At 73.1% G+C, this 55,165-nt stretch carries 53 protein-coding genes (1 of these 53 cut by a window edge); 21 read left to right on the forward strand and 32 right to left on the reverse strand.

The window, feature by feature from the left end; genetic code table 11:
- Both EOE48_RS12015 and EOE48_RS12020 read left to right on the forward strand, forming a co-directional pair.
- Positions 1 to 723 carry the final stretch of a copper amine oxidase gene (locus tag EOE48_RS12015; protein WP_127729251.1) on the forward strand. 1,284 nt of this gene lie to the left of the window's left edge, so the window shows 723 of its 2,007 coding nt (coding positions 1,285-2,007); the start codon falls outside the window, past its left edge; its stop codon occupies positions 721 to 723.
- Positions 720 to 992 carry a hypothetical protein gene (locus EOE48_RS12020; RefSeq protein WP_127729253.1) on the forward strand — a complete coding sequence of 91 codons (273 nt, stop codon included), beginning with the start codon at positions 720 to 722 and terminating at the stop codon, positions 990 to 992. Before EOE48_RS12015 ends, EOE48_RS12020 begins: the two co-directional genes overlap by 4 nt.
- Before the next feature lie 412 nt (positions 993 to 1,404).
- On the opposite strand, the gene EOE48_RS12025 is transcribed toward EOE48_RS12020, so the two are convergent.
- Positions 1,405 to 2,820, reverse strand: coding sequence for an FAD-binding oxidoreductase (locus EOE48_RS12025; protein ID WP_127729255.1), 1,416 nt, complete (start codon positions 2,818 to 2,820; stop codon positions 1,405 to 1,407).
- A gap of 283 nt (positions 2,821 to 3,103) precedes the next feature.
- Between EOE48_RS12025 and EOE48_RS12030 the strand changes: the two genes are divergently transcribed.
- Entirely contained in the window at positions 3,104 to 3,664 is a 561-nt protein-coding gene (locus EOE48_RS12030; protein WP_127729257.1) for a thioesterase family protein, read from the forward strand.
- A 206-nt stretch (positions 3,665 to 3,870) separates the two neighbouring features.
- On the opposite strand, the gene atzF is transcribed toward EOE48_RS12030, so the two are convergent.
- The 4 genes from atzF to EOE48_RS12050 all read right to left on the reverse strand — a co-directional run bounded on the left by atzF (position 3,871) and on the right by EOE48_RS12050 (position 8,511).
- Positions 3,871 to 5,667 (reverse strand): allophanate hydrolase, encoded by a 1,797-nt coding sequence (atzF, locus tag EOE48_RS12035; RefSeq protein ID WP_127729259.1) that lies wholly within the window; start codon positions 5,665 to 5,667, stop codon positions 3,871 to 3,873.
- Between the two features lie 141 nt (positions 5,668 to 5,808).
- Entirely contained in the window at positions 5,809 to 6,219 is a 411-nt protein-coding gene (locus tag EOE48_RS12040; RefSeq protein WP_127729261.1) for a hypothetical protein, read from the reverse strand.
- A 936-nt stretch (positions 6,220 to 7,155) separates the two neighbouring features.
- Entirely contained in the window at positions 7,156 to 8,160 is a 1,005-nt protein-coding gene (locus EOE48_RS12045; protein WP_127729263.1) for a YeiH family protein, read from the reverse strand.
- A 99-nt stretch (positions 8,161 to 8,259) separates the two neighbouring features.
- Positions 8,260 to 8,511 (reverse strand): hypothetical protein, encoded by a 252-nt coding sequence (locus tag EOE48_RS12050; protein WP_246154195.1) that lies wholly within the window; start codon positions 8,509 to 8,511, stop codon positions 8,260 to 8,262.
- A gap of 224 nt (positions 8,512 to 8,735) precedes the next feature.
- Here EOE48_RS12050 and EOE48_RS12055 point away from each other — a divergent pair, with 224 nt between their 5' ends.
- Together EOE48_RS12055 and EOE48_RS12060 are read left to right on the forward strand one after the other, a co-directional pair.
- Positions 8,736 to 10,907, forward strand: coding sequence for a protein-disulfide reductase DsbD family protein (locus tag EOE48_RS12055; RefSeq protein WP_187371395.1), 2,172 nt, complete (start codon positions 8,736 to 8,738; stop codon positions 10,905 to 10,907).
- Positions 10,908 to 10,914: 7 nt separating this feature from the next.
- Positions 10,915 to 12,141, forward strand: coding sequence for an MFS transporter (locus tag EOE48_RS12060; RefSeq protein ID WP_127729265.1), 1,227 nt, complete (start codon positions 10,915 to 10,917; stop codon positions 12,139 to 12,141).
- 316 nt (positions 12,142 to 12,457) lie between these two features.
- Here the strand turns inward: EOE48_RS12060 and EOE48_RS12065 are convergent, their stop codons facing one another.
- Entirely contained in the window at positions 12,458 to 12,847 is a 390-nt protein-coding gene (locus tag EOE48_RS12065) for a GFA family protein (RefSeq protein ID WP_127729267.1), read from the reverse strand.
- A 75-nt stretch (positions 12,848 to 12,922) separates the two neighbouring features.
- Positions 12,923 to 14,305, reverse strand: coding sequence for a TAXI family TRAP transporter solute-binding subunit (locus EOE48_RS12070; RefSeq protein ID WP_127729269.1), 1,383 nt, complete (start codon positions 14,303 to 14,305; stop codon positions 12,923 to 12,925).
- Between the two features lie 120 nt (positions 14,306 to 14,425).
- On the opposite strand from EOE48_RS12070, the gene EOE48_RS12075 reads away from it, so the two are divergent.
- A complete protein-coding gene (locus EOE48_RS12075; protein ID WP_425463654.1) occupies positions 14,426 to 14,944 on the forward strand; it encodes a regulatory protein RecX in 519 nt (172 codons plus the stop codon).
- Positions 14,945 to 15,014: 70 nt separating this feature from the next.
- On the forward strand, positions 15,015 to 15,443 hold the full coding sequence (locus EOE48_RS12080; protein ID WP_127729271.1) for an OsmC family protein: 429 nt from the start codon (positions 15,015 to 15,017) through the stop codon (positions 15,441 to 15,443).
- Between the two features lie 123 nt (positions 15,444 to 15,566).
- Here the strand turns inward: EOE48_RS12080 and EOE48_RS12085 are convergent, their stop codons facing one another.
- The 3 genes from EOE48_RS12085 to EOE48_RS12095 all read right to left on the reverse strand — a co-directional run bounded on the left by EOE48_RS12085 (position 15,567) and on the right by EOE48_RS12095 (position 18,406).
- Positions 15,567 to 16,397: an isocitrate lyase/PEP mutase family protein gene (locus EOE48_RS12085; RefSeq protein WP_127729273.1), complete on the reverse strand. Its 831-nt coding sequence runs from the start codon at positions 16,395 to 16,397 to the stop codon at positions 15,567 to 15,569.
- Between the two features lie 22 nt (positions 16,398 to 16,419).
- The gene (locus tag EOE48_RS12090; protein WP_127729275.1) at positions 16,420 to 17,397 is read right to left on the reverse strand and encodes a glutathione S-transferase family protein; all 978 of its coding nucleotides are present in this window, start codon (positions 17,395 to 17,397) and stop codon (positions 16,420 to 16,422) included.
- Between the two features lie 85 nt (positions 17,398 to 17,482).
- Entirely contained in the window at positions 17,483 to 18,406 is a 924-nt protein-coding gene (locus EOE48_RS12095; protein ID WP_127729277.1) for an alginate O-acetyltransferase AlgX-related protein, read from the reverse strand.
- Positions 18,407 to 18,508: 102 nt separating this feature from the next.
- On the opposite strand from EOE48_RS12095, the gene EOE48_RS12100 reads away from it, so the two are divergent.
- Both EOE48_RS12100 and EOE48_RS12105 read left to right on the forward strand, forming a co-directional pair.
- Positions 18,509 to 19,027 (forward strand): 2'-5' RNA ligase family protein, encoded by a 519-nt coding sequence (locus tag EOE48_RS12100; protein ID WP_127729279.1) that lies wholly within the window; start codon positions 18,509 to 18,511, stop codon positions 19,025 to 19,027.
- Complete coding sequence (locus tag EOE48_RS12105; protein ID WP_127729281.1) at positions 19,024 to 19,767, forward strand: phosphatase PAP2 family protein; 744 nt, start codon at positions 19,024 to 19,026, stop codon at positions 19,765 to 19,767. The genes EOE48_RS12100 and EOE48_RS12105 overlap by 4 nt, the downstream gene beginning before the upstream one ends.
- 200 nt (positions 19,768 to 19,967) lie before the next feature.
- Here the strand turns inward: EOE48_RS12105 and EOE48_RS12110 are convergent, their stop codons facing one another.
- Positions 19,968 to 20,312 carry a TfoX/Sxy family protein gene (locus EOE48_RS12110; RefSeq protein ID WP_127729283.1) on the reverse strand — a complete coding sequence of 115 codons (345 nt, stop codon included), beginning with the start codon at positions 20,310 to 20,312 and terminating at the stop codon, positions 19,968 to 19,970.
- A 142-nt stretch (positions 20,313 to 20,454) separates the two neighbouring features.
- Between EOE48_RS12110 and EOE48_RS12115 the strand changes: the two genes are divergently transcribed.
- The 6 genes from EOE48_RS12115 (at position 20,455) to EOE48_RS12140 (ending at position 25,400) form a co-directional block, all read left to right on the forward strand.
- A complete protein-coding gene (locus EOE48_RS12115; RefSeq protein ID WP_127729285.1) occupies positions 20,455 to 21,228 on the forward strand; it encodes an enoyl-CoA hydratase in 774 nt (257 codons plus the stop codon).
- Positions 21,228 to 22,184 (forward strand): threo-3-hydroxy-L-aspartate ammonia-lyase, encoded by a 957-nt coding sequence (locus tag EOE48_RS12120; RefSeq protein WP_127729287.1) that lies wholly within the window; start codon positions 21,228 to 21,230, stop codon positions 22,182 to 22,184. Before EOE48_RS12115 ends, EOE48_RS12120 begins: the two co-directional genes overlap by 1 nt.
- Positions 22,181 to 22,699, forward strand: a complete 519-nt coding sequence (locus EOE48_RS12125; RefSeq protein WP_127729289.1) for a prolyl-tRNA synthetase associated domain-containing protein — start codon at positions 22,181 to 22,183, stop codon at positions 22,697 to 22,699. The genes EOE48_RS12120 and EOE48_RS12125 overlap by 4 nt, the downstream gene beginning before the upstream one ends.
- 124 nt (positions 22,700 to 22,823) lie before the next feature.
- A complete protein-coding gene (locus EOE48_RS12130) occupies positions 22,824 to 23,420 on the forward strand; it encodes a periplasmic heavy metal sensor (RefSeq protein ID WP_246154222.1) in 597 nt (198 codons plus the stop codon).
- Between the two features lie 22 nt (positions 23,421 to 23,442).
- Positions 23,443 to 24,138 (forward strand): response regulator, encoded by a 696-nt coding sequence (locus tag EOE48_RS12135; RefSeq protein WP_127729291.1) that lies wholly within the window; start codon positions 23,443 to 23,445, stop codon positions 24,136 to 24,138.
- Positions 24,135 to 25,400 carry an ATP-binding protein gene (locus tag EOE48_RS12140; protein ID WP_127729293.1) on the forward strand — a complete coding sequence of 422 codons (1,266 nt, stop codon included), beginning with the start codon at positions 24,135 to 24,137 and terminating at the stop codon, positions 25,398 to 25,400. Before EOE48_RS12135 ends, EOE48_RS12140 begins: the two co-directional genes overlap by 4 nt.
- Positions 25,401 to 25,513: 113 nt before the next feature.
- Here the strand turns inward: EOE48_RS12140 and EOE48_RS12145 are convergent, their stop codons facing one another.
- A complete protein-coding gene (locus tag EOE48_RS12145) occupies positions 25,514 to 26,053 on the reverse strand; it encodes a peroxiredoxin (protein WP_246154224.1) in 540 nt (179 codons plus the stop codon).
- A gap of 45 nt (positions 26,054 to 26,098) precedes the next feature.
- A complete protein-coding gene (locus EOE48_RS12150; protein ID WP_127729295.1) occupies positions 26,099 to 27,583 on the reverse strand; it encodes an MDR family MFS transporter in 1,485 nt (494 codons plus the stop codon).
- Positions 27,584 to 27,858: 275 nt separating this feature from the next.
- Here EOE48_RS12150 and EOE48_RS12155 point away from each other — a divergent pair, with 275 nt between their 5' ends.
- The 3 genes from EOE48_RS12155 to EOE48_RS12165 all read left to right on the forward strand — a co-directional run bounded on the left by EOE48_RS12155 (position 27,859) and on the right by EOE48_RS12165 (position 34,850).
- On the forward strand, positions 27,859 to 30,834 hold the full coding sequence (locus tag EOE48_RS12155; RefSeq protein WP_127729297.1) for an ATP-binding protein: 2,976 nt from the start codon (positions 27,859 to 27,861) through the stop codon (positions 30,832 to 30,834).
- A gap of 10 nt (positions 30,835 to 30,844) precedes the next feature.
- Positions 30,845 to 31,402 carry a PAS domain-containing protein gene (locus EOE48_RS12160; protein ID WP_127729299.1) on the forward strand — a complete coding sequence of 186 codons (558 nt, stop codon included), beginning with the start codon at positions 30,845 to 30,847 and terminating at the stop codon, positions 31,400 to 31,402.
- Positions 31,403 to 31,472: 70 nt separating this feature from the next.
- Positions 31,473 to 34,850, forward strand: coding sequence for a CheR family methyltransferase (locus EOE48_RS12165; protein WP_246154225.1), 3,378 nt, complete (start codon positions 31,473 to 31,475; stop codon positions 34,848 to 34,850).
- A gap of 564 nt (positions 34,851 to 35,414) precedes the next feature.
- Here EOE48_RS12165 and EOE48_RS12175 read toward each other — a convergent pair.
- The 3 genes from EOE48_RS12175 to EOE48_RS12185 all read right to left on the reverse strand — a co-directional run bounded on the left by EOE48_RS12175 (position 35,415) and on the right by EOE48_RS12185 (position 37,892).
- The gene (locus EOE48_RS12175) at positions 35,415 to 35,798 is read right to left on the reverse strand and encodes a hypothetical protein (RefSeq protein WP_127729303.1); all 384 of its coding nucleotides are present in this window, start codon (positions 35,796 to 35,798) and stop codon (positions 35,415 to 35,417) included.
- Positions 35,799 to 36,020: 222 nt separating this feature from the next.
- The gene (locus tag EOE48_RS12180; protein WP_127729305.1) at positions 36,021 to 36,941 is read right to left on the reverse strand and encodes an aldo/keto reductase; all 921 of its coding nucleotides are present in this window, start codon (positions 36,939 to 36,941) and stop codon (positions 36,021 to 36,023) included.
- 66 nt (positions 36,942 to 37,007) lie between these two features.
- Positions 37,008 to 37,892 (reverse strand): helix-turn-helix domain-containing protein, encoded by an 885-nt coding sequence (locus EOE48_RS12185; RefSeq protein ID WP_127729307.1) that lies wholly within the window; start codon positions 37,890 to 37,892, stop codon positions 37,008 to 37,010.
- Positions 37,893 to 38,038: 146 nt separating this feature from the next.
- On the opposite strand from EOE48_RS12185, the gene pobA reads away from it, so the two are divergent.
- On the forward strand, positions 38,039 to 39,214 hold the full coding sequence (pobA, locus tag EOE48_RS12190; protein ID WP_127729309.1) for a 4-hydroxybenzoate 3-monooxygenase: 1,176 nt from the start codon (positions 38,039 to 38,041) through the stop codon (positions 39,212 to 39,214).
- A 26-nt stretch (positions 39,215 to 39,240) separates the two neighbouring features.
- Here pobA and EOE48_RS12195 read toward each other — a convergent pair whose 3' ends face one another.
- Together EOE48_RS12195 and EOE48_RS12200 are read right to left on the reverse strand one after the other, a co-directional pair.
- The gene (locus EOE48_RS12195; RefSeq protein WP_127729311.1) at positions 39,241 to 40,263 is read right to left on the reverse strand and encodes a YcjF family protein; all 1,023 of its coding nucleotides are present in this window, start codon (positions 40,261 to 40,263) and stop codon (positions 39,241 to 39,243) included.
- Positions 40,264 to 40,327: 64 nt separating this feature from the next.
- Positions 40,328 to 40,504, reverse strand: a complete 177-nt coding sequence (locus EOE48_RS12200) for a DUF1328 domain-containing protein (protein WP_048448270.1) — start codon at positions 40,502 to 40,504, stop codon at positions 40,328 to 40,330.
- Positions 40,505 to 40,743: 239 nt separating this feature from the next.
- On the opposite strand from EOE48_RS12200, the gene EOE48_RS12205 reads away from it, so the two are divergent.
- Entirely contained in the window at positions 40,744 to 41,046 is a 303-nt protein-coding gene (locus EOE48_RS12205) for a hypothetical protein (RefSeq protein ID WP_127729313.1), read from the forward strand.
- Positions 41,047 to 41,081: 35 nt separating this feature from the next.
- Here the strand turns inward: EOE48_RS12205 and copM are convergent, their stop codons facing one another.
- The 13 genes from copM to EOE48_RS12270 all read right to left on the reverse strand — a co-directional run bounded on the left by copM (position 41,082) and on the right by EOE48_RS12270 (position 53,270).
- Entirely contained in the window at positions 41,082 to 41,453 is a 372-nt protein-coding gene (gene copM, locus EOE48_RS12210) for a CopM family metallochaperone (RefSeq protein WP_127729315.1), read from the reverse strand.
- Positions 41,453 to 41,839 (reverse strand): hypothetical protein, encoded by a 387-nt coding sequence (locus tag EOE48_RS12215; protein WP_246154227.1) that lies wholly within the window; start codon positions 41,837 to 41,839, stop codon positions 41,453 to 41,455. Before EOE48_RS12215 ends, copM begins: the two co-directional genes overlap by 1 nt.
- Positions 41,840 to 41,865: 26 nt before the next feature.
- Complete coding sequence (locus EOE48_RS12220; RefSeq protein WP_127729317.1) at positions 41,866 to 45,009, reverse strand: efflux RND transporter permease subunit; 3,144 nt, start codon at positions 45,007 to 45,009, stop codon at positions 41,866 to 41,868.
- Between the two features lie 4 nt (positions 45,010 to 45,013).
- The gene (locus tag EOE48_RS12225) at positions 45,014 to 46,741 is read right to left on the reverse strand and encodes an efflux RND transporter periplasmic adaptor subunit (RefSeq protein ID WP_127729319.1); all 1,728 of its coding nucleotides are present in this window, start codon (positions 46,739 to 46,741) and stop codon (positions 45,014 to 45,016) included.
- Positions 46,742 to 46,838: 97 nt separating this feature from the next.
- Positions 46,839 to 47,282, reverse strand: coding sequence for a hypothetical protein (locus tag EOE48_RS12230; RefSeq protein ID WP_127729321.1), 444 nt, complete (start codon positions 47,280 to 47,282; stop codon positions 46,839 to 46,841).
- Between the two features lie 107 nt (positions 47,283 to 47,389).
- Positions 47,390 to 47,659: a hypothetical protein gene (locus EOE48_RS12235; RefSeq protein WP_127729323.1), complete on the reverse strand. Its 270-nt coding sequence runs from the start codon at positions 47,657 to 47,659 to the stop codon at positions 47,390 to 47,392.
- Between the two features lie 235 nt (positions 47,660 to 47,894).
- Positions 47,895 to 48,308: a response regulator gene (locus EOE48_RS12240; RefSeq protein WP_127729325.1), complete on the reverse strand. Its 414-nt coding sequence runs from the start codon at positions 48,306 to 48,308 to the stop codon at positions 47,895 to 47,897.
- Positions 48,305 to 49,438 (reverse strand): sensor histidine kinase, encoded by a 1,134-nt coding sequence (locus EOE48_RS12245; RefSeq protein ID WP_127729327.1) that lies wholly within the window; start codon positions 49,436 to 49,438, stop codon positions 48,305 to 48,307. Before EOE48_RS12245 ends, EOE48_RS12240 begins: the two co-directional genes overlap by 4 nt.
- A gap of 395 nt (positions 49,439 to 49,833) precedes the next feature.
- Positions 49,834 to 50,154 carry a YbjQ family protein gene (locus tag EOE48_RS12250; protein WP_127729329.1) on the reverse strand — a complete coding sequence of 107 codons (321 nt, stop codon included), beginning with the start codon at positions 50,152 to 50,154 and terminating at the stop codon, positions 49,834 to 49,836.
- 40 nt (positions 50,155 to 50,194) lie between these two features.
- Positions 50,195 to 50,602, reverse strand: a complete 408-nt coding sequence (locus EOE48_RS12255; RefSeq protein ID WP_127729332.1) for a lysozyme inhibitor LprI family protein — start codon at positions 50,600 to 50,602, stop codon at positions 50,195 to 50,197.
- Positions 50,603 to 50,652: 50 nt separating this feature from the next.
- Complete coding sequence (locus EOE48_RS12260) at positions 50,653 to 51,759, reverse strand: hypothetical protein (RefSeq protein WP_246154231.1); 1,107 nt, start codon at positions 51,757 to 51,759, stop codon at positions 50,653 to 50,655.
- 27 nt (positions 51,760 to 51,786) lie between these two features.
- Positions 51,787 to 52,071, reverse strand: coding sequence for a hypothetical protein (locus EOE48_RS12265; protein ID WP_127729334.1), 285 nt, complete (start codon positions 52,069 to 52,071; stop codon positions 51,787 to 51,789).
- Between the two features lie 335 nt (positions 52,072 to 52,406).
- Positions 52,407 to 53,270: a transglycosylase SLT domain-containing protein gene (locus tag EOE48_RS12270; RefSeq protein WP_246154234.1), complete on the reverse strand. Its 864-nt coding sequence runs from the start codon at positions 53,268 to 53,270 to the stop codon at positions 52,407 to 52,409.
- Positions 53,271 to 53,512: 242 nt separating this feature from the next.
- Between EOE48_RS12270 and EOE48_RS12275 the strand changes: the two genes are divergently transcribed.
- Complete coding sequence (locus tag EOE48_RS12275) at positions 53,513 to 54,403, forward strand: 3'-5' exonuclease (protein WP_127729336.1); 891 nt, start codon at positions 53,513 to 53,515, stop codon at positions 54,401 to 54,403.
- A 356-nt stretch (positions 54,404 to 54,759) separates the two neighbouring features.
- On the opposite strand, the gene EOE48_RS12280 is transcribed toward EOE48_RS12275, so the two are convergent.
- Entirely contained in the window at positions 54,760 to 55,107 is a 348-nt protein-coding gene (locus EOE48_RS12280) for a DUF6481 family protein (RefSeq protein WP_127729338.1), read from the reverse strand.
- Positions 55,108 to 55,165: the final 58 nt, after the last annotated feature.

Consider the following 55,165-nt stretch of genomic DNA (forward strand, 5'->3'; position numbering starts at 1 on the left):
TACGGCATCGATGCCACCAAGGGCGTCGTCGCGGCCTCGCTGTCGGACGCCTCCGCCGCCGCCGACACCGCGACCGGAACCCTGGTGGCGCCGCGGCTGCTGGCGGTGAACCACGACCACTACATGGCCTTCCGCCTCGACCTCGACGTGGACGGCCCCGACAACCGCTTCGTCGCCGACCGTTACGCGGTGCGGCGCCTGCCCGAGGGCGGCACTCGCCGCAGCCTGTGGGCGGTGCGCAGCGAGGCGATGGAGACCGAGGGCCCGGTGACGCTGCCGCTCGGGGCGGCGCAGTTCCGGGTCGAGAGCGCGACCCGCCGCAACCGCCTCGGCGCGCCGACGAGCTACCAGATCCTGCCCGGCCACACCGCGACCTCGCTGCTGGCCAAGGACGACCCGATCCAGCGCCGCGCCGGCTTCACCGACTACACGATGTGGACGAGCGCCTACGCGGCGGACGAGAAATACGCCTCGGGCGACTACCCGAACCAGAACCCGGAGGTCGACGGTCTGCCGCGCTGGACCGCCGCGAAGCGCCCGATCCGCGATCGCGATCTCGTGCTGTGGTACACGGTCGGGTTCCGGCACGTCCCGCGCTCGGAGGACTGGCCGGCGATGCCGGGGCTGTGGCACGGCTTCCGCTTGCGCCCGTTCAACTTCTTCGACCGCAACCCGGCCCTCGACGTGCCCCCGGCCGCCGATCCCCGGCGGGCGGAGCGATGAGCCTTCGGGCGGGGCTGGTCGTCCTGGCCGTGCTGGCGTCCGCTCCGGCGGCGGGGGACGACGCGGCGATCCTCTACCTCGACGCCGCCGGCTGGCGGGCGGCGTCGCCCGAGCGCAGGCTCGCCCTGGCCTCGGCCTTCATGCGGATCTTCTGCACCGACCTGCGCATGCCGGCTTCGGCCCTGGCGGACTGCCTCGACCGGGACGGTGGGAGCGGCCCGGTGCTGGACCGGGCGCTCGCGTGCAACGCGGCGCTGTCGCGGCCGTGACGGGGGTGGTTTTGTTTGCTGATTCCCAGAACCGAATTCTGAAGGATGCCGAGCGCCGGGGCCGAGGCTAACCAGATTTCGCAAAAGCGGCCGCTGATTTTGCGACAAATATCTGCGACAAAACAACAACCTAAGCGGACGAAGCGTTGGCCTGTCAAGGCAAGTCTGCTTAGGCGTCTCGGCTCGTGCGCATTCTCCTCGCCCCGCTTGCGGGGAGAGGGCTGTGTCCCCCCTTGTCGGGGACACAGCGAGGCGGCAGCCGAAGGTGAGGGGGCGAGGCTGGAGTAGTCTCGTCCGGAGAAACCCCCTCACCCTCGCCCTTCGGGCTCCCTTCGCCCCGACCAGGGGGGCGAAGGCCTCTCCCCGCCCGCGGGGAGAGGAGAGACCCACACCTCCTGTGCTTCTTAGAAGGTCACACCGCCACGACCTTGCCGGGGTTCATGATCCCGTCCGGGTCGATCGACCGCTTGAGGGTGCGCATCAGGTCGAGGGCCTCGGGGCCGTGCTCGATCTCCATGAAGCGCATCTTCTTCTGGCCGATGCCGTGCTCCCCGGTGCAGGTGCCCTCCATGGCGATCGCCCGCTGCACCAGCCGCTCGATGAAGCCGGTGACCCGGGCGATCTCGTCGGCGTCGTCCATCATCACCAGCGGCGAGGTGTGGAAGTTGCCGTCGCCGACATGGCCGGCGATCGGGGCCAGGATGCCGCTGTCGAGGATGTCGCGCTTGGTCTCGTCGACGCATTCGGCGAGGCGCGAGATCGGCACGCAGACGTCGGTGGCGATGACCTTGGCGCCCGGCCGCAGGGCGGTGGCGGCCCAGTACACGTCGTGCCGGGCCTGCCACAGGCGGGTGCGCTCCTCGGCCCTGGTCGCCCACTCGAACGGGCCGCCGCCGTACTCGGCCGCGATCTCGCCGAAGCGCTCGGCCTGCTCGCGCACGCTGGCGTCGGTGCCGTGGAACTCGAGCAGCAGCAGCGGGCTCTCGGGCAGGCCGAGCTTGGAATAGGCGTTGCAGGCCGCGACCTGGACCTCGTCGAGGAGCTCGATCCGCGCCACCGGCAGGCCGGACTGGATCGTCACGATCACCGCGTCGCAGGCCGCCTTGATGGTCGGGAACGGGCAGATGCCGGCCGAGATCGCCTCCGGGATGCCCGACAGGCGAAGCGTCAGCTCGGTGATGATGCCCAGCGTCCCCTCCGACCCGACCATCAGGCGGGTCAGGTCGTAGCCGGCCGACGACTTGCGCGCCCGCGAGCCGGTGCGGACGACGTCGCCATTCGGCAGCACGGCGGTCAGCGCCAGAACGTTGTCCTTCATCGTGCCGTAGCGGACCGCGTTGGTGCCCGAGGCGCGGGTCGCCGCCATGCCGCCGAGGGAGGCGTCGGCGCCCGGATCGATCGGGAAGAACAGGCCCTGGTCGCGCAGGTGCTCGTTGAGCGCCTTGCGGGTGATGCCCGGCTGGACGACGCAGTCGAGATCCTCGGCATGGACGGCGAGCACCCGGTTCATGCTCATCAGGTCGATCGACACGCCGCCATAGGGCGCGTTGACGTGGCCTTCGAGGGAGGTGCCGGTGCCGAACGCCACCACCGGCATCCGGTGGGCGGCGCAGAGACGGACGATCTCCTGCACCTCCTCGGTGCTGTGGGCGTAGACCACCACGTCCGGAGGCTGGTTGGGCACCCAGGTCAGGGTGCTGGCGTGCTGCTCGCGCACCGCCTGCCCGGTGACGGCGCGGTCGCCGAACCGCTCGGTCAGGGCGCGGGTGACGGTCGCGACGGTTTCGGGGTCGGGGCGCGGGCGGGGCGTGGGGATGGGGGCGTTCATGATGGCTCTCGTGACCTCCCGGGCCGGGGCACGCCCGTGCCCCGGGGCTGTTTTGCCGGGGAATCTACCAGAGGCGGCCGCCGCGGCATATCGGGGAGAGGCGAGGCCGCACACCCGCCCGCGCGCCGGGGCAGGGCTGCGGCGGACACAACCTGCGATCGCGGCCGCGCCTTGCCATCGCCTTGCCTCAAGGTCGAGGATGATCGGGGGGTGCACGACGTGCTGCGTCGTGCTACCCGAGGGTCCCGCCCGATCCAGGCCGCGTCCACCCGGGAGCCGCGTCATGGTCGAAGAGCACTCCGCCTCGATCTTCTTCTTCGCGCCGTTCGTCTCGTCCACCCAGGCGATTGATCCCGGGTGGATCGACTATAACGGCCACCTCAACATGGCGTATTACCACGTCCTGTTCGACCGGGCCGTGGACGAAGCCTTCGGCATCGTCGGTCTCGGGCCGGATTACAGCGCCAGCCGCAACGCCACCTTCTTCGCCGCGGAGACCCATGTCCGCTACCGGCGCGAGCTGACGCTGGAGGACCGGGTCCGGGTCACGGTCCAGCTCATCGACTTCGACGACAAGCGGTTGCACTTCTACTCCGAGATCCGCCACGCCTTCGAGGGCTGGGTCGCGGCGACCTCGGAGAACCTGTCGCTGCACATCGACGGCGCGACCCGGCGGGTGGCGCCGTTCCCGGACGACATCCTGGCCAACCTCACGGTGATGCGGACCTCGCATGCCCGCCTGCCGCGCCCCGAGGATCTCGGCCGCGTCATCGGCATCCCGGGCCGCGGCGCCCGGAACGAGGAACCGATGATCGCGGCCGCCGGGATGCGCGTGCGCCACTGATACGATTGTCGGACGATCAGTTCCGAAAATCGTACCGCCAGCCCGCGCAGCAATTGCCATGATCCCGCAGGGATCGCCGAGCGATCCGGCAGGATCGCCGAGCGATCCATCGAAAATCGTCTGGCCGGGGTCGGCCCGCGGGGACAGGGACCCGCCGGCCGGTCGACGCGAAGCGCGCCGCATCCCGGCAGGATGTCCGAGAGCCGTTACCCCCGTCGCGCCGCCAGGAAGGCCCGCCAGCCGCCATGGGCCGTCGCTTCCTCGGCTCCCGCCACCGCATGGGCCTCGCACAGGAAGCCCGGCAGCACGCGGCCGTCGTCGAGGGCGATGCGGCCGATCCCGAGCGGCGCCGGGATCGCCGCGACGAAGCGGCCGAACGCGGCCGGGTCGAGGCTCCAGACCTCGACCGCGAGGCCCGGGCCGGCGAAGCCGGGCTCGCGCACCAGCCCGGGCTTCGGCGGCACCGTGCCGGGCAGGGCGTAGAGCCGGTAATCGGCGGCGGTGCGGGCCGCGCCGACGAGGCGCCCGCCGAGGCCGGTCAATTCATGGTTGAGCGGCAGCCCCGAGAGATGCGCACCGACCGCCACGAGTTCGAGCCGGTCCTCCGCCGCCGCCTGGACCCGGCTCGCCTCGGGCAGCGGGGCGGCACGGTCGCGGCCGAGGCCCGGGGCCGCCGCCCGGTGCAGGGCGTCGGCGAGCGGCGCCAGCGCCTCGTCCTGGAACGCCCGGGCGACCAGGGTGACGCCGGCCGGCAATCCGTCGGGCCGGAAGCCCGCCGGTACCGCGATCGCCGCGCAGTCGAGCAGATTGGCGAAGTTGGTGTAGCGGCCGAGCCGGCTGTTGAGCCGGATCGGGTCGGCCTGCATCGCCGCGACGGTGTAGGTCGTCGGCGCGGTCGGCAGCAGCAGGATGTCGGCCTCGGCCCAGGTCGCCTCGGTGCGCCGGCGCAGGGCCGCGAGGGCGTACTGGCCGCGGAAGGCGTCGACGGCCGAGTAGTCGCGTGCCGATTCGGCGATGGCCCGCACCGCCGGATCGACGGAATCGGGGTGGCGGCCGAGAAAATCCTCGATCGCGGCGAGACGCTCGGCGACCCAGGGGCCGTCGTAGAGCATTTCGGCCGCCTCCCGGAACGGGGCGTAGTCGAACGGCACCAGGGTGCAGCCGAGGGCGGCGAGGCGCGACGCGGCGGCATCGTAGAGCGCCGCGGTGCCGTCGTCGCCGAAGAACTCGCGCTCGGCTCCCGCCAGGATCCCGACCCGCGGGGCGGCCGGGAGCGGCTGCGGCGCGGCGCGGCGGGAATAGGGATCGGCGGGGTCGAAGCCCTCCGCGACCCGCCGGATCGCGGAGGCGTCACCCACCGTCAGGGCGAAGACTGAGATGCAGTCGAGGCTGCGGCAGGCCGGCACCAGCCCGGACGTGCTGAGCAGGCCCGGGGTCGGCTTGACGCCGACGAGGTTGTTGAACGCCGCCGGCACCCGTCCCGAGCCGGCGGTGTCGGTGCCGAGCGCGAAGGCCGCGAGGCCCGCCGCCACCGCGACCGCCGAGCCGGAGCTGGACCCGCCCGAGATGTGGTCCGGATCGAACACGCTGCGCGGCGCGCCGTAGGGCGAGCGGGTGCCGTTGAGCCCGGTGGCGAACTGGTCGAGGTTGGTCTTGCCGGTGACGAGGGCGCCGGCGGCGCGCAGGCGCGCCACCACCGCGGCATCGGCCGCGGGCGTGGTGGCGAAGTCCGGGCAGGCTGCGGTGGTCGGCAGCCCGGCGACGTCGATGTTGTCCTTGACGGCGAACGGGACGCCCCAGAGCGGCAGCGAGTTCGGCTCCGGCGCTCGCGCCATCAGCGCCGCCGCCTCGCGCCGCATGGCATCGGGCGCAACCGGCGTGATGAACGCCGCCGGGTCCGCCGCCGCCATCCGGTCGGCCAGGATCGCGACCACGTCCAGCGGCGTGGCGCCGCCGGCATAGAGCGCCCGCAGGCTCGTCAGATCGAACACCTCTGGCAGCATCGTTCCTTCCGCCTCCGCGCCCGACAGGGAAGCCACGGGTTCGGCCGTCCGCGCAAGGCTTCGCCGCGGGTGTGGCGCCAGAACGATCAGGATGCCGGCTCGATGCTCAGGCGGTGCCCGGTCAGCGGGCGGACCGATCGGTCAGCCGAGGATGAACAGCGTGAATCCTTCGGAGGGCAGGCGCCCCTCCGATGCGCCCGACATGTAGAAGTGCGTCGCCGCATCGGGCAGCGCACCGGCCTCGATGCCGGCTCTCACGTCCGGGTTGTGATCGAGGTAATAGGCCTCGTCCACCGGGATGGCGTAGGGGAGCCTGCCTTCGAGATAGCCGAAGCGCACGAAATGGTCGCGCGCCGACTTGAACTCGCCGCGGGCGATCGCGGTCCTGACATCCTGATAGCGATCGAGATACCACTCGTCGTCGACGTTCACCGCGGTGAGGGCTTTCTTCAGGATCGAGACGAGCAGGTCCTTGTCGATGAGGATGTTGTGCTTGCCGTCCGAGGTTCTCACGACATGGCGTTCATCGAGCCGCAGGTGTGATGCCAGCATGAGGGTCCCTTGGATCGCATGGAAACGCGAGACCCTCGACACGCTACTCCCGAGACCGATGCGCATTGAGTTCGCAGCGTCGGAGGCACGACCGATAACCCCGAGCTTCGACTTCTACGACGCGAGGATCAGGGGATCATGGTGCGAGATGGTCCGACGATATGAGGTGCACGCAGCTCCGTAGAGCTACGAACCCTGACCACCCATATAACTACGTCAACCGTCGAGCCACGGTGAGTTGACAGTCGTTTGGGAAATCTCTTTTCTGCCTGGATGGGCGATCGTCTGCTGATCGAGCCGGCTGTCGGCGTGTCGTATCCGACGAGTTGCGATCGATCGCTCGGCGATCCCCTCAGGACCGCTTTCGCGATGCGAAACTCGGCTTCGCTCAAGCGCCGCGCGTGCCTCGAGACGGGCTTCGGAAGGAATCGTCCGGAATCCGTGTCCGGTGCTCGCCGGCATGGCCGTCCCTCGCGGATGGAACGGGGTCGCGGCTCATTCTGCGCCCGTCGCAACCATCGAAGACGATCTTCGTCCTGGCGCTGGTCTCTCTCCCGAGTGGAAGAGGGGACAGGCGATCGACGATCGCGCGTGAGGGCGGCTCGGCTTCAGGACGAGACGCTGATCCCAACGGCCCAAGATGCCAACGCATCGGTTCGTCCTCGGGCAGGCCCGAGATCGACGGGGCCGTCAACCCATCCCGAGATTCCGGAACCAAGCCATAGGCTTGGCGGAAGTTGGAGAGCAGAACCAGAGGTCATTGTCGATGACCGTTGGTAGAACGGTTAAGCTGCGCGGCTCGACCGCTGTCACCTGATCCGGCACCGTCTCCACCCTCGCGCGGTCCTCGATCGCGCCTGCTCCTTCCCGGCCGGGAGAGGGGATCCCGCACTCGGCGTTCTGCTGCGAAAGCCATTGCCTGCAGATAGTTTCCGTCTAGACGACGGCGAGAACCAGCGCGACCGCGATGGCGAGCAGCACCGCCAGGGAGGCGATCACCGCGAGGGTGACCCGGCCACCGACCCGGGCGACCACCCGCACGTCGACGCCGAGGCCGAGCGCGGCCATCGACACCACCGTCAGCAGGCTGGCGGTGCGCGTCAGCGGCTTGACCGCGATGTCGGGGACGAGGCCGAGGGAGCGGGCGGCGGCGAGGGCGAGGAAGCCGATGATGAACCACGGCACCAGCCGCGAGAAGCCGGGCCGGGCCGTCGCGGCCGCTCCGTCCTGCCGCAGGCGCGGCGCCAGCAGCGACAGGATCAGGATCACCGGCCCGAGCAGCAGCACCCGCACCAACTTGACCACGGTGCCGATCTGGGTGCTGACGAGGCTGACCGGCACGGTGGCGGCGAGCACCTGCGGCACCGCGTAGACGGTCAGGCCGGCCAGCACGCCGTATTGCGCCGGCGTGAAGGCGAGCAGCGGAATCAGCAGCGGCAGGCCGAGGACCATCAGCACGCCGAGGATCGCCGTGAAGGCGATCGAGGACGCGATCTCGTCGCCCTTGGCGCCGATCACCGGCGCGACCGCGGCGATCGCCGAGTTGCCGCAGATGGCGTTGCCGCAGGCGATCAGCACCGAGATCCGCGCCGGCAGGCCGAGGAGACGACCGAGCGCGTAGCTCGCGCCGAGCGCCAGCGCGACCGTGACCACGATTCCGGTGAGCAGGGCCGGCCCGGAGCCGAGGATCGCCCCGAGGCTGATCGAGGCGCCGAGCAGCACCACCGCGACTTCGAGCAGTTGCTTGGCGCTGAAGGCGATGCCGGCCCGCCAGGCCGGGCCCGGATCCCAGGACGAGCGGACCGCGATGCCGATCAGGATCGCGATGACCAGCGCCTCGACATAGGGATGGTCGAAGACGTGCTCCTCCGCCGCCTGGACGGCGCTGGCCGCCGCGGCGATGCCCGCGCACAGGACGACACCCGGTACGAGCCTGACCATGCCCGATTGATCCGCCACGCCCGGCTCCCTCGCTCCGTCGGGAGCGGTGTACAGGAGGACGGACGCGGGGTCATGGCCCCGCTTGCGGGGGGAGCGGTGCTACCGGACGACGAACTGGTTCGACGAGGCGACCTGCTCGGGCGCGTCGGTGCCGAAGGCAGTGCCGCGGTCGAAATAGGCCCCGCGGGCGATCAGCAGGCCGGCCGCGACGACCCAGAACAGGGCGGCGCCGGCGGCGTAGCGGCGGCGCAGGCTCCGGGCTCCGGCCGGCGAGCGCGGCTCGGCCGGGCGGCCGTCGCGGGCCCGCGGGTCGAGACGCTCGCCGAAGGGGTCGAAGACGTCGTCAAGCATCGAAAATCACCGCCGGGCCGAGGATCCGCCTTGGACGCTGTATGTAGGTGCCGGGCCTAAGTGGTGGCAATGGATGGGAGTTTTCGATTTTTCGGCGATTCGGAGAAGCTCTTTGCTGTCGCGCGGCCCGTTTGGAGAACGTCCTTCCCGAGGGCCATCGTCGGCCTCCGGCGCGACAGCGGGCGCCTCGCGTGCCGGCCCGAGTCCCGCTAAGGGAAGCCATGATGCTCTCGCTGCGCCGTCTGCGGGCTCTCGCCCTGATCGCCTGGTCGCTGCTCCCGGCGGCGGCCGGCTCCGCCCTCGCGCAGGCGCCGCGAGCCGGCCCGCGTCCGGCCGATCTCGTGCGGGTCGATCTCCTCGCCGAGCCGGGCGCGGTCGAGCCGGGCCAGCCATTCACGGTCGGCGTTCGCCTGACGATGAAGCCGAACTGGCACGTCTACTGGCGCAACCCGGGTGATTCCGGCCTGCCGCCGGAGGTCGCCTGGACCTTGCCGGCCGGCTTCTCCGCCGGTCCGATCGCGTGGCCGGCGCCGGAGCGCATCCCGGTCGCCGACCTGATGAACTACGGCTACGAGGGCGAGACGGTTCTCACCGTCCTGCTGACCCCGCCCGAGGTGCTGCCGCCGGGGCCGGTCGCGCTGCGGGCGAAGGTGTCCTACCTCGTCTGCGAGCGCGAATGCGTGCCCGGCGAGGCGACGGTGTCGGCGAGCCTGCCGGTCGCGCTGCCGGGGACCAGCGTCCGGCCCGACCCGCGCACCCGCGAGGTCTTCGCCGCCGCCCGGGCCGAGCTGCCCCGGCCGGCGCCCTGGCCCTGGCACGGCGCCCGCGAGGGCGACGCGCTGGTGCTCACCGTCACGGCACCCGATCTCGCCGGCGATGCGATCCGCGACGTGGCGCTGTTTCCCTACGGCGAGTCCACGCTCGAGAATGCCGCCCCGCAGGTGGCGTCCGTCGACGCGGCCGGCCTGCGCCTGCGCCTCAAGCCGGCCTCGGGGGAGGGGCCCGCGCCCCTCGACGGCGTGCTGACGTTCCGCACCGGTGCGGGCGAGCGGCGCGCCTACGCCCTCGGGGAGCCGCCGGCCGCGACCGTCCCGGGCGCCTCGACGGCCGCCGGGAGCCCGTCACCGCCGCCCGCCCCGGCCGACGCGCCGGAGGGCCTGTGGGGGGCGGTGCTGCTGGCGCTGCTCGGCGGGCTCGTCCTCAACCTGATGCCCTGCGTCTTCCCGGTCCTGTCGATCAAGGTGCTCAGCCTCGTGCGCCATTCGGGCGAGGGCCCAGCGCGGATCCGGCTGCACGGCCTCGCCTACACGGCGGGCGTGCTCGCGGCGTTCCTGGCGCTGGCCGGCGCGCTGATCGCCCTGCGGGCGGGCGGCGCGGGGATCGGCTGGGGGTTCCAGCTCCAGTCGCCGCTCGTCGTCGCGGGTCTCGCCTACGGGCTGTTCGCGATGGCGCTCGGCCTGTCGGGGGCGTTCCAGTTCGGCGCCGGCTTCGCCGGGATGGGCGACGGGCTGGCGCGCCGCTCCGGCCTCGAAGGGTCGTTCTTCACCGGGCTGCTCGCGACCGTCGTCGCGACGCCCTGCACCGCGCCGTTCATGGGCGCGGCGGTCGGCTTCGCCCTGACCCGGGACGCCGCGACCTGCCTCGCGGTCTTCGCCGCCCTGGGCTTGGGCCTCGCCCTGCCGTTCGCGCTCCTCACCGCGTGGCCCGCGGCCCTGCGCCGGCTGCCGCGGCCGGGGCGGTGGATGGAGACCCTGAAGCAGGCCCTGGCCTTCCCGCTCTACGCCACGGTGGCGTGGCTCACCTGGGTGCTGAGCCAGCAGGTCGGGTCCGGCGGGCTGTTCGCGGCGCTGCTCGGCTTCGTCCTCGTCGGCGTCTGCGCCTTCGCCCTGGACCAGGGTCGGGCGGCCGGCCCTCTCGGCCGCCGCCTCGCCGTCGCGGCGGCGGTCGCGGCGGTGGCGCTCCTCGGCGGCCTCGTCTCGGTGCTCGACCGGGACCGCGCCGCGCCGGCCGTGGCGGTGGCGGGAGGCGCCGAGCCGTTCACCCGGGCCCGCCTCGACGCCCTGCGCGCGGAGGGCCGGCCGGTCCTCGTCGACATGACGGCGGCGTGGTGCATCACCTGCCAGGTCAACGAGCGGCTGGCGCTGCGCAGCGAGGCGGTGCGCGAGGCCATGGCCGCCCGCGGCGTCGTGCTGCTGCGCGGCGACTGGACCAACCAGAACCCGGAGATCACCCGGGTGCTGGAGGCGCATGGGCGTTCCGGCGTGCCGCTCTACCTGCTCTACGACGGGCGCGGCGGCGTGACCGTGCTGCCGCAGATTCTCACCGCCGGCCTCGTGCGCGACGCCATCGAGGCCCTGCCCGCAGCCGGCGGCGCCCGCGCCGCCCTCCAGCCCTGACGAACCGATGCACGCCCCCGCCGCGTCCGGCCGGACGCTGTTCCACAACCCCGACATCCGCCGCTTCGGCGCCGCCCGCTTCCTCACCGGGCTCGCCTACCAGATGCAGGCGGTGGCGCTCGGCTGGTTCGTCTACGACCTCACCCGCAGCGCCCTGGCGCTCGGCCTCGTCGGCCTCGCGAGCTTCGCCCCGGCGATGCTCGGCGCCCTCGTCACCGGCCACGTCGCCGATGCCTACGACCGGCGCCGGGTCGCGGCCCTCGCCTACGGCCTGCTCACCGTGGCGGCTCTGGGCCTCACCGCGCTGGCGCTCGCGCATCTGGCGCCGGTCTGGCCGGTCTACGCGCTGACGATCCTCGTCGGCACGGCGCGGGCCTTCGCCAATCCGGCGACCCAGGCGCTGTTGCCGACGCTGGTGCCGCGCGAGCAGTTCGGCACCGCGATCGCCTGGAACTCGTCGCTGTGGCAGAGCGCGGCGGTGTCGGGGCCGGCCGTCGGCGGCCTGCTCTACGCCCTCGGCCCGGCGGTGGTGTTCGGCACCGCCGCCGCCTGCTTCGGCCTCGCGGCCGTCGCCATCGCGGGCATCCGGCCGCCGCCGCCGGCCGCGTCGGGACGCCCGCCAGTCACCTGGGCGACCCTGCTCGCCGGCCTGACCTACATCAGGAGCCAGCCGGTGGTGCTCGGCGCGATCACCCTCGACCTCGTCGCGGTGCTGCTCGGCGGCGCCACCGCCCTGCTGCCGATCTTCGCCCAGGAGGTGCTGCATGTCGGCCCGCTCGGCCTCGGGCTGCTGCGCAGCATGCCGGCCCTCGGCGCGGTCGCGACGGCTGTGTTCCTCGCCTATCGCCCGCTCACCCACCGGGCCGGGCCGCGGCTGCTGATCGCGGTGGCGGTGTTCGGCGCCGCGACGGTCGGGTTCGGTCTCTCGACGGCGCTGCCGCTGTCGATGGCCTGCCTGTTCGTCACCGGCGCCGCCGACATGGTGAGCGTCTACATCCGCCAGAGCCTCGTCCAGGGCGAGACCCCGGACGCCATGCGCGGCCGGGTCGCGGCGGTCAACACGGTGTTCATCGGCGCGTCGAACGAACTCGGCGAGTTCGAGTCCGGGACCCTCGCGGCCCTGATCGGCGCCGCCCCGGCGGTGGTCGTCGGCGGCGTCGCCACCCTCGTGGTGGCGGGGCTGTGGGGCAGGCTGTTTCCCGCCCTGCGGGCGCGGGACCGGCTGATCGCGTGAGGCTCGCCATTGCGCCGAGGCGGGATCGGCCTTACCTTGGGCGTGGACCCGCGGACTGGCATTCCGCGGATCCTCTTTTCTGGATGGTTACCAGATTGCGAGCGTGATGGTCACTGACCATCCGCTCGCGTTCCTGGCGACGGTGACCGTCAGGATCGGGAACCCGATCACATCTCTCACCCCCTTCCCCTTTTGGGCCTGCTCGAAGGCGGCAGCCGGCGAACGCTGCCGCGGGTCCCCATGCCCAGGGACTGTCGCGGAGAGGAAGGTCCATCCAGCGCGGGGATCCTGGCGAAAGTCTTTTACTGACGCAAGGTCATTGCCGTGCAGTCGTCTCCGCTCCGTCGTCAAAGTCGTCCCATTCCGCCTTCGACGCCACGAACAGGTGCCGGCCGACCCGGGACGGGATCGGCTCGTCGAACGATCCGGCCGGAATCCACATCGCGTCGCCGGTTCGCATGAGGTTCGGCACCGTGCTGCCGCAGACGGTGCAGAAGTCGTTGCGGTAGCCGGTCTCGCGCACGAACGAGCGGATCAGCGCCTCGCCGCGCAGCCATCGGAACTGACGAAGGGGCACCACCAGCGCGGTGTGGTGGGACGAGCCGGTCACCTTCCGGCACAGCGAGCAATGGCATTGATAGAGGTCGGGAAGCGGCTCCTCGACGCCGAACCCGACCTTGCCGCAGAGGCAGGACCCGCTGGCCATGGCTGAACTCTCCCGAAAACCGCGTGCGGAGCTACGCCGACCCGTCGACGCGGCGCAACCCTCGGCGGGACGGGCTCAGGCCCCGGCGCGATGCAGGCCCAGCACCCGGGCGGCGCGCTCCCGCGGCGGGGCGTCTCGACGGCCATCGGCGACCGCCGCGCGGGCGGCGTCGACGGCGAGGATCAGGGCGCTGATCGTGCCGACATCGGTGGCGTGGTCGCGGGCGTGGCGCACCCCATCGACCACGAGGCCGTCGATCTCGACCGCCAGGGCGGCCAGCACCGCGTCGTCGGTCGTGGCCCGGGCCTCGGCGAGGATCGCGAGCAGCCGGTCGAGCACCGCATCGACGCGGGCGCGCTTCTCGCGGGCGAGGCGCTGGCCGATCCAGGCACCGGCCGAGCCGAGTCCGCCGCCGAGGAAGGCGAACAGGTAGACCCAGTCCTCGTAGCGCTGGAGCAGGGTCTGCTGCTCGCGCTCGAAATAGTCGACCGCGCCGGGATGGATCGGCAGCCGGGCGCTCGTCGCCGCCGCGGTGCTGTCGAAGGCGGGCGCCTTCATCAGGTTGGCGCTCGGCGTCGTCGCGGCGAGGCGCGAGCGCAGCTCGAACAGGTGCTGGGTCACCAGGGCGGCGTCGTCGCGGTCGAGGCCGGCCCGGGCCATCAGCCGGTAGGAGGCGCCGACGGTGCGGACATCCTCAGCCGGGCGGGCCGGACGGCCGCCGAAAGTGCCGGGTGCGATCGTCACCGGCTGCAACGCGGGCAGGCGCTGCACGATCGCCTCGCCGTCCGGCACCGCCAGCAGCGTCGCCTCGCGCCCGGCCGAGGCCGCTTCCACCGCCCGCACGAGGTGGGCGGCCTGGGCCGAGGACGGCGCGGCGACGATCGCCGCCGCATCGATCCGCCCGGAGGCCAGGGCCGCCGCGACCTCGTCGAGGCGAAGCGGCACGACGGCGACCGCGCCGGGCGTGCCGGCCTGCCCCGCGGGGGCCGCGGCGAGATCGTAGAAGCCGAGCAGCCCGGCCAGGAAGGCGTGGTCGGCGCCGTGGCGGGCGACGAGCCCGAGGCGCCGGCCGCCGAGATCGGGCAGGCTGCGCAGGTCGCTGCCGCCCGGTGCGGCGATCACCAGGGCCTCCTCGCTCAGCACCGCGAGGGTCAGGCCGTTCTCGGGCAGGCGCACGTCCGGCCGCACCACCGCGAGGTCGGCCCGGCCGGACTGGAGGGCCGCGGCGCTCTCGCGCACGTCGTCGCCATGGACAACCCGCAGGCGTATATCCTCGTGGTTGCGGGCCAGGGCGGCGGCGTAGGCGTCGAGAAGATGCGCCTCGACGCCGTCGCGCGGCCCGACCGCCACCGTCAGCACCGGCGGGCGGGAGAGCCAGACTCCCAGGCCGGCCAGGGCCGCGACGACGAGGCCGGCGATCACCCAGGAGGATAGCCGTCTGTGCAGTGGCGCCGTCATCGATCCCCGTCCGAGGCCGGCCGGTCGCGCGGGCCGGAACCGCCCAAGGATGAAGCGGGCGCGGATGGCGGTTTGAGGGCGAGGCGTCCGGGGAGGACGGCGGAGGACGGCGCGCGGCCGGTGCGCCCGATCACCCAGGCCGGCCTCGAACGCTCGGCGCTGCACTACCTCGAACGCTACGCCGCCTCGGCCGAGATGCTGCGCCGGGTCCTGCTGCGCCGGGTCGAGACGCGCTGCCGCGCCGGGGCCGGCGAGCCGGAGGCGTTCCGCGCCATGGTCGAGGCGGTGGTGGAGCGCGCCTGCCGCGCCGGCCTCGTCGACGACGCGACCTTCGCCCAGGCCAAGGTCCGCTCCCTGCGCCGCCGGGGCGGCTCGGCCCGGGCCATCGCCGCCAAGCTTGCCGCCAAGGGAGTCGATCGCGACACCGTCGGCGAGGCGCTGGCGGCGGAGACCGGCGAGGACGACGAGGAGAATGCCGCCCGCACCCTCGCCCGCCGCAAGCGGCTCGGGCCGTGGCGCCGGGGGACGGCGACGCCGGAGGGCCGCGCCCGCGAACTCGCCGCGATGGCCCGGGCCGGCTTCGGCTTCGACCTCGCCCGCCGGGTGATCGACGGGCCCGGCGACGAGGAGACGGGTTGACGTCGGGGATCGCCCCCTAGGTTCCGGAGCGGCGGGGCCGCGTGGCAGCCCGCCGGCAGGAGATTCCAGCATGAACCGCAAGGCGAGCGCCGTCTGGCAGGGCAGCGGCAAGGACGGCAAGGGCCGGCTCACGACGCAGTCCGGCGTCCTGTCCGAGAATCCCTACGGCTTCAACACCCGCTTCGAGAACGAGCCGGGCACCAATCCCGAGGAGCTGATCGCCGCGGCCCATGCCGGCTGCTTCACCATGGCGCTGGCGTTCCAGCTCCAGGGCGCCGGCTTCACCGCCAACGAGATGCGCACCGAGGCGGTCGTCACCCTGGAAAAGGACGGCGATGGCTTCACCATCACCCGATCGGCCCTGACCCTCACCGCCGACATCCCGGGCATCGACAAGGCGAAGTTCGACGAGCTCGCCGGCGTGGCCGAGAAGAACTGCCCGGTCTCGAAGGTGCTCAACGCCAAGATCAGCCTCGACGCGACCCTCAAGGGCGCGTAGGCGGGGGCGCTCCGGGTCCTCCGAGCCCGGCGGCCGAGGATCCGGTTGCAGTGATGGTCCGGCGCGAGGATCGCGCCGGCTCCTGACTTGGACATCCCCGTTTCGGAACGGCGCCGGCCCCGCTCAGCGCGGCTCCCGCCGCATGAAGGCGCGCAACTCGGCCCCGGACGCCGCCTCGGCGGCGTAGGTGAAGCTGCCATGGTCCTTCACCTCGCGGGCGGCGCGCAGGAACCCGCCGAGGGCGGCGCGGGCGAAGGAGCCGCCGACGCTGATCCGCTTGACCCCGGCCTGCGCGAGGTCGTCGACCGTGAACGCCGCGCCGGCAAGACCCATGACGACGTTCACCGGGCGCGAGACCGCGGCGCAGACGGCGCGGATCGCCGCCAGATCCGGCAGGCCCGGCGCGTAGAGCACGTCGGCGCCGGCGGCCTCGAAGGCCTGGAGCCGGCGGATCGTGTCGTCGAGGTCGGGCCGGCCGTTGAGAAAGTTCTCGGCCCGCGCGGTGAGCAGGAAGGGGTGGCGCCGCGCCGCCTCCGCCGCGGCGGCGACCCGCTCGACCGCAAGGGAGAGGTCGAAGATCGGCGAAGCGGGGTCGCCGGTGGCGTCCTCGATCGACCCGCCGACGAGGCCGGCCGCGGCGGCCAGCGCGATCGTCTCGGCGCAGGTCTCCGGGTCGCGCCCGAACCCGTCCTCGAGGTCGGCCGAGACCGGCAGGTCGGTGGCCTCGACGATCGCCCGGGCGTTCGCGATCACGCCCTCGCGGGTGAGGGACGCGGCGGAATCGAGCGTGCCGAGCGAGAAGGCGTAGCCGGCGCTCGTGGTCGCCAGGGCCTCGAAGCCGAGGCCGGCGAGGATCCGGGCCGAGCCGGCATCCCAGGGATTGGGGATCACGAAGGCGCCGGGGCGCCGGTGCAGAGCCGCGAAGACCCGGTGCTTGTCCGACTGGCTCGACATCGTGGCGCTCCCCGTCTGGCGCTCAGCCGCCGAATCGCTCCGCCCGCCCGTGCGGCGCATCATAGTCCAGCGCCGGACCCAAGGGTACGATGCCGGTCGGATTGATGGTCGGGTGGCTCTCGTAGTAGTGCCGCTTGATGTGGGTCAGGTCCACGGTCTGGGCGATGCCGGGAGTCTGGTACAGGTCGCGCAGGTAGGGCGCGAGGTTCGGGTAGTCGGCGATCCGCTGGCGGTTGCACTTGAAATGCCCGACATAGACTGGGTCGAACCGTACCAGCGTGGTGAACAGGCGGATGTCGGCCTCGGTCAGGCGGTCGCCGAACAGGTAGCGGCCGGCATCGAGGCGGGCGTCGAGGGCGTCGAGTTCCTCGAACAGGGCCGTGCACGCCTCCTCGTAGGCCGCCTGGGCGGTGGCGAAGCCGGCCTTGTAGACGCCGTTGTTGACCCGGTCGTAGACCCGGGCGTTCAGCGCGTCGATCCCGTCGCGCAGGTCGTCCGGGTAAAGGTCCGGCCCGGTGTCGGGGAAGGCGGCGTTGAGCATCCGGACGATCTCGGCCGATTCGTTCGACACGATCGTGCCGCGGACCTTGTCCCACAGCACCGGCACGGTCACCCGGCCGGTATAATGCGGGTCGGCCGCGAGATAGACCTCGTAGAGGCGGCGCGCGCCGTGGATGGGATCCGGCGTCGCGCCCGGGCTGTCGCCGAACACCCAGCCCTCTTCGCCCATGTGGGGATCGACCACCGAGACGGAGATCGCCTCGTCCAGCCCCTTGAGGGCGCGCACGATCAGGGTGCGGTGGGCCCACGGGCAGGCGAGGGAGACGTAGAGGTGGTAGCGCCCGGCCTCGGCCGGGAAGCCGCCCTCGCCGCTCGGCCCCGGGCTGCCGTCCCGGGTGATCCAGTTGCGGTAGGCGGAGTCCTTGCGCACGAAGCGCCCGCCCGTCTGCTTGGTGTCGTACCAGGTGTCCTGCCAGACGCCGTCCACCAGCAAGCCCATCTGTCGGTCTCCGGTTGCCGCGGATTTGTTCCCTGGCGATCCGCTCTCGCGGGAAGGTGGGGCGCAAAGGCGGCCGCGGGAAGGTTCACGCGGGAAGGGCCTGTGCCCTCCCGGCCGCCTCGACGTTGAACCCGTCCGCCGGCACCCGCCGCAGGAACCGCTCGGCGATCTCGACCAGCAGCAGGTGCGGGCGCACCCGGGCGACGTAGGCCCAGTCGAGGCTCGCCGACCAGACGAAATGCACCTCGCGAAAGCTCTCCGCGAGGAGCCCGGTGAGGAACAGGGGTGCGAAATGCGAGCAGGAATCGCCGAACAGCATCAGGGTGCGCGGGTCGGCGGCCGGGCCGTCGTTGCGGAACACGACATGGGCGCCGGAATGCAGGTCGGCGGCGCGGCCCTCGCGCTCGTGGCGCTCGACCAGGGGGTTGGCGTAGATCCGCACCGCGTCGCGCTGGATCGTCGCCACCCGCATGGTCTCGCGCGGGGGCGGGTCGAGCTTGGCGCCGAGGTCGTAGACGTCCTCGTGGTCGTGCTCGGGCCGGGCGAACAGGTCGGCGGGCGGCACGGCGCCCAGCGCCCGCATCACCTCGCCATAGCCGAGCCGGCAGCCCTCGGGGCTCCAGTGGGTGTCGGTGCGCAGGTAGAGCGGAGGGCCGGCGTTGCGGGCGGCCCGCAGCGGCCCGATGAGGTCGATCCACGCCCCGGCGGCGCGCGAGCGCGCCATGCGGGCGCCGAGGCGGCGGGCCGGCGACAGCGCCGGGTCGAGGGTCAGGCCGTCGAGGCGGTCGTCGTAGACGCTGAGCTTCTCCGGTACCACGACGTGATGGCAGCGAAGGCCGAGCGCCGCCGCCCGGGCGGTGCGGCGCTCGATCAGCCGGCGCCAGCGCCACAGCCGCCACGCCCCGGCAAGGTCGGCGCGGTACTGCTCGCGCACCCGGTTGCTGCCCCCGACCAGGAACAGCCACCCATCCCGTCCGACATGGACGGCCTCGTCCGCCTCGCTGCTCATGCGGCCGTGTAGACGGCGGGGACCCGGCTGAACAGTGCCGGGCGCGCCCCTGGTGGTGCGCCCCTGGCGAAGCGGGGCGGCTGCGCCATCTTGGCCGGGACGATGCCGAACGATCCCCTGATCCTCACCCTCGGGATGGACGAGGCCGCCTTCGCGAGCTTCGACCGCCAGCGCCGGGCGTATTTTCCGCCCAAGCTGAACCACATCCCGGCGCACGCGACGCTGTTCCACCACCTGCCGGGCGAGGAGGAGGCGGGCATTGCCCAAACGCTGATCGCGCTGGTGCGGACCGAGCCGCCGCCGGAGATCGCGGTCACCGGCCTGCGCTTCACCGGGCGCGGCGTCGCCTACGTGCTGGAGTCCGGCCCGCTCGCCGCCCTGCGCGGCCGCCTCGCGAAGGAGTTCGCCCCGTGGCTGACGCCGCAGGACCGGCAGGGCTTCCGCCCGCACGTCACGGTGCAGAACAAGGTCGCGCCGGAGACCGCGCGGGCGCTGCACGCCGAGTTGCAGGCCGGCTTCGTGCCGTTCCGCTTCGCCGCGACCGGGCTGCTGCTGTGGCGCTACCTCGGAGGGCCGTGGGAGCCGCGCGGCCGGTTTGCCTTCGCGGGAGCGACGCCGTGAGCCTCGTCGACCGCCTGCCGATCCGCCACGCCACCGCCCTGTGGCTGCGGCTGCGGCTCAACGAGATCGGCCCGCTCGCCTCGCTGCTGGCGGTGAGCCTGTTCGGCTTCGGCTTCGTCAAGCTCGCCGGCGGGGTGAAGGACGGCGACACCACGGCGCTGGACGAGCGCATCCTGCTGGCGCTGCGCCATCCGGACGACCTCGCCCGGCCGATCGGCCCGTCCTGGCTGCCCGAGACGATGCGCGACATCACCGCCTTCGGCAGCGTGTTCGGCATCGTCTACGTGACGGCCGGGGTCGTGCTCTACCTCGCGGTCACCGCCCGCTGGCGGGCGGCGCTGTTCGTGGTCGCGGCGATCGGCGGCGGCGAGATCCTGTCGACGGTGCTCAAGCTGTTCTTCCGGCGCCCGCGGCCGGACCTCGTGCCGCACGGCATGGAGACCTTCACGGCGAGCTTCCCGAGCGGCCACGCGATGCTGTCGGCGATCGCCTACCTGACCCTCGCGATCCTGCTCGCCCGGGTCGAGCGCGGGCGGCGGGTCAAGGCGTTCGTGATGACGCTCGGCGTGGTGACGACGCTGCTGGTCGGCGTGAGCCGGCTCTATCTCGGCGTGCACTGGCCGAGCGACGTGCTCGCCGGCTGGTGCATCGGCGCCGCCTGGGCGTCGCTGTGCTGGTTCGTGGCGCTCCAGCTCCAGCGCCGGGACGTAGTCGAGGCGCCGGATCCGCCGCCGCGATGAGACCGCGGGCTCGCGCGCAGAAAAAAGGCCGCCCTCGCGGGCGGCCCGAAGTCTAGGGAGGAAACGCCCAAGGAGGGCGACACGGCCGCGACGCCATCGCGTCCGTGCGTGAAAACGTTTTCTCATGGTGCGCCGCACAACGCAACTGCGCTGATGACGGGGCCGGATTGTTTCCCAAGCATGGCTGTCCCGGCGGCCGCTCAGGGCGCGGGCGCACGCCGCCGGCGCGGCCTCTTGGGCTTTGGCGGCGGCAGGGCGGCGGCGGTCGCCCGGAACAGCGCCGCGAGGGCGTCGCCGTCGTCCCACAGGTCGCCCTCGACCAGCAGCCACGGCTTGGCGCCCGGGAACGGATGCGCCTCCACTACGGAGGTCAGCTTTTCCCGCCCGGCGTGCGTCGGCTTGAGGTAGAGCCGGTCGTCGCAGACCAGCGCGACGGTGCGGCCTTCGCAATAGACCGCGTACTCGCCGAACATCCGGCGGGCGCTCGGGGCCGCGGCGGCGGCCTGTTCGAGGATGAAGTCCACGGTGCTCTGCTGCGAGGCCATCAGGGGCGGTGTCCGGAGTCGGGGCAGCCGGAGCCTAGCGGCCGCCGGCCGGCCGGTGAAGCGTAACGGCCTGTCGGGACGCCCCTTGCCGCCGCGCCCCGGCTCTTCTAGCCAGGACCGACCCACCGGGAGGAGCACGGACGTGGCCTACGAGAACATCCTGGTCGAGACGCGGGGTCGGGTGGCGCTGGTCACCCTCAACCGCCCGGCCCAGCTCAACGCCCTCTGCAACGCGCTGATCGCCGAGCTGAACCACGCCCTCGACGGGTTCGAGGCCGATCCCGGCATCGGCTGCATCGTGCTCACCGGCTCCGAGAAGGCGTTCGCCGCCGGCGCCGACATCAAGGAGATGCAGGACCGCACCCATCCGGAATTCTACATGGCCGATCCGTTCGGCGAGTGGGACCGGGTCGGGCGCCGGCGCAAGCCGATCATCGCCGCGGTGGCGGGCTTCGCCCTCGGCGGCGGCTGCGAACTCGCGATGATGTGCGACTTCATCCTGGCCGCCGACACCGCGAAGTTCGGCCAGCCGGAGATCAAGCTCGGGGTGATTCCCGGTGCCGGCGGCACCCAGCGCCTGACCCGGGCGGTCGGCAAGGCCAAGGCGATGGAGCTGTGCCTCACCGGCCGGATGATGGACGCGGCCGAGGCCGAGCGCGCCGGCCTCGTCGCCCGCATCGTCCCGGCGGCCGACCTGCTGGACGAGGCGCTGAAGACCGCCGGCATCATCGCCGGGATGTCGCTGCCGGTGGCGGTGGTGGCCAAGGAGGCGGTCGAGCGCGCCTTCGAGACCACCCTGCAGGAGGGCATCCGCTTCGAGCGCCGGGTGTTCTACGGGCTGTTCGCGACCCACGACCAGAAGGAGGGCATGGGCGCCTTCGTCGAGAAGCGCAAGCCGAGCTTCGAGCACCGCTGATGAGCGTCACCTTCGCCGACGTGCGGGCGGCCGCGGAGCGGATCGCCGGCATCGCCCACCGCACCCCGGTCCTGACCTCGCGCACCGCCGACGCGCGCACCGGGGCGTCGCTGTTCTTCAAGGCCGAGCCGCTCCAGCGGGCCGGCGCCTTCAAGTTCCGGGGCGCCTGCAACGCCATCGCGGCCCTGCCGGAGGCGGCGCGCAGCCGCGGCGTCATCGCGTTCTCGTCGGGCAACCACGCCCAGGCCATCGCCTATGCGGGCGCGCTCCAGCGCGTGCCGACCGTGATCGTGATGCCGCACGACGCCCCCGCCATCAAGGTCGCGGCGACCCGCGGCTACGGCGCCGAGGTGGTGGTCTACGACCGCTACACGGAGGACCGCGAGGCGCTCGCCCGCACGCTCGCCGAGGAGCGCGGGCTGACGCTGATCCCGCCCTACGACCACCCGGACGTGATCGCCGGCCAGGGCACCGCGGCGCTGGAACTGATCGAGGAGACCGGCCCCCTCGACATGCTGCTCGTCTGCCTCGGCGGCGGCGGGCTCTTGTCGGGCTGCGCCCTCGCCGCGCGGGCGCTGGCGCCGGACATCGCGATCTACGGCGTCGAGCCGGAGGCCGGCAACGACGGCCAGCAATCCCTGGCCAAGGGCGAAGTGGTGCGCATCCCGGTCCCGGCCTCGATCGCCGACGGGGCGCTGACCACCCATCTCGGCCGGCACACCTTCCCGATCATCCGGCGCGAGGTCGCGGGCATCGTCACGGTCTCGGACGCGCAGCTCGTCGCGGCGATGCGGTTCTTCGTCGAGCGGATGAAGCTCGTGGTCGAGCCGACCGGCTGCCTCGCCGCGGCCGCCGCCTTCGAGGGCGCGGTGCCGGTCGCCGGCAAGAGGGTCGGGATCATCCTGTCGGGCGGCAACGTCGACCCGGCGGCGCTCGGCCGCCATCTCGCCGCATGAGCGGGCCCGCGACGCCGGACGCGCTGTTCGCGCGCCTGGCCGATCTCGGCATCCCGGTCGTCACCCACGCCCACCGGGCGGTCCACACGGTCGCGGAATCCCGCGACCTCAAGGCCGGGCTGCCGGGCCTGCACACCAAGAACCTCTTCCTGAAGGACAAGCAGGGCCGGCTGTTCCTGGTGACCGCCGAGGCCGAGGCGCGGATCGACCTCAAGCGCCTGCACCAGACCCTCGGGGCGAGCGGCCGGCTGTCGTTCGGCTCGCCCGAGCTGCTGCTCGCGGTGCTCGGGGTGCGGCCGGGTTCGGTGACGCCGCTCGGGGCGATCAACGACCGCGAGGGCCGGGTGAGCGTGATCCTCGACGCGCGGCTGGCGGAGGGGGACCCGGTCAACGTGCATCCGCTGCACAACGAGGCGACGACGGCCCTGTCCTTCGCCGACCTTGTGCGGTTCCTGGAGGCGACCGGGCATCCGCCGCGGGTGCTGGCGCTGCCGGAGCCGGCGGAGGAGGGGTGATCCGCCCCTTCACAAAACTTTACACACCGCCGCGAGAGGCGAAACCTGCCGCGCGCACTCTCCCCTTCGACGACGCGACGCGCATCGGCCCCGATGCCCGGCGCAGCGACAGGGAGATACCACGATGACCGACGCACCGATGATCCAACCGCCCCGCCGCCGCTCCACCCTGCGCCGGGTGCTGCTCGCGGCCGGCCTGCTGGTCGGCGGCGGGGCCGGGGTCGCCTATGCCATGGCCGGCCCGTTCGGGGGCGGCTTCGGCCCGGGCGGATTCGGCCACCGCGACCCGGCCCAGCGGCTGGAGCGGATGCAGGCGATGGCCCGCCGCGCCCTCGACGGGGTCGGGGCGACCTCGGACCAGGAGAACAAGGTCCACGACATCATCGCGTCCGCCTTCACGGCGATGCAGAAGGAGGCGAAGTCCGACGACGACACCCGGCGCCGCCTCGCCGACCTGTTGAAGGCGCCGAGCGTCGACCGCGCGGCGATCGAGGCCCTGCGCGGCGAGACGATGCGCAGCCTCGACGCCCGCTCCAAGATCGTCGCCGGCGCGCTGGCCGACGCCGCCGGGCAGCTCAGCGCCGAGCAGCGCACCCAGCTCGCCGACCGCATGGCGGCGATGATGGAGCGCCGCCGCGGCTTCGGCGGCTGGCACCGCCGCGACGACGGGCCCGGCCGCCCCGACCGCGGACCGGGCGAGGGCGGCCCGCGTCCCAACTGATCCTTGTGACGAGGTGACCGCGATGGCCGAGAAACTCCTCATCGTCGACGACGACCGGCGGCTCGCCGCCATGGTGTCGGAATACCTGATGGGGGAGGGCTACGCGGTCACCGCCCGCTACACGGCCCAGGACGGCCAGGAGGCGCTGCGCCGCGAGACCTTCGACGCGGTGATCCTCGACGTGATGCTGCCGGACCTCGACGGGTTCGAGACCTGCCGGCGGATCCGCACCCACTCGACGGTGCCGATCCTGATGCTGACCGCCAAGGGCGACGACACCGACCGCATCATCGGGCTAGAGATCGGCGCCGACGACTACCTGCCCAAGCCCTTCAACCCGCGCGAGCTGCTGGCGCGGCTGCGGGCGATCCTGCGCCGGCAGCGGGCGCCCGAGGCGGTCGCGGCGCTGGATTTCGGCCGGCTGCAGATCGACCCGGGCTCGCGCAGCGTGCTCATCGACGGGGTCGAGCGGCGGCTCACCAGCCACCAGTTCGACCTGCTGCTGGCCTTCGCCACCCATGCCGGCCGGGTGCTGACCCGCGAGCGGCTGATGGACCTCGTGCGGGGCGAGGAGTTCGACGCCTTCGACCGCTCGATCGACGTCCACGTCTCGCGCCTGCGGGCGGTGATCGAGGACGACCCGCGCCATCCGCGCCGGCTCATCACCATCCGGGGCGCCGGCTACGTCTTCGCCCGCCAGCAGGACGCCGAGCGGTGAGGCTCGCCCGCCGCACCCTGTTCTGGAAGATCTACCTCACGCTGCTGGCGAGCCTGTTCGGCGTCGCCTTCGCGATGGGGAGCCTGTGGTGGGCCCTCGGCGAGTCGCCGCGGCAGCGCTGGGAGACGCTGCAGGCCCGCCTCGCACCGCAGATCGAGGCCCTCGGCCGGGCTCCGGAGGGCGCCGAGGCCGAGGGCGAGGTCCAGCGGATCGGCGACGCGCTCGGCGCCGACCTCGCGCTCTACGACGAATCCGGCGGGCTGATCGCGGCGCGCGGGCGCCGGGCGGTCCTGCTCGGCCGGGACCGCCCGGGCCCGTCGATGCACTGGGTGATGCGGGTCTCCCTGGCGCAGGGCCGGACGCTGCTGGCGAGCTTTCCGCCGCCGCGGCGCAACCGCATCGCCGCCATCGCGGTGCTGGCGCTGCTGGTCGCCGCCGGCATCGGGCTCGCGGCGTTTCCGGTGACGGCGCGGCTGACCCGCCAGCTCGAACGGCTGCGCGCCGGGGTCGCCCGCTGGGGCGACGGCGATCTCGGCGCCCGCATGGACGAGCGCGGCAACGACGAGGTCGCGGCGGTGGCCCGCACCTTCAACCTCGCGGCGGCGCGGGTCGACGGGCTGCTCGCCTCGCAGCGCACCCTGCTCGCCAATGCCAGCCACGAGCTGCGCTCGCCCCTGGCGCGCCTGCGCCTCGCGATCGACCTGTGGGACGGCGATCCGTCCGGCCCGGCGCGCCGCGAGATCCTGCGCAACCTCGCCGAGCTCGACGCGCTGGTGGAGGAAATCCTGCTGTCGAGCCGGCTCGACCACGCCCGCACGGCGCCGCGGTCCGGCCTCGACCGGACGGGGAGCGTGGACCTGCTCGGGCTCGCCGCCGAGGAGGCCGCCCGTGGGGGTGCCGAGATCGAGGGCGAGGCGGTGAGCGTCACCGGCGACGAGGTGCTGCTGCGCCGGCTGCTGCGCAACCTGATCGAGAACGGCGCCACCCACGGCCGCCCGCCGGTGCGGGTCGCGGTCGCGCCCGAGGGCGGGGCGGCGGTCGTGGTGGTGTCGGATGCCGGCCCCGGCATCGCGCCGGCGGAGCGCGAACGGGTGTTCGAGCCGTTCTACCGCCCCCGCGGCCGCGACGAGGCCGCCGGCGGCTGGGGGCTCGGCCTCGCCCTGGTGCGCCAGATCGCCGAGCGCCACGGCGGAAGCGCGGCCTGCGAGGCGGCGGCCGGCGGCGGCAGCCGCTTCGTGGTGCGGCTGCCGCGGGAGGCGTAAGGGCCGGGCTCAGCGGACGAGGCGTTGGCGGGCCAACGCTTCGTCCGCTGAGGTTGTGGTGTCGCAGATTTTTGTCGAAAAACCGGCAGCCACTTTTGCGAAATATGCTCAGGTCACGCCGCCGGCCGGTCGCGCAGGTAGGCCAGCATGGTGCCGGCATCCGAGAGTTGCAGGCCGACGCCCGGCGGGTCGTCGCGAAACCCCGGCTCGACGAACATCCGGCGGATTCGGCCGTCCTCGACATGCATGGAGTAGCGCCAGGAGCGCATCCCCATCCCCTGGCGGCCGCGCTTGACCAGCATGCCCATCTGGCGCGTGAAGTCGCCGTTGCCGTCGGGGAGCATGAATACCTGCTCGATGCCCTTGCTGCGCGCCCACTGGTACATGACGAAGGCGTCGTTGACCGACAGGCACACGACCCCGTCGATGCCGAGGGCGGCGAAGTCGCCGGCATGCTGCTCGTAGCCGGGCAGGTGGTCGTCCGAGCAGGCCGGCGTGAACGCGCCGGGAACCGCGAACAGCACGATGTTGCGGCCGCCGAACACCTCCGCCGAGGTGAGGTCCTTCCACTCGAATGGGTTGGGGCCGCCGAGGGCGTCGTTCCTGACGCGGGTGTGGAAGGTGACGTCCGGGACGGTATCGGGCTGGATCATGACGGGCCTCGGGGCAGGGCGGCGGCGAGCGCGGCGGCAGCGAGTTTACCCCCGGGGCGGCGGCGCCGCCACGGCCGGCCTCGCCACGGTCTCGCCGCCCGCGACCTGTCCCGCCGGCCGGTGCCCGCTAATTTCGGCGCCTGCATCGGGGGCGAAGCGCAGGTTCCAGATCGTCGCGGTGAGCGAGATCGCCGTCACGACGAGGAAGGCGGCGGAGAAGTCGGCCAGCGTCGGGCGAGCGTGGCCGCCGAGCCGCATCGCGAGTTCGAGGGCGCCGGCGGCGACGCAGATGCCGACCGACAGCATGAGCTGCTGGAACGTGGTGTAGAAGCTCGTCGCCGCGCTCATCCGCCGGGCCGGAATCTCGGCATACGCGACGGTGTTGTAGGCGGTGAACTGGAACGACATCAGGAAGCCGCAGACCCCCAGAACCGCGACGATCGCCGGGTGCGGCCAGTCGGGACGAAAGAGTGCGCAGACCGCGTAGCCGAGGCTCGCCAGCACGCCGTTGACGATCAGGCTGGCACGGAAGCCGAAGCGGCGCAGGAGCCGCGGCGCCAGGGTCTTCATCGACAGCGAGCCGACCGCGGTGGCGAGCGTCAGCGACCCGCTCTCCGCCGCCGACAGGCCGAAGCCGAGCTGAAGCATCAGCGGCAGCAGGAACGGCTGCGCGCCCTGTGTGATCCGGGTGAGCGAGCCGGCGATCACCGACAGGCGGAAGCTCGGCACCCGCATCAGCGACAGATCGAGGATCGGGTGCTCGACCCGCCGCGCATGCGCGACGTAGGCGGCCCCCGCGGCGAACCCGGTCCCGAGCAGGGCCGCGACGATCCACGGCTCGGCGGCGTGGCTGGTCAGTTCGAAGCCGAAGAACAGCGTGCCGAGAGACAACCCGGACAGGACGAGGCCGCGCCAGTCGAAGCGCCCGGGGGCGTCGCCGCGCACCTCCTCGATGTAGCGCGACACCAGGACGATGCCGACGAGCCCGATCGGCAGGTTGATGAGGAAGATCCAGCGCCAGTCGAAATACGTGACGATGAAGCCGCCGAGCGGCGGGCCGAGGATCGGCCCGAGCAGGGCCGGCACCAGCAGCCACGACATCGCCGAGACCATGTGGCGCCGCTCGACGCTGCGCAGGAGCACGAGGCGCCCGACCGGCATCATCATCGCGCCGCCGAGTCCCTGGACGATCCGCGCCGCGACGAAGGCCGGCAGGGACGGGGCGAGGGCGCAGAGCAGCGAGCCGAGGGTGAACACCGCGATCGCCGCGCGGAACACCGTGCGCGAGCCGAAGCGGTCGGCGACCGTGCCGCTCGCCGGGATGAACACCGCGAGGCTGAGCAGGTAGGCGGTGAGCGCGACGCTCATCGCCGGCGCCCCGACGCCGAAGTCCCGCGCCATGGTCGGGAGCGCGGTGGCCAGGATGGTGGCGTCGAGCAGCTCCATGAACATCGCGCCCGCGACGATGAGCGCGATGGTGCGATAGCCGCGCTTCGGAGCCGGGACCGCCTGATCGGGATGCGTGGTCATCGTACCGCCACCGCCATGGACCGCCGCGGCGGTTCGGCAGGGATCCCGGGTCGGATCGGCCCGGGGCGTCGTGCGCGCGGCGAGGGGAGGGACGGGCTCGGCCGGTCCCGGCGGGTTGGTAGCACGGGTGGGCGGGGCGGGGCATGCAAACGCGGCCGGGCTGGCATGTCGGGCCGGGTCGCGGAGCCCCCGATCCCGGCCGAAGTGTCGCACCCGCCACGCGGCGCGATCCATGCGAGATCATCGGCCCCGCCCGCGCCGGGCCGGAGCCGCGCATGACCCAGCGTTCGCCCTATCGCTTCCTCGCCGTCCGCATCTGGGCCGGCGTGCTGGCGACCTGCGCGGCGCTCGCCGGGATCACCGCCTGGACCGACTGGCGCGACTACGAGCGGGCGGTGCAGGACATCCGCACCGCCGCGGCCACCGCCGCCCAGGCCCTCGACCAGGATGCCAGCCGGCTGCTCTCGGCGGTGGACATGGTCCTCTCGGCCGCCGCCGCCCGGGTCGACATGCACGCGGCGGGGGCGAGCGACGCCAACACCCGCGCCCTGCTCGACGGGCTGATGCGCCGCGTCCCGGCGGTCACCGACCTGCGGGTGCTCGACGGCAGCACCGGCGCGCCGCTCTTCGTCCACGGCCGGCAGGCCACGGCGGAGGACGCCGCCCTCCTCGCCGACATGGCCGCCCATCCCGGGGAGGCGTTCTGGGTCGGGGCGCCGCTGCCCTCCGAGACCGGCTGGCACGTCAGCGTCGCCCGCCGGATCGCCGCCCGCACCGGCGACGCCCCCCTCGTGGCGGTGGCGGACCTGGCGCTCGCCGAATTGCAGCGCTTCTACGCCAGCCTCGATCTCGGCGCGCAGGGGGCGGTGACGCTGATCCGCACCGACGGCATGCTGCTGGTGCGCGACCCCTACCTGCCCGAGCAGGTCGGCGCCGCCCTCGCCGGGGGCGAGCTGATGCGGGCCGCCGGGAAGGCCAGGGCCGGCTTCGTCGAATCCAACACCTCGCCGCTCGACGGCGTCGCGCGCACGATCAGCTTCCGGCGCCTTCCCGGCGCGCCGCTGGTGGTCGCCGCCGGCATCGCCCGGCACGAGGCCCTGGCGCCCTGGCGCGCCGGCATCCGCCAGGACGTCGTGCTGGTGCTGGCGGTCAGCCTCGTGCTGGTCGGCCTCGGCTTCGGGCTGACCCGGGTGCTGGCCCGCCACGCCGGCCTGGAGGCCCGGGCCCGGGAGGCGGCCGGGCGGCTGGCCGCCGAGGAGGCCCGCTACCGGCTGCTGGCCGAGAACACCAGCGAGCTGATCGTGCTCGCCGACGGGGACGGGCGCTGCGCCTACGTCTCGCCGGCGGTCGAGCGGCTGCTCGGCTACGGTCCGGAGGCGTTCGCCGCCGCCCCCCTGCGGCTGGTCCATCCCGCCGACCGGCCGGCGCTCCAGGCGGTGCGCCGCCTCGGGCCCGAGGTGTCCCAGGTCACCGTCGTCTGCCGCGCCCGCCGGCGCCGCGGCGGCCTCGTCTGGCTGGAGGGCGTGGTGCGGCGGGTGCCCGCCGCCCCCGGCGGGCCGACGCTGCTCGCGACCTTCCGCGACGTGAGCGAGCGCCAGCGACAGGCCCGCGACCTCGAGGAGGCCCGCATCGCCGCCGAGCGGGCGAGCCAGGCCAAGACCGACTTCCTCGCGGCGATGAGCCACGAGATCCGCACGCCCCTCAACGGCGTGCTCGGCTACGCCGACCTGCTGCTCGACGATGCGGGCCTCGCCGCCCACCAGCGCCGCTACGCCGAGCGGATCGGCAGCGCCGGGGCGGCGCTCCTCACCGTCGTCGACGACATCCTCGACGTCTCGCGCATCGAGGCCGGGGCGATCGACCTCGCCCCGGCGCCGTTCTCGCCCGAGGGGCTGGTCGACAACGCGGTCTCGATCGTGCGCGGCATGGCCGAGCGCAAGGGCCTCGCCCTCGAGGTCAGCCTCGACCCGCGCCTGCCGGCCTTCGCCACCGGCGATGCCGACCGCCTGCGCCAGATCCTGCTCAACCTGCTCAACAACGCGGTGAAGTTCACCCGGGCGGGCCGCGTCTCGCTGCGGGTCTTCCCCGACCCGGACGGTCCCCCCGACGCCCTGCGGTTCTGCGTCGAGGATACCGGCATCGGCATCGACCCGGCCCATCACGGCCGGCTGTTCCAGCGCTTCGGCCAGCTCGACCCCTCGATCCGGCGCGAGTTCGGCGGCAGCGGCCTCGGGCTCGCGATCTGCCGCAGCCTCGTTTTGATGATGGGCGGCGAGATCGGGGTCGAGAGCCAGCTCGGCGAGGGCGCCCGGTTCTGGTTCAGCCTGCCGCTGCCGCCGGCCGAGGCGCCGGTGCCGGCCCGCGACGCGCCCGGCCGCGTGCCGGCGCCGCCGGCGCGCGTCCTGCTGGTCGAGGACGTGGCGATCAACCGCGACCTCGCCCGGCTGGTGCTGGAGGCCGAGGGGCACGCCGTCGACGTCGCCGAGGACGGCGCCGGGGCGGTGCGGATGGTGCAGGCGCGCGCCTACGACCTCGTGCTGATGGACGTGCAGATGCCCGGCATGGACGGCATCACCGCGACCGAGATCATCCGCGCCCTGCCGGGGCCCGAACGCGCGGTGCCGATCGTCGCCATGACGGCGAACGTGCTGCCGGCGCAGGTCGAGGCGTTCCGTGTCGCGGGCATGGACGGCCATGTCGGCAAGCCGTTCAAGCGCCACGAGCTCGCCGCCGCGATCGCGGCCCACCGGGCGACGGACGCCGCGGCCGCGCGCCCGGCCGCCCCGGTCCCCGAGGCGGCGCACGACCGGGAGGCGTTCGCGTCGCTCGCGGGCCTGCTCGGCCCCGAGCGGCTCGCCGCGATGCTCGACCGGCTCGCCGACGACCTCCGGCGGCGCTTCCGCGGCGACGACCGCGGCGCGCTCGCCCGCGACGCCCACGCGGTGGTCGCGGCCGCCGGCCTGCTCGGCTTCACCGCCCTGTCGGAGCTGTGCCGCAACCTCGAGGAGGCGTGCGAGGCCGGGCGCGACGTCACGGCCCTGCGCGCCGATCTCGGCCGCCGCCGCGGCGCTGCTTTGACGCATCGGCGGCGCCGGAGCGGAGGCCGGCGGCGGTTGCCATCCGGCGCGGGTTTATCCATGACACTTTCGAAGGCCGGACCTCGCGCAAGGGGAACCGGGCGCCCCGGCATCATCCGCCGGAGCCGTTCGGCAGGCCTGGACGCCGCGCGGCGTCGCCCAGGGGGGCGGTGAAGGATCGACGGTGCACACGCAGACCATCCCGGACGAAGTCAGCCGGTACATCGCTCAGTCGCATATCGCCCTCGCGCTCGGTGCCGCCGAGGACGACAACCCCCTGCTCCTCGTCAACCAGCCCTTCCGCGACCTCACCGGCTACGGCGAGGAGGAGGTCGTCGGGCGCAACTGCCGCTTCCTCCAGGGCGAGGTCGAGAACCGCGAGGCGCGCGAGCGGATCCACGCCTTCCTGAACGGCGAGCGGCAGACGGTGCGCACGACGATTCTCAACTTCCGCAAGGACGGCCGGCCCTTCGTCAACCTGCTCTACATGTCCAAGCTGCGGGACCTGTCCGGGACGGTGCGGTACCTGTTCGCGTCCCAGTTCGACGTCAGCCGCTCGCAGCCCGACCTGCTCGCCGCCTACGATGCCGATCTCGGACAGGCGATCTCGCGCCTCGGCGCGGCCTTCTCGGAGAGCGACCTCGTCATCGAGGGATCGCTGACGACGATCGCCAACACCGTCGCGACCGTCGCCCAGGCCAAGCTCACCCTCTCGGATCTCGATGGAACAGGATTTCCTTGACCGTCCCGGAGGGGCATCCCCCTCCGACACGACCGGCGGCGCGGGGACCGCGCCGGCTTTCGGCGGCCCCGTGGTCGGCATCGGCGCCTCGGCGGGCGGTCTCGAGGCCCTGCGCGAGATGCTGTCGCGGGCGCGGGCGCCGACCGGCATGGCGTTCGTCATCGTCCAGCACCTCGACCCCAACCACGAGAGCATGCTGGCCCAGCTCCTCGACCGCCACACAGACCTCGAAGTGCTGCAATGCGAGGGCGGCGAGCGGATCGGAGGCGACCGGGTCTACATCATCCCGCCGGGCCGCGGCCTCGCCATCCAGAGCGGCGTGCTGGAACTGACCCAGTTCGTGCAGCCGCGGGGCCTGCGCCGCCCGATCGACGACTTCTTCCTGTCGCTCGCCGTCGACCAGCAGGCCAACGCCGCCTGCGTGATCCTGTCGGGGACCGGGGCCGACGGCACGACCGGCTTGCGCGCCGTCAAGGAGCACGGCGGCGTCTGCGTGGTGCAGCAGCCCGAGACCGCGCGCTACGACGGCATGCCGCTCTCGGCGGTCGGCACCGGCCTCGTCGACTTCGTCCAGCCGCCCGGCGAGATCGTCGACTGCCTCGCGGCGTTCTTCCGCCGCCGCGGCTCGGAGGGCGGCGAGGACGAGACCGGGCAGGTCGCCGACCATCTCGACGACCTGTGCCGGGTCATCCGCAGCGCGGTCGGCCACGATTTCTCCGGCTACAAGCGCACGACGCTGGCGCGGCGGGTCGAGCGGCGCATGCACGTCCTCGGGCTCGAATCGGCGCGGACGTACCTTGCCCGCATCCGCACCGACCGGGCCGAGTGCGAGGCGCTGTTCCGCGACCTGCTCATCAACGTCACCCGGTTCTTCCGCGACGCCGAGGCGTTCGAGATCCTGCGTGAGCGCGCCATCGAGCCGCTGCTGCGCGGGCGCGACCCGGACGAGGACATTCGGGTCTGGATTCCCGGGTGCTCCAGCGGCGAGGAGGCCTACAGCATCGCGATGCTGTTCGCCGAGGCGGCGCGACGCCTCGACCTGACGCCCGCGGTGCAGATCTTCGCCACCGACATCGACGAGCGCATGCTGCAGATCGCCCGCGAGGCGAGCTACCCGGCCGCGGCGCTCGCCGACATCCCGGCCGCCCTGCGCGAGCGCTACGTCGTCCCGCACGCCGAGCGCTTCACCGTCGCGGCCGAGATCCGCGACCTGATCCGGTTCTCCAGCCACAGCCTGGTGAAGGATCCGCCGTTCTCGCGCATCGACCTCGTGTCGTGCCGCAACCTGCTGATCTACTTCGACGACCGGTTGCAGCAATCGGTGCTGCCGCTGTTCCACTACGCGGTGCGGCCGGGCGGCTACCTGTTCCTCGGCCCGTCCGAGAGCGTGAGCCGGTTCGAGCAGCTGTTTCCGGCCATCGACCAGCCGGCCCGCCTGTTCGAGCGCCCGCCGGGCTCGCCGAAATACCCGATCGATCTGCCCGGGGGCCTGCGCCGCGGCGAGTCCCGGCCGAGCGCCGGCGGCGACCGCAAGGCCGGCGCGATCGCCGACGAGACCGCCGCCGTGCGCCGCGTCGTCGAGCGCTACGCCCCGCCCAGCATGGTGCTGAACGAGGACGGCGGCATCATCGCCGCCTACGGGCGGCTGAGCCGCTACTTCGACTTCCCGGTGACGCGGGCGGGGGGCAGCAGCGCGATCACCCTGGCGCGGCCGGGCCTGCGCGACGTGATCGGCCCGCTGCTGCGCCAGACCCGCGACGCGCGCAAGCGCGTGGTGGTCCGCGACGTGACCGTGACCTCCGACTACGGCGAGCAGCAGATCGAGCTGGTCTGCGACCCGCTGCCGGACGCCACGATGCTGCTCGTCCTGCGCGAGAGCGGCGCCTTCCGCCCGTCGAGCGATCCCGACCTCGTCGAGATGGATGCCGGCGGCGACCACGTCGAGGCGCTCGAGGAGGAATTGCTGCGCACCCGCTACAAGCTGCGCTCGACCGTCGAGGAGCTGGAGACCACCAACGAGGAGCTGAAGAGCTCCAACGAAGAAATGATGTCGATGAACGAGGAGCTTCAATCGACGAACGAGGAGCTCTCCACCGTCAACGACGAACTCAAGACCAAGATCGATCAGCTCACCGTGGCGAATGCCGACCTGCGCAACTTCTTCGAATCGACGGACCTCGCGGTGGTGGTGGTCGACCGCGAGCTGAAGGTGCGCAGCTACACCGGATCGGCGACGGCGATCTTCCCGCTGAAGCCCGGCGACCGGGGACGGCCGCTCGCCGACGTGGCGAGCCGGCTGCCGGACCGGGACTACCTCGACGACGCGCAGGCGGTCTGCGACGGCGCCGGGGTGATCCAGCGCCGCATCACCACCCGCGACGGCGAGCGCACCCTGTCGCTGCGGGTGCTGCCCTACCGGCTGCAGAACGGCGGCGTCGACGGCGCCACGCTGGTGCTCACCGACATCACCGAGGCGCTCGCCCTTGAGCGCCAGCTCGCCGCCGAGCGCGAGCGGCTCGACCTCGCGATCCGGGCGGGCGGAATCGGTGTGTGGGAATACATGCCCGACGGCGACACGATCGTCCTCGACGCCACCGCCGGCGCGATGCTCGGCCTCGGGGCGGATGCGCACCCGGTCGCGACCGTCGCCGCGCGGATCGCCCCCGGCGACCGGCCCGACTTCGAGGCCGCCCTCGTCGATGCCGCCCGCGGCCTCGGCGACTTCGAGGCCCGCTTCCGGGTGCCGACCGAGCGGCAGGCGCCGCGCCACGTCCGCAGCTACGGCCGGCTCATCGCCGGCAGCGCGCCGCGGCGGATCGTCGGCGTCTCGCTCGACGTGTCCCCCGAATACGCGCTCGCGGAAACCCGCGACCTGATGCTGCGCGAGATGAACCACCGGGTGAAGAACCTATTCGCGATCATCGGCGGCATGATCTCGGCAGGCGCCCGGTCGCACCGCCGGATCGACGTGTTCGCCGCCGACATGCGCGAGCGGATCTCGGCGCTGGGCCGTGCGCATTCGCTGTCCGATCCGGCGAGCGACCAGGGCATGAGCGACCTCGCCGACCTCGTCCAGGCGACGCTGCTGCCCTACCGCGAGCACGTCCCGGTCGCGGTCGAAGGGCCGGCGGTGCGGATCAACTGGCGCCACGTCACGTCGCTGGCGATGATCCTGCACGAATGGGCGACGAACTCGATCAAGTACGGCGCGCTGGGCTCGGACGACGGCCGGCTGGCGGTGACCTGGGCGCGGGAAGGGGACGGCGTGGTGCTGGACTGGCGCGAGAGCCTGACCCGCCTCGGCGAGCCGGCCCCGGGCCGCGGCTTCGGCACGCTGCTGGTCGAGATGTCGCTGCGCCAGCTCGAAGCCTCGATGCAGCGCTCGCACGACGGCGGCGAGTACCGGGTCGTGCTGCACCTGCCGGCGCTGGTCCTGACGGAGGATTGATACCGACGGCCATTGAAAATGACCTTTGGTTCCATTTTCGAATTCTCGCCAAGGCTCTGGCTTGGTGCCGAAAATTCGAGATGAGTCAACGGCCCCGTCGATCTCGGGCCTGCCCGAGATCGAGTCGATGCGTCAGCATCTCGGGCCGTTGGTATGAGTTCGTCACCGGCCTATCCGTCCCTTGCGGATGAAACGGGGTGGCGCCTCGGTGAGCCCATGTCTGTCATGATGAACTCGGGCCCTCTCCTCTCCCCGCGGGCGGGGAGAGGGCTTCATCCCCCTTGTCGGGGATGAAGCGAGCGCAGGCGAAGCCGGAGCGAGGGTGAGGGGGTGGTTCCGGAGGAGCCACATCCGGCCTCGCCCCCTCACCTTCGGCTGCTGCCTCGCTTCGTTGACGGCAAGGTCAACGAAGCCCTCTCCCCGCAAGCGGGGCGAGGAGAACGCGCGCAAGCCACCGAGCCCCTCCTGCCGGATTCAGAGACCCAAAAAATTCACCTATAAACATAGATAAATAGAGCCGGTTTCTATTTAGGCCGCCGGGTCGCCCGGCGGCGGCGAGCGCGGTCAGTCCGCCTGGGCGACGCGGGCGGAGCGGCGCTGGGCGACCCAGCGGCCGGTGCACAGGGACGACACGGTCCAGGTGCCGGAGCCGGAATTGGCCTGGAGCCGGCCGGAGGCGGCGCCCTGGGCCGCGCCGTTGCGGACGTTGAGGCCGACGCTGCCGTCGCGGCCGATGCGGCCGGTGATGGTGGCGCCGCCGTCGCTGGCGGCCAGCCGCACGTCGCCGTCGCGGATCGACAGGGCGTAGCTGTAGCTGCTGTCGCACAGGCCCGACTCGGTCACCAGCCGGACATTCCAGGTGCCGTCGAAGCCCTGCATCTCGGCCCGGGCCGGAGCATGGAAGGAGAGAACGCCCGCGCCGAGCGCCGCGATGAGTGCCGTCTTCATGCAGATCCCTACGATCCGCCCGGGCGCTGCCCCGGCGTTTTCGCGGCCGGAGAGATCGCTCCGCCGCTGCGTTGTCGAAGATGTTTGGTGCCGGGATATGACAACGCGACGGCGGCGGCAATATGGCGGGGGAACCCGGAAAGACTTGGCACGTTCGCGGCGGTTCTCCGTTCGACGGCGGCTCAGCTTGCCTGCGGCCGAGCTTGGACTTCGGCGTCGGCGCTACCCGGCCGTCATCCGCCGCCGCAGGTCGGCGTCCGGCAGCGGCCCGGTGGCGGCGCGCAGATTCGCCGCCATGTGGGCGGGGTCGGCGGTGCCGGGAATCGCGCAGGTGACGGCGGGATGGCTCAGCACGAACTTCAGCAGGATCTCGGCCCAGCTCGCGCAGCCGAGCGCCGCGGCGTAGTCGGGCAGCGGCCGGTTGCGCAGCCGGCCGAGCAGCCCGCCGCCGCCGAACGGCCGGTTGACCAGCACCGCGACGCCGCGCTCGGCCGCGAGCGGCAGCAGCCGCGCCTCGGCGGCGCGGTCGTCGAGGGCGTAGTTGATCTGGAGCACGTCGAGGCGCTCGGCCCGCAGCACCGCCTCGACCTCGTCGTAGGCGCTCTCGGTGTAGTGCGAGATGCCGAGATAGCGGATGCGGCCCTCCTGCTTCCACTCCCGCAGCACCGGCAGGTGGGTGCGCCAGTCGAGCAGGTTGTGGACCTGGATCAGGTCGAGGCGGTCGGTCCGGAAGTGCCGCAGCGATTCGCGCATCTGGGTCAGGCCGGCCTCGCGCCCGCGGGTCCAGACCTTGGTCGCCAGGAAGGCCCGGTCTCGGCTGCCGGTCTCGGCGAGCAGGTCGCCGGTCACCGCCTCGGCCCGTCCGTACATCGGCGAGGAATCGATCACCCGCCCGCCGCCCTCGAACAGGGTGCGGACCACCCCGGCCAGCGGCGCCCGCTCGGCCGCGCCGGACCCGACGTCGAAGCCGCGCCAGGTCCCGAGGCCGATCGCCGGCAGGCTCTCGCCGCTCGACGGGATCGGGCGCCGGAGCGGGCTGTCGCCGGCGCTCGCGGCGCCCGTCGCCAGCGCGGCCGGCACCGCGAGGGCGGCGTGCAGGAAGCCCTGGCGGGTCAGGCCCCGGTCCCGGATCTCGGTCGTCATCGTGCCTCTCCCTGAACGCGGCTGGCACAGCGCCAACGGCCGGGACGCCGGGGCGATCCTTCCGGGCTACGCTCCGCGCCGCTCGCGGAACTCCCGCGGCGACGATCCGGTGCCCTTGGCAAAGAAGCGCGAGAAATAGGCCGGGTCGCTGAAGCCGAGGGCGTAGGCCGCCTCGGCGATGCCGAGATCGGAATAGAGCAGGGTGCGCTTGGCCTCGACGAGACGGCGGTCGCGGATCAGCCGGGCCGGGCTCGCCCCGGTCGCAGCCCGGCAGGCGGCGCGCAGGCGCGCCTCGGTCACCCCGAGGTCGCGGGCGTAGTCGGCGAGCGGACGCTCGCGGCGGTGATGCGCCTCGACCAGCTCGCGGAACCGCGCCGCCAGCAGCGCCTGCGGGCCCGGCTGCACCGCGGCGCCCCCGGCGCCCTGCGCCGCCCGCAGGCCGGCGACCAGCAGGATCAGCAGGTGGCCCTCGACCGCCGCCCGCCGCCCCGGCGCCGCCCAGGCGAGTTCGCGGGCGATCTCCGCCACCGCGTCGCCGACCGACGGCTCGCCGTCGCCGAGCGGGATCGCCGAGGGCCGGGCGAACAGGCCGGCGAGGTCCGGCTCGCGCCGGCCGAGGTCGCGCAGGTAGCGGTCGGACAGGGTCAGCACCGAGCCTGCCGTGGCCTCGGCGAAGCCGAAGCCGTGGGCGGTGCCCGCCGGCACCGTCAGCAGGCAGGGGGCGGCGAAATCGAGCGTGTCGGCCTCGGCCCGCATCGCGCCGCGGCCGGTGTGGATGTGCAGGAGCTGATGCAGCCCGGAATGCACGTGCGGGCGGATCGTCCAGCGGTTCGGCCGGCTGCGATCGTCCAAGGCTTCGAGGTGCAGGAATCCGTCGTCGACGTCCCGCGGCGCCTCCCCGTAGAGGAAGAAGTGCGGCACGGCAGGGGCTTGCGGGGGCGAGGCGGGCATCGGCGGCGGGCTCGCGGACGGGGGCGGCGCGTTCGGAGAATCCAAGTTATTCGCCGCGGCGTCCATCGTCATCCGGTTCTCGCGCGGGCAGTCTCGCCGCATGAGCCGCCGCGCCCGCGATGGCGGCCCGCAGGGATGGAACTCGCATGCGCACGCAGGTCGCGATCATCGGCGCCGGACCGGCCGGCCTCTTCCTCGGCCACCTCCTCGCCCGCGCCGGCATCGACGCGGTGGTGCTGGAACGGCGCACCCGCGACTACGTCGAGGGCCGGGTCCGCGCGGGGGTGCTGGAGCAGGGCACCGTCGCGCTGATGGCCGAACTCGGCCTCGATGCCCGCCTGCGCGACGAGGGGCTGGTCCATACCGGGACCAACATCGGCTACGACGGCGAGATCTTCCGGGTCGACATGGCGGCGCTCACCGGCGGCTCGGCGGTGACGGTCTACGGCCAGCAGGAGGTGATGCGCGACCTGTTCGACGCCGCCGAGGAGCGCGGCGTGCGCATCGTGTTCGAGGCCGAGGACCTCGTGCTGGAGGACATCGCCGGCTCGTCGCCCTCGGTGCGCTACGTCCGCCACGGCGAAGCCCACCATCTAGCCTGCGACTACGTGGCGGCCTGCGACGGCTTCCACGGCGTCGGGCGCGGCGCGATCCCGGCCGACGTGCTGAAGGTGTTCGAGCGGGTCTATCCGTTCGGCTGGCTCGGCATCCTGGCCGAGGTGCCGCCGGTCAACCACGAGCTGATCTACGCCAACCACGAGCGCGGCTTCGCACTCGCCAGCATGCGCTCGCCGAGCCGCAGCCGCTACTACGTCCAGGTGGGGCTGGACGAGCGGATCGAGGACTGGTCCGACGACCGCTTCTGGGACGAGCTCGCCCTGCGGCTCGGGCCCCAGGCCGCCGCCGGCCTCGTGCGCGGCCCGTCCTTCGAGAAGAGCATCGCGCCCCTGCGCAGCTTCGTCGCCGAGCCGATGCGCTACGGCGCCCTGTTCCTCGCCGGCGACGCCGCCCACATCGTGCCGCCGACGGGCGCCAAGGGCATGAACCTCGCGGTCTCCGACGTGCGGATCCTGGCCGAGGCCCTGGTGCGGCACTACCGCGACCGCGACCCGGCCGGTCTCGACGGCTACTCGGCCCGGGCGCTGGCCCGGGTGTGGAAGGCCGAGCGGTTCAGCTGGTGGTTCACCGGCCTCACCCACCGCTTCCCCGACATGGACCCGTTCGCCCGCCGGATGCAGGTGGCGGAACTGGCCTATATCCGCGGCTCGCAGGCGGCGCAGACGGTGCTGGCGGAGAACTACGTCGGGCTGCCGCTGGCGTAGGGGCCGACGCCGTCCCGGAGCCGCGGCTACTCGTCCTTCTCGGCCCGCGTCAGCAGTTCCCCGGCCACGTCGCCGAGGCGCGGGGCCGGCTCGCCGGCGAAGGGCAGGGGGCGGCAGACCGCGATCGCCGCGAGGCCGAAGCGGGCGGTCATGAGGCCGTTGAGGACGCCCTCGCCGAGGCGGGCCGACAGCCGCGCCGCGAGGCCGTGGCCGAGCACGCCCTGGATCAGCCCGTCGCCGACCGCCATGCCGCCGGTGACGGCGAGATGCGCCACCGCCGCGCGGGCGAGGCGCAGGAAGCCGAGGAGGCCGGGACGGCCGCCGTAGAGCGCCGCGATCCGGCGCAGCAGACGGGCGGCGGCGAAGACCACGAAGCCGACATCGACGATCGCCTTCGGGCTGAGCGCCGTCACGGCCGAGACCTGCTTGGCGGCCTCGGCGACCAGCGCCTTCGCGTCGCGGTCGAGGGGGGCGAGCAGTTCGCGCTCGGCGATGCCGAGACGGTCCTCGACGTCGAGGATCGCGTCGTCGAGGGCGTCGAGCCGGCCCTTCGCCGCGGCGATGCCGGGACGGCCGTCGTAGAGGCCGAGAAGCGCGCGCACCACCGCCTTTGCGCCGGTATGGTCGCGGGAGGCCAGCGCGTTGGCGGCGCTCGCCCGGATGGTCTCGATGCGCCGCTCGCGCAGCACGCCCGCGACCTCGCGCCAGACGATCGCGGCGAGCGCCAGGGCGGCGAGGCCGACGAGGACCAGCGCGACGACTCCGAGCCAGGGCGCGGCGAAGAACAGGTCGGCGATCAGCCGCTCGGTGGCGAGGCCGATCCCAAGCAGCACGAGGCCCGACAGGGCCGACAGAAGAAGGCCGGCCCAGGGAGGGCCGGCCTTGGGTGCCACCGGAACCGCGGTGCCGTCGGCCGCCTCGACGATCTCGAAGGGCTCCTCGACCACCCGGATGCCGGGCTGGGGAACCGTCTCGTCGCCGGCGACCGGCGGGGTGCCCGCCTCCGTGGGAGGCAGGCGGAAGGCACGCGGCTTGGAACCGGACGTCACTGGGAACCGGACCTCATGGGGGATTGGACTTCACCTGGAACCAAACCCCACTCGAGGCCGGACGTCAAAGCCGGGGCGAGCGGCCGCGCATCAGGCCGAAGATGGCCGAGACGGCGAACAGCACGATCGCGACGAAGAACACGATCTTGGCCGCCTCCATGGCGGTGCCGGCGATGCCGCCGAAGCCCAGCAGGGCAGCGACCAGGGCGACGACGAGGAAGGTGATAGCCCAACCGATCATGGTGAACTCCCGTTTTGTCCTGATGCTGCGGATCACCCTTAGGGCGGATGCCACGAAGCGTTGCAGCAAGTTGGACTGAAAACTGTCAGAACAGATCTGAGTTCCGCGGTTTTTTGATTCTCGAACAGGGAACTCTTTCGGGGCGGCGGTGCGGGCGTCGAGCACGGAACGCACCCGCGGGTGCTCCGTTGCCCACCACCGCCGGCACGCCCCGCGCGCCGGCCCGACGGAGTGACCCCATGACGATTCGCACCTACGGCCTCGCCCTCGCGATGATCGCCGGCGCCGCCGGTCCGGTCCTCGCGCAGGGCATCAACAACGGCTCGGGCGCCGCCCCGTCCTCGTCGACCGGCTCGGGCATGTCGAGCCAGCCGCCGGGCAACGGCATCGGCGGCAACAATCCCGGCAGCATGGGTTCGGTCGGCACGCAAGGATCGAGCGGCGCCGCGATGGGGCCGGGCTCCTCGGCCAACGGCCGCGGACCGACCGGCAGCGGGTCGCCCGGCACCGGCCCGGGCTCGACCGGCAGCGTCGGGCGCTGAAGACCAGGGGCCGCGTTCCACGCGGCCCCATCCGGTCACCGGGCGCCGTGCCGTTTCAGCAGCGCTTCCATCTCGGCGATCTCCCCCTCCTGGGCCCGCACGATGCCCTCGGCCAGCCGGCGGATCTCCGGGTCCTTCGAGTGGGCCAGAGCCACCTTCGCCATGGCGATCGCGCCGCGGTGGTGCGGGATCATCCCGCGCAGGAAGTCGACGTCAACGTCGTTCGTGTACGGCGCCGTCATGTCCCGGTGCATCGCGTCCGCGGCGGCACGGTAGGCCCGCGTGGCGTCGCTGTCGCCCGGCGCGGGCGCTGCGTGGTGCGCGTGGCCGCCGTGCTGCTGCGCCAGTGCGGGAGCCGCGGCGGCGAGGCATGCGGCGACCAGGGCGGCGAGGCTCGTCCGGGCCATCAGTTGAACTTGCCGTTGGCGGTGGCGCCGTCCGGCCCAATGAGCTGCACCGCGCCCTTCGGCTTGGCCGGCAACGGCGCCGCGGCGGTGCCGGCGAGGCGGTTGGCCCCGGCCGGCGCGAGGGCGATGCGGGCGGGCTTGCCGTCGACGATCACGATCAGCGTGCCCTTGAAGCCCTCCGACGGAACCGGGGCGGCCGCGTCCTCGCCGGTGACGAAGATCTCGATCGCCGGACCGCGGGCGACCAGTTCGAGATGGTAGCGCCCGGCATCGGCGATGGTGCCTCCGTTGGGACCCTTGGCATGGTCGTGGCCGTGCTCGCCGGCTGCGAGGGCCGGAGCCACCACCAGCGACAGCACGGCGAGAACCGAAAGACGTGTGGGCATCGATGTCTCCTGTGTAGGAAAAAGCTTCAGAACGCCTCGTGGGGGGTCGCCCCCGCGGGGGTGCGCGCCGCCTGCGCCTCGGCCTCCCGGCGCGCCCGCAGGCGCTCCAGGGGCTTGCGGCCGAAGCGCAGGAACAGCACCGGGGTCAGCACCGCGTCGAGCAGGGTGGCGCTGACGAGCCCGCCGAAGATCGTCACCGCGACCGGGTGCAGGATCTCCTTGCCCGGGCTCGCCGGGTCGATCAGCAGCGGCACCAGCGCGACCCCGGCCGAGAGCGCGGTCATCAGCACCGGCACCAGCCGCTCCAGGCTGCCCCGCACGGCGAGCTCCCGCCCGAACGGCACGCCCTCGAACAGCGCGAGGTTGAGCATGTGGCTGATCTTGAGGATGCCGTTGCGTGCCGCGATGCCGGTCAGCGTGATGAAGCCGATCATCGAGGCGACCGAGAGCGGCTGGCCTGCGATCCGCAGGGCGGCGACGCTGCCGACCAGCGCCAGCGGCACGTTGCCCATCACGATCAGCGCCAGGGCGGCGGAGCGGTAGCGGCTGTAGAGGATCGCGAAGATCATCCCGAGCGACAGCACCGACAGGAGCGCGATGGTGCGACTCGCCTCCTCCTGCGCCTGGAAGTTGCCCTCCAGTTGCACGAAGGTGCCGGTCGGCAGGGCGGTGGCGGCGATCTCCCGGCGGATCGCCGCGACGATGCTCGCCATGTCGCTGCTGCCGTCGGTGTTGGCCTGGACCACGAGGCGCCGCCGGGTGTTCTCGCGCAGGATCTGGTTCGGCCCGTCGGTCTCGCGGATGTCGGCGATCTGGCGCGCCGGCACCCAGCCGGACGGCGTCTCGACGAGGAGGTCGCCGAGCCCGGCGGTGGTGCGCTGGCGCTCGGGCAGGCGCAGCACCACGTCGAAGCGGCGCAGGCCGTCGGCCACCGTCGAGACGACGCGGCCGTTCGACAGCCGGCTCAATTGGTCGACCAGCGCCGCCGGCTGCACGCCGTAGAGGGCGGCGCGGGTGTAGTCGACCCGGATCTCGAGCTGCGGGATGCGGACCTGCTTCTCGAGCTGGAGGTCGGTGAGCCCGGGGATGTCCGCCATGCGGGCGCGCAGATCCTCGGCGATGCGCCGGGTCGCGTCGAGGTCCTCGCCGAAGATCTTGACCGCGATCTCCGCCCGCACCCCCGACAGCATGTGGTCGAGGCGGTGCGAAATCGGCTGGCCGACATTGACCGAGACCGGCAGCACCGCGAGGCGGTTGCGGATGTCGGCGACCAGCGCCTCCTTCGGCCGGCCGCCGGGCCTGAGGCGGATCTCCAGGTCCGAGGAATGGACGCCCTCGGCGTGCTCGTCGAGCTCGGCCCGGCCGGTGCGGCGGCCGACGACCTCGACCTCCGGGATCTCTCCCACCAGCCGCTCGGCGATCAGCCCGACCCGGCTGCTCTCGGCGAGCGAGATGCCGGGGTTGAACGCCATCGTGACCGTGAAAGAGCCCTCGTTGAACGGCGGCAGGAAGGCCCGCGGCAGGCTCCAGGCGGCGAGCCCCGCCGCCAGCACCGCCCCGGCGACCGCCGCGACGAGGAGCCGCTGGTGGCGGAACGCCACCGCCAGCAGGGCGGCGTTGCCGCGCTTGAGCGCGCGGACGAGCCGGCTGTCGTGCTGGTCGAGGCTCTTCATGCCCGGCAGCAGCCACGAGGCCAGGACCGGCGTCAGCGTGATCGACACCACGAGGCTCGCCAGGATCGAGATGATGTAGGCCTGCCCGAGCGGCGCGAACAGCCGGCCCTCGATGCCCGACAGGGCGAAGAGCGGCACGAAGACCAGCACGATGATCATCGTGGCGTAGACGATGCCCGACCGCACCTCGTTCGAGGCTGCGACCACCACCTCGAACACCGAGCGCGGGTTGCCCGCCGCCCGGTTCTCGCCGAGGCGCCGGTGGATGTTCTCGACGTCGACCACCGCGTCGTCCACGAGCTCGCCGACCGCGATGGCGAGCCCGCCGAGCGTCATCGTGTTGATCGACAGGCCCGCGAGGGAGAAGATCAGGGCGGTGGTCAGGATCGAGACCGGGATCGCGGTGAGCGAGATCGCGGTGGTGCGCCAGTTGAGCAGGAAGCAGAACAGCACCACCGCCACCACGGCGACCGCCTCGGCGAGCACCGTCTCGACGTTGCGGATCGAGGTCTCGATGAAATCCGCCTGCCGGAACACGATCCGGTCGGCGCGGATGCCGGAGGGCAGGGCGGGGGCGAGTTCGGCGAGCGCCGCCTCGATGCTGCGGGTGAGCCGGACGGTGTCGACGCCCGGCTGCTTCTCGACCGAGACGATCACCGCCGGGCGGCCCTGGAAGCCGGAATCGCCGCGCTTGACCCGGGGCGCGAACGACACCTCGGCGACCTGCCGCAGCAGCACCGGCGCCTCGCCGACGGTCGCCACCACGAGGCTGCCGAGGTCGTCGAGGCTGGTGGTGCGGCCGAGGTTGCGGATGAGGTATTCGCGCGAGTACTGGTCGGTGAAGCCGCCGCCGGCATTGGTGCCGAACCGCGCCAGCGCCGTCTCCAGGGCGAGGTTGGTGACGCCGAGCGCCCGCATCGCCGCCGGGTTCGGGCTGACCCGGAACTGGCGCACCTCGCCGCCCATCGGGATCACCTGCGCGACGCCCGGAATCGTGAGCAGGCGCGGCCGGATCACGAAATCGGCGGTCTCGCGCACCTGCATCGGCGAGGCGGTGTCGCTCGTCACGGCGACCATCAGGATCTGGCCCATGATCGAGGAGACCGGCCCCATCTGCGGCACGGTGTTGGCCGGCAACTGACTCTGGACGAGGCTCAGCCGCTCGGCGACCTGCTGGCGGTTGCGGTAGATGTCGGTACCCCAGTCGAACTCGACGTAGATCACCGACAGGCCGACGCCGGAGGTGGAGCGGACCCGGGTGACGCCGGGCAGGCCGTTCATCCGGGTCTCGATCGGGTAAGTGACGAGCTGCTCGACCTCGGAGGGCGCGAGGCCCTCGGACTCGGTCATGATCGTCACGGTGGGCCGGTTGAGGTCGGGGAAGACGTCGACCGGCAGGCGCGTCATCGCGGTGGCGCCGGCCAGCACCAGCACGCCGGCGAGGACGAGGACGAGGAGGCGGTTGCGCAGCGACTGCGCGACGAGGAAGCCGAACATCGCGTCACCGCACCTGATGCAGGAGTTCGGCGCCCTCGGTCACGACCCGGCGCCCGGCGCCGATCCCGGCCGCGATCAGCACCCGCTCGCCGTCGAGGGGCTCGACCCGCACCGGGCGGGCCTCGAAGCGCTCGGCCGCGACGTGCTCGTAGATCACGTCCTGGCCGTTGGCGGCGCGCAGCACGCTCGCCCGCGGCACCGCGAGGCCGGCCTGCTCGCCCTCGGTGGCGGCCAGCACGGTGACGAACTGGCCGATGCGCAGGCCGGACGCGTCGCCCTTGACCGCGAACTGCACCGGCACCGCCTGATTGCGGTCGGCCAGTCCGGAGCCGCGATAGGTGAGGGCGAAGCTGCGCCCGTCGGCGAGGCGGGCGGTGGCGTCCTGCGCCGCCGCCAAGGGATCGAAGCTCAGCGCCTCGACCCAGAGCCGGGTCGGATCGACGATCTGGAACACCATCGTGCCGGGTGAGGCCATCTGGCCGGCCACCGCAGCGGCCTGGGCGATCACGCCGTCGACCGGCGCCACCAGGGGCTCGGGCTGGAGCCGGGCGGCGTCGAGGGCGGCCCGCCGGTCCTTGAGGCCGGCGAGTTCGGCCTCGGCGTCGTCGAGCTGGATCTGCGCCACGGCGCCGCCGGGCGCGAGCTTGCGGTAGCGCTCGACCCGGCGCTGGACGATGGCGATCTGCTGGTCGAGCTCACCCTGGCGCTGGCGCATGTCGGAGGCGTCGACCGCCTGGACCGGCGGGGTGACGAAGGCCAGCACCTCGCCCCGGGTCACCCGGGTGCCGAGGCGCGGAAAGACGCCGGAGGCCGGCGGCGACAACCGCCCGCCGACCGACGACTGCACGACGCCGCTGGCGTTGGGGTCGGGGATCACCCGGCCGGGCAGTTCGAGGCGGCGGCGGAAGGTGGCGGATTCGGTGATGGCGGTGCGCACCACCAGCAGGCGCTGGGTCGGCTTGGGCACGAACACCGTCCCGTCGGGCAGGCGCTGGGCGAGGTCCCGGCCGGCGTCATCCGCCGGCGCCACGAACGCCGCCTTGGCGGCATCCTGGGCGCCGTGGTCGTGCCCCTCGTGCGCGGCGACCCCCGCGAAGGCGGCGGAGCCGAGCACCAGGGTGACGGCGAGGACGGCCACCGCCAGCGCCGCCCCGAGGCGCCGGCGGCGCAGGAGCGCGGTCGTCGCGAGGCCGAGCACGAAGGCACCGGCCCCGACCGCCGCCGGCACCGGATCGCGCAGGGCGACACGGTTCTTCACCGCGTGCGCGAGGGCGGCGAGACGGGCCTCGGCGGCCGGCTCGGCCGCGGCGGGTTCAGGCACCGTGAGGCCGAGGGGCAGCACGTCGGCCTCGTCGCCGGCGACCACCGTCACCATCAGGTCGTGATGGCCTGGCGCGGCGAGCCAGGGCGCCGGCATGGCGTAGGCGCCGTCGCCGGCGGGCGTCGCGGTCCGCGCGCCCTCCGGAGTCTCGACCTCGACGGTCGCGCCGGTGACCGGGACATTGGTGGCGAAGCGGTCGAGGTGCAGCGTCAGGGTGCCGGCGCGGAGGACCGCCACCAGCTCGAACGCCGCCGAGGCGGCTTCGCCCCTCGGCGCGACGGTGCGGGAGACGGGCGCCGCCGGGGCGCCGTGGTCGTGCCCCTCGTGCGCCAGGGCGGCGCCGGCCCCGAGGATGGCGCCCGCCCAGAGAGCGGCAGCCAGCCCGGCCAGAGCGGCGGGTCGGATCGACATGAACAGGATTCCTCGCGCCGCGGCAGCGGCCAGTGGCAACCGGGCGCCGGCATCGCGCGCCGGCACCGTCCGTCACGCGCCAGGGGGCGCGCCGAGGTCAGGCGAGGACGGGTCTGGGAGGTTCGCGCAGGGCGTCGGGACCGAGGCCGGGACGCGCGAGGGGGCCGGCGAGCCGGGCGACGCGGCGCCCCGCAGCGGGCGGGGGAACGAGCGTCGCGGCCGGAAGGATGGCGGAGACGCAGCAGGCGACGCCGCAGCACAGGCCGGTGCAGGTTGCGGCCGCCCGCTCGGTCGCCGGCTCGGCCGGCGCCTGGAGCACGGCCGACACGACGGCGGCATCGACCCGCGCCAGTTCGGCGTGGGACTGGACCGCACCGGCCGGCACGGCCTGCCGCACGGTTCCGTGATGGCCGTGACCGGCGCCGTGGAGGTGACCCTGATGCGCCCACACGGCAGACGGCGCCAGAACGGCCGCGATCAACACGATCGCGACCGCGAGCAGGCGCGCCAGATGCCGGTCGATGGGCTGGCCGAGGGTCATGCGGAGAACCTACACCGGATCGGCCGGAGGTGGAAGCCGCCGGTCCGAACGGAGCGCCCGGCCCGGGGGCCGCCCGGACCGGGTCGCGGGGTGGGGACCGCCGCGCATCAGCGGCGGCCGGGATTGACCGCCCAGTTCGAGGTCCCGGGAGCCTGCAGCCGGCCGGCCGGATCGGCCTTCATCGGCGAGCCGAGGATCTGACCGGTGCCGCGGCCCTGCCAGTAGGTCGAGCGCGGGTCGTGATAGGGATGGTGGACGTAGCTGCTCATGTGCGCACCGCCCGCCGGCATCCGGCCGCCGCCGCCGCCATCGGCCAGGGCGACGCCCGGCAGGACGGCCGCGAGGGCAAGGACGGTCGCGATCGTGAACTTGGTCATTCGTGCCTCCTTCGGTGCAGACGCCGCGCGGTGCCGCTGTGATGGCCGCGTCGTTCTGCGTTGGCGATGAGTGGAGGCTAGTCGAGGCCGAACTTCCTGCATGTGCGTTCGCGCACCGTTGCGAACCAACAACTTAATCCTGACCGAAAGAAAGCGATGTGCGATCCGTCACATCGCGAACAAACCGGGCGAAGCGGCGGGATTGATGCCGGTCGACGAGACCGAGCGACGAGGTTCAGCCGGCACCGTGCAGGCAGCCCTCGCGGGCGGCGGCCCGTCCGGGCATCGCCGCGTCGGCGAGCAGACGCTCCAGCGCCCCCCGCATCTGCGAGCCCTGGTAGGGCTTCTGGATCACCACGGCGTCCCGGTACTCGTGATCGACCCCGTGGCGGCCGTAGCCGGTGGCGAACAGGAACGGGATGGCCCGCGCCAGCAGCTCGTCGGCGACCGGGTAGCTCCGGGCGGTCCCGAGGTTCACATCGAGGATCGCGAGGTCGAAGGTCTGATCCCGCACCAGGGCGAGGGCCTGTTCGAGGCGCATCGCCACCGCGACCTCGCAGCCCCAGTCGAGCAGCATGTCCTCGGCGAGCATCGCCACGAGGCTCTCGTCCTCGACGAGTAGAACCCGCCGTCCCGTCAGTGCCGTCATGGGCCGGATCGTCCAGAGAAGGGGGAACGGCCGCCGTCCCGGCGGCCGACGATGTCCTGCCCGTGCCAGCCGGGGGCGGCGAGGGGGATGTCCATCCGGCAGACGACGCCGTCGCTCCGGTAGGCGATCTCCGCCGTGCCGCCAAACTCCATCGGCAATTGCCGCTCGATCAGGCGCGAGCCGAAGCCCTTCCCCTGCGGGGGCGTCACCGCCGGCCCGCCGCTCTCGCGCCAGGTCAGGGACAGGTGGCCGGCTCCGGCCGCCTCGCCGCCGAGGCTCCAGGTCACGGCGACGCGGCCCTCGGGGACCGACAGCGCCCCGTGCCGCACGGCGTTGGTCATCAGTTCGTGCAGGGCCATCGAGAGGGTCACGGCGACCTTGGGATGGAGCCGCGTCTCGGGGCCCTCGGTCCGGATGCGGTCGGGCGAGGCCCCGGCGAGGCCGGACGCGAGCGCCCGCTCGATCACGCCGCGCAGGCTCGCGCTCTCCCAGTTGTCCTGCACCAGAACGTTGTGGGCGTCCGACAGGGCGGTCAGCCGGGCCTCGAAGGTGCTGCGCGCGCCCTCCTCGCTGCGGCCCCGGAAGGTCTGGGCGGCGATCGCCTGCACGGTCGCGAGGGTGTTCTTCACCCGGTGGTTCAGCTCGTGGATCAGCAGGGATTGTCGCTCCGCGGCGGCCTTCTCCTCGCTGACGTCGCGCACCTCGATGATCGTGCCGATGATGTTGGCGGCGTCGTCGCGGATCGGGCTCGCGGTGAACCCCACCGGGTAGAAGTGCCCGTCCTTGTGGACGAAGACCGCCTCGCCGCGCTCCTGGTTGTTCTCCGGGAAGGCGCGATCGATGGCGCAGTCCTCGATCGGGAAGTGGCTCCCGTCCGGATGGGTGTGATGGATGATGTCGTGCAGCGGGCAGTCGCGGGCCAGCACCTCGTCGAGGGCGAAGCCGGTGAGGTGCTCGGCGGCGCGGTTCATGTAGACGCAGCGTTGGCGCTCATCCATCAGGAAGATCGCGACCGTCGCGTTGTCGAGCACCGCGTTGAGCCGCCGCCGCGTGTCGGACAAGGGCTGGACCATCCGGGCCGGCGCTGGAATCCCGGCGGAGGGCGGCTCGGACAGCCGGTCGTTCGGCATGCGGCGGGCTCGTGGTCCTGGTGCCCCGACTCCGGAGCGCCCGGGCGAGGATGAGGGAGAACCGGTTAACGGCAGCTTCTGCCGCACGGTGAGAACACACCAACCGGAACAACGGCCGGAGCGGTTGGTTCCGCATCCGACCGGCATGAGGACTGCGCAGGCGCTTCCGGGCCGCGCCGCGCGAACGGCAGCGTTCTGGTGCACCGAGGTCGCCGGCTCGTCCTCGCCGTGTGCCGGGGCCCCGGCCCGGAGCCGGCCCCCGACGAGGGCGAGCGCGCCGTCGGGCGCTGGCCTGTGCCGGCCGGGAAGACGGTCCTCGAACGATTCCACGATCCGACCCTGCCTCGATCCGCTCGGCGCGGGCCGTCCGATGCCGGCGGGCGCGTCGGGCGCGGTCAGGCCGGTTCGATCACCGCGGCGGTGCCGTAGGCGACCACGCCCATCATGGTCTGGTCGGTGTCGGCGGTGTCGAAGCGCATCATCAGCACCGCGTTGGCGCCGAGCTGCGCGGCGTGCTGCGCCATGCGGTCGATCGCCTGCCCGCGGGCATCCTCGATGAGCTGGCTGTATTCCGGAATCTCGCCGCCGACGATCGTGCGGAAGTTCGCCGTGAAGTTGCCGATCGCGCCGCGGCTGCGCACGACGGCGCCGAAGCACGGGCCGCGCACCTCGCGGATGCGGCAGTTCGGAACGGCTTCGGTGGTGACGATGACCATCGGTGGGGTCTCCCTGGAGGTGGAACGGGATACGGCGGCCTCACTGCGGGCAGGACAGGTCGCCGCCGGGGCACTTGAGCTGGGTCTGGAGGTCGCGGGTGCGGTCGGTCGTCAGCCCGGTCAGGCATTCGCCGACGAGCATCGGGCCGATCGTGCCGCCCGCCGTCGGATCGTCCGGGTCGGCGCCGGTGCGCAGGTCGCATTCGCGGTCGCGGAACGTCAGCCACGCCCGCTGCGCCCCCAGCAGATTGCGCTGGCCGTTGGCGTCGAGCCTGGCCTTGAGGGCGGCATAGACCCGGTTCAGATCGGCATTGGCCTTGTCGAGTTTCGCCGAGACGCAGGCCCCGGCCTCCATCTGGTTCGGGGCGTCGGAGCACAGGGCCGGCACCTGTGCCGCGGCCGCGACGGGCGCGAGGACGGCGAGGCTCAGCAGGGCGAGGCGCAGCATGGCGGTCGGTCTCTCGAAGCGTGGGACGGGGGGCGGTCGCGGCGGGGATCTCACGGCCCGTCCGCCCGGCGGGTGTCGCGGGCACGGAAACCGTAGAAGCCGCCGTCGGCGTCGTAGAGCAGGTCGTAGCCGTCGAGGACGTGCAGCCCGGTGTTGACGAACGGTTCGGGCCGGGTGGTGTCGAGCACGATGCGGCTCGGCGCCAGCGGGGCGTCCGCGTCGCCGACGGTGACGGCGTAGCGCGCCGCCGGCCCGCCGCCCGCGAGGTCGTCCGGGAACGTGAACGTCAGCCGGGTGCCGGGCGCCAGCGCCGGCCGCCCCCCGTCGTCGGGCGACAGGGATCCGGCGACGGCGGCCGGCGGCAGGGTGAGGTACATCGCGCCGACGCCGGTATCCATCAGCGCCCGGCCGCACGACCCGGCCGGAGCGTCGCCGACGGCGATGCAGACCGGCACGCCGCGCCACTCGCCGGCGATGCCGGGATAGGGATCGAGCGCGACGAAGCGGACATCGCCCGCGGTGTTGGCGCGGGTCAGGCCGACATGGACGCCCTCGCGGGTCACGACGTAGCCGCGGCGCATCGGCCCGGCCGCCGGATCGATGCCGAGCAGCGGGTTGGTGTCGGGGGTGCTCTGCGACTGGCTGTCGGCCTCGCGCCCGAAGCCGATGCCCATCATCGCGACCCCGGCCGGGGCGAGCGCGGGCCGGCAGGACCGGGCGCGCGCCGTGCAGGCGATGCGGTCGACGGCGAGGACCGGCAGCGGCCGGGTGGTGACGCTCGCCCCGTCGCGGCCGGTGACGGTCGCCGGCACCGTCACCCAGCGGCCGATCATGATCCGGCCCGAGCTGCTGTAGGTCAGCCGGCCGGGCCGGGACGGCAACGCGTCGATCCCGGGGATCCGCGCGGCCGAGACCACGATCCCGGTCGAGCCGGTATCCATCACCACCGGCTTGGTCTCACCGCCGAAGGACAGGCCGAGCCGGGGCGGCCGGGTGGCGGCCGGACCGTCGAGGAAGCCGAGGAACACGCCCGCGCCGTCGCCGTAGACCGGGGGAGCGCCGGCGGCGGCCGGCACGGGCGCGAGCAGGCCGAGAAGGCCCGCGACGGCCGCGAGGCGGCGACGGATGGTCGGGACCGGAAGACGGGGATCGGCCAACGCGAGGCTTCCTCGGTTGCGGCGCGGTCAGCGGGTCAGGCGGTAGAGTTCGCGGTTGCGGTCCGCCGCGATCACGTCCCGGTCGGCGCGGTCGCGCTCGACGAGGCCGCGCTCCTGCGCGACCGCGGCGCCGACCTCGTTGCCCATCGCCGCCCGTTCGCGCGCGACCGCGAAGTCGTCGCGCGCCCGGTCGGTGGCGACGATCCCGGCGCCGCGGTCGCGCAGGTCGCGGCCGAGGAACTCTCCCGGGGTCTGGGCGAGCCCGGTCGTCGCGAACGACGCCGCGAGGCCCGCGAGCAGGACCATTCTCATGTCGATCTCCGAAGTCTTCGGCGGAAAAGCTGCCGGAATATCCTGAGCCGGATCATCCGGTCATCGGCCGACGACCAAGAGATGCCTGCTTCTTGGAGCCGGAGCAACACGCATCGCTATGTACTCTTAGCAAGGCGATAAGCGGAGACTTGGCGCGTTGTCGTTTACCGTGTCGCAACGCGCGGTTGCCGAGGCGTGAAGCCTCCGCCTCATACCAACGGCCCGGGATGCTGACGCATCGGGCCGTTGATCCATCTCGAATTTCCGACACTAAGCCAGAGGCTTAGCGGAACTTCGAGAGCAGAACCAAAGGTCATTTTCAATGACCGTTGGTATCAGGTCGGCCGCCAGCCGCGGGCGCGCCAGCCGGCCTGGACCTGCTCGCGCAGCTTCCTGATCTGGGCCTCGCGCCGCGACCAGAACACCCGCTGGAAATCCGGCGAGCCGCGCTTGAGGCCCCGCGTCGCCGCCAGCGCGGCGAGCGCGCCGAGGGGCTCGCGCCGGGCGACGAAGGTCGGCACCCGGCCGGTTCCGGGCAGGGAGGCGACGAGGGTGCTTCCCGACAGGTAGGCGCGGGCGCGGGCGCAGTAGGTCACCGAGAGCGGCGACATGAACTCGGAGCCGTGGCCGGCACGGTACTTCATCAGCGCCCGGCACAGGTCGCCGTCGGCGAGGCGCCACGCCTGGGCGAGGTAGCGCACGCCGTAGCGCACGTTGGTCTCCGGCACCGCCAGATCCTCGGGCGTGCCGCGGAAGCCGAGCATCGCGGCGGTGCCGGGGCGCACCTGCATCAGGCCGATTTCGCCGACGCCGCCGATCACGCCCGGATTGTAGCCGCTCTCGACGTGGGCGACGGCCTGGGCGACCTCCGCCGGCATCCCCTCGATCCCGGCCTGCCGGGCGATCAGCGCCAGGAACCGGGCGCGCTCGCCGCCGGCCGCGGCGGCCGGCACCGGGGCGGTCGCGAGCGGCACCGGTGCAGCCGGCACCGGTGCAGCCGGCACCGGCCCAGCCGGCACCGGCCCAGCCGGCGCGGGAGCCGCGAAGGAAGTCGGGCGCGGCGGCGGGACCGGTGGGGCGGAGGCGGGCTCGGCCCGCGCGGCCCCGAGCCCGGCCAGCACCATCGCGCCGGACAGGGCCGCGGCGATGCGGCGGCCGGGTGTCCTCGGAGTCGTCCTCGCGGTGGCGGTCGCGTGCAAAGCCTGATTCCGGAGCCGGTCGGCGGCCATCGTGCCGCGCGACCATGAACGAGTGTTGAACCGGCACGGCCGGCGCCCGGTCCGGGCCGGTTATAGGGCGGAGGGCGCCGCATCCACAGCCCCGCGGCCATGCCGCGGCGATCGGGCTGGCCGAATCCCTGCGGTTGCGGTTAAGCCTTCTGCAACCGGTGCGGCCCGCCTGATGCACCGGACGGCCAACCGCGAATCAGGACGCGCCTCCGGTGAGTACGCCGCTCGACAGCATCGCCACCGTGCTCGAGGAGACCGGGGACTACCGGGTGCTCCGCCGGCTCGCGCCGCTCGAACCCCTCGCCGTGCCCCCCGACGAGCCGACCTTCATCGGCCTCGTCGTCGACACCGAGACCACCGGCACCGATTTCGGCCGCGACGAGGTGATCGAACTCGGCATCCTGAAGTTCGAGTACGGCGCCAGCGGCCGGATCTACCGGATCCTCGACAGCTTCAACCAGCTCCACCAGCCGAGCCGGCCGATCCCGCCGGAGATCACGCGCCTCACCGGCATCACCGACGCCGAGGTCGCGGGCCGGCGCATCGACGACGCGGCGGTGGCGGCGCTCGCCCGCGACGCCGCGGTGGTGATCGCCCACAATGCGAGCTTCGACCGGCAGATGTGCGAGGGCCGCTGGCCGGTCTTCGCCGACCGGAACTGGGCGTGCTCGTGCCATCAGGTGCCGTGGCGCGACGAGGGCCACGAGGGCCTCAAGCTCGGCTACCTGCTGATCGACCACGGCTACTTCCACCACGGCCACCGCGCCATCGACGATTGCCACGCGCTGCTGCGGCTGCTGTCGCTGCCGCTGAGGGCGTCCGGGCGGCTCGCCCTCGCGTGCCTGCTGGAGACCGCGCGCCGGCCGACCGTGCGCCTGTGGGCGCAGGGCTCGCCGATCGAGACCAAGGACCTGCTCAAGGCCCGGCGCTACCGCTGGAGCGGGCGGCGGCGGTGCTGGTACGTCGACCTCGACGAGGAGCGCATCGAGATCGAGCGCAGCTTCCTCAGCGAGCAGGTTTTTCGCCGCCCGCTCCTCGACCTGCCCTCCGACCGGATCACCGCCCGCGACCGCTTCTCCGCCCGGACCAATCCGGAGGCGTGAGCGGCGAGGCGGACGCCTCGCCGGGTCGCGGCCTCAATCGACCGCGACCGAGACCACGGCGAAGAGAGAGGCGAGCACGAGGTTGGCGCAGGCAAGGACGAGGATCACGGTCATCGGACATCCGCTGGGGCAGGGCGGTTCGGGATGAACCGCATCGATCCCCGCGACCCTGCACCGCCGCCCTCTAGCGAAGACCTTGCCGGAGCCACCTCGTCCCCAGTCCCGGGCCCGGGCCCCGGACCTTTCGTCCGCCGTCGCGAATGCCGGCTCGCCGGGTTCGCGACGATTCTCACCGGCCCTGCGAGGCTTCGTTCACCCTGGCGGACGCCCGCCGGTCGCGGGCGCCGCGCGGAGCGTCAGCGCTTGCGCGCCTTGCGGGCGGCGTAGCGGGCGTCGCGGGCCGCCTTGCGCTCGGCCTCCGAGGCTGCCTCGCGCTCGGCGGCTTCCGCGGCCTCCTTCTCGGCCTGAGCGCGGGCCTCGGCGGCGGCGGCCTCGGCGGCGGCGGCCTCGGCCTCGCGCTGCGCCTCGCGCTCCGCGGTCCGCTGCGCCCGCGCCTCGGCGATCCGCTGCCGCTCGGCCTTGCGGGCCTGCACCGCCGGATCGTCGGATGCCGGGCGCGTGCGGAACTTGTCCAGCAAAGCCTTCTTCGCGTTCGCCGACGCACTCTGCCGATCGTTGAAGTGCTGGTCCTTGAAGCCGGCCATCGTACTCGTCTTGCCTTCCTTGAGGGGGGCCCGCGCAGTGTGCGCGGCGTGTCGGATC

It is taken from the genome of Methylobacterium oryzihabitans, assembly GCF_004004555.2.
GTDB lineage: Bacteria > Pseudomonadota > Alphaproteobacteria > Rhizobiales > Beijerinckiaceae > Methylobacterium > Methylobacterium oryzihabitans.

What these genes read in the sequence shown, in the direction of transcription:
- EOE48_RS12020 (WP_127729253.1), top strand. Translation starts at nt 720, where the DNA reads ATGAGCCTTCGGGCGGGGCTGGTCGTCCTGGCCGTGCTGGCGTCCGCT.
- EOE48_RS12025 (WP_127729255.1), bottom strand. Translation starts at nt 2,820, where the DNA reads ATGAACGCCCCCATCCCCACGCCCCGCCCGCGCCCCGACCCCGAAACC.
- EOE48_RS12030 (WP_127729257.1), top strand. Translation starts at nt 3,104, where the DNA reads ATGGTCGAAGAGCACTCCGCCTCGATCTTCTTCTTCGCGCCGTTCGTC.
- atzF (WP_127729259.1), bottom strand. Translation starts at nt 5,667, where the DNA reads ATGCTGCCAGAGGTGTTCGATCTGACGAGCCTGCGGGCGCTCTATGCC.
- EOE48_RS12040 (WP_127729261.1), bottom strand. Translation starts at nt 6,219, where the DNA reads ATGCTGGCATCACACCTGCGGCTCGATGAACGCCATGTCGTGAGAACC.
- EOE48_RS12045 (WP_127729263.1), bottom strand. Translation starts at nt 8,160, where the DNA reads ATGGTCAGGCTCGTACCGGGTGTCGTCCTGTGCGCGGGCATCGCCGCG.
- EOE48_RS12050 (WP_246154195.1), bottom strand. Translation starts at nt 8,511, where the DNA reads ATGCTTGACGACGTCTTCGACCCCTTCGGCGAGCGTCTCGACCCGCGG.
- EOE48_RS12055 (WP_187371395.1), top strand. Translation starts at nt 8,736, where the DNA reads ATGCTCTCGCTGCGCCGTCTGCGGGCTCTCGCCCTGATCGCCTGGTCG.
- EOE48_RS12060 (WP_127729265.1), top strand. Translation starts at nt 10,915, where the DNA reads ATGCACGCCCCCGCCGCGTCCGGCCGGACGCTGTTCCACAACCCCGAC.
- EOE48_RS12065 (WP_127729267.1), bottom strand. Translation starts at nt 12,847, where the DNA reads ATGGCCAGCGGGTCCTGCCTCTGCGGCAAGGTCGGGTTCGGCGTCGAG.
- EOE48_RS12070 (WP_127729269.1), bottom strand. Translation starts at nt 14,305, where the DNA reads ATGACGGCGCCACTGCACAGACGGCTATCCTCCTGGGTGATCGCCGGC.
- EOE48_RS12080 (WP_127729271.1), top strand. Translation starts at nt 15,015, where the DNA reads ATGAACCGCAAGGCGAGCGCCGTCTGGCAGGGCAGCGGCAAGGACGGC.
- EOE48_RS12085 (WP_127729273.1), bottom strand. Translation starts at nt 16,397, where the DNA reads ATGTCGAGCCAGTCGGACAAGCACCGGGTCTTCGCGGCTCTGCACCGG.
- EOE48_RS12090 (WP_127729275.1), bottom strand. Translation starts at nt 17,397, where the DNA reads ATGGGCTTGCTGGTGGACGGCGTCTGGCAGGACACCTGGTACGACACC.
- EOE48_RS12095 (WP_127729277.1), bottom strand. Translation starts at nt 18,406, where the DNA reads ATGAGCAGCGAGGCGGACGAGGCCGTCCATGTCGGACGGGATGGGTGG.
- EOE48_RS12100 (WP_127729279.1), top strand. Translation starts at nt 18,509, where the DNA reads ATGCCGAACGATCCCCTGATCCTCACCCTCGGGATGGACGAGGCCGCC.
- EOE48_RS12110 (WP_127729283.1), bottom strand. Translation starts at nt 20,312, where the DNA reads ATGGCCTCGCAGCAGAGCACCGTGGACTTCATCCTCGAACAGGCCGCC.
- EOE48_RS12120 (WP_127729287.1), top strand. Translation starts at nt 21,228, where the DNA reads ATGAGCGTCACCTTCGCCGACGTGCGGGCGGCCGCGGAGCGGATCGCC.
- EOE48_RS12125 (WP_127729289.1), top strand. Translation starts at nt 22,181, where the DNA reads ATGAGCGGGCCCGCGACGCCGGACGCGCTGTTCGCGCGCCTGGCCGAT.
- EOE48_RS12130 (WP_246154222.1), top strand. Translation starts at nt 22,824, where the DNA reads ATGACCGACGCACCGATGATCCAACCGCCCCGCCGCCGCTCCACCCTG.
- EOE48_RS12135 (WP_127729291.1), top strand. Translation starts at nt 23,443, where the DNA reads ATGGCCGAGAAACTCCTCATCGTCGACGACGACCGGCGGCTCGCCGCC.
- EOE48_RS12145 (WP_246154224.1), bottom strand. Translation starts at nt 26,053, where the DNA reads ATGATCCAGCCCGATACCGTCCCGGACGTCACCTTCCACACCCGCGTC.
- EOE48_RS12150 (WP_127729295.1), bottom strand. Translation starts at nt 27,583, where the DNA reads ATGACCACGCATCCCGATCAGGCGGTCCCGGCTCCGAAGCGCGGCTAT.
- EOE48_RS12155 (WP_127729297.1), top strand. Translation starts at nt 27,859, where the DNA reads ATGACCCAGCGTTCGCCCTATCGCTTCCTCGCCGTCCGCATCTGGGCC.
- EOE48_RS12175 (WP_127729303.1), bottom strand. Translation starts at nt 35,798, where the DNA reads ATGAAGACGGCACTCATCGCGGCGCTCGGCGCGGGCGTTCTCTCCTTC.
- EOE48_RS12180 (WP_127729305.1), bottom strand. Translation starts at nt 36,941, where the DNA reads ATGACGACCGAGATCCGGGACCGGGGCCTGACCCGCCAGGGCTTCCTG.
- EOE48_RS12185 (WP_127729307.1), bottom strand. Translation starts at nt 37,892, where the DNA reads ATGCCCGCCTCGCCCCCGCAAGCCCCTGCCGTGCCGCACTTCTTCCTC.
- pobA (WP_127729309.1), top strand. Translation starts at nt 38,039, where the DNA reads ATGCGCACGCAGGTCGCGATCATCGGCGCCGGACCGGCCGGCCTCTTC.
- EOE48_RS12200 (WP_048448270.1), bottom strand. Translation starts at nt 40,504, where the DNA reads ATGATCGGTTGGGCTATCACCTTCCTCGTCGTCGCCCTGGTCGCTGCC.
- EOE48_RS12205 (WP_127729313.1), top strand. Translation starts at nt 40,744, where the DNA reads ATGACGATTCGCACCTACGGCCTCGCCCTCGCGATGATCGCCGGCGCC.
- copM (WP_127729315.1), bottom strand. Translation starts at nt 41,453, where the DNA reads ATGGCCCGGACGAGCCTCGCCGCCCTGGTCGCCGCATGCCTCGCCGCC.
- EOE48_RS12215 (WP_246154227.1), bottom strand. Translation starts at nt 41,839, where the DNA reads ATGCCCACACGTCTTTCGGTTCTCGCCGTGCTGTCGCTGGTGGTGGCT.
- EOE48_RS12220 (WP_127729317.1), bottom strand. Translation starts at nt 45,009, where the DNA reads ATGTTCGGCTTCCTCGTCGCGCAGTCGCTGCGCAACCGCCTCCTCGTC.
- EOE48_RS12225 (WP_127729319.1), bottom strand. Translation starts at nt 46,741, where the DNA reads ATGTCGATCCGACCCGCCGCTCTGGCCGGGCTGGCTGCCGCTCTCTGG.
- EOE48_RS12230 (WP_127729321.1), bottom strand. Translation starts at nt 47,282, where the DNA reads ATGACCCTCGGCCAGCCCATCGACCGGCATCTGGCGCGCCTGCTCGCG.
- EOE48_RS12235 (WP_127729323.1), bottom strand. Translation starts at nt 47,659, where the DNA reads ATGACCAAGTTCACGATCGCGACCGTCCTTGCCCTCGCGGCCGTCCTG.
- EOE48_RS12240 (WP_127729325.1), bottom strand. Translation starts at nt 48,308, where the DNA reads ATGACGGCACTGACGGGACGGCGGGTTCTACTCGTCGAGGACGAGAGC.
- EOE48_RS12245 (WP_127729327.1), bottom strand. Translation starts at nt 49,438, where the DNA reads ATGCCGAACGACCGGCTGTCCGAGCCGCCCTCCGCCGGGATTCCAGCG.
- EOE48_RS12250 (WP_127729329.1), bottom strand. Translation starts at nt 50,154, where the DNA reads ATGGTCATCGTCACCACCGAAGCCGTTCCGAACTGCCGCATCCGCGAG.
- EOE48_RS12255 (WP_127729332.1), bottom strand. Translation starts at nt 50,602, where the DNA reads ATGCTGCGCCTCGCCCTGCTGAGCCTCGCCGTCCTCGCGCCCGTCGCG.
- EOE48_RS12265 (WP_127729334.1), bottom strand. Translation starts at nt 52,071, where the DNA reads ATGAGAATGGTCCTGCTCGCGGGCCTCGCGGCGTCGTTCGCGACGACC.
- EOE48_RS12280 (WP_127729338.1), bottom strand. Translation starts at nt 55,107, where the DNA reads ATGGCCGGCTTCAAGGACCAGCACTTCAACGATCGGCAGAGTGCGTCG.